This is a genomic window from Streptomyces sp. NPDC048644, from assembly GCF_043199105.1.
Taxonomy (GTDB): domain Bacteria; phylum Actinomycetota; class Actinomycetes; order Streptomycetales; family Streptomycetaceae; genus Streptomyces.
In genome coordinates this window covers 229,868-285,220 of record NZ_JBICVO010000007.1, presented here as the reverse complement: position 1 = coordinate 285,220, position 55,353 = coordinate 229,868, and the positions used below count along the sequence as shown (strand labels likewise).

Annotated in this window: 52 protein-coding genes, 1 pseudogene and 1 riboswitch (1 of these 54 running past the window's edge); of the genes and pseudogenes, 31 read left to right on the top strand and 22 right to left on the bottom strand. The window is 72.0% G+C overall.

What is annotated here, in order from left to right; genetic code table 11:
• The 5 genes from paaA to ACGFNI_RS18435 form a co-directional block, all read right to left on the bottom strand.
• Positions 1-325, bottom strand: partial view of a 1,2-phenylacetyl-CoA epoxidase subunit PaaA gene (paaA, locus tag ACGFNI_RS18455; RefSeq protein ID WP_393684964.1) — the start only. Its footprint begins 680 nt before the window's first position; only the first 325 of its 1,005 coding nucleotides appear in the window; its start codon is at positions 323-325; its stop codon lies off the left edge, out of view.
• A gap of 193 nt (positions 326-518) precedes the next feature.
• Positions 519-1,388, bottom strand: coding sequence for a 3-hydroxyacyl-CoA dehydrogenase family protein (locus ACGFNI_RS18450; RefSeq protein WP_393684962.1), 870 nt, complete (start codon positions 1,386-1,388; stop codon positions 519-521).
• On the bottom strand, positions 1,385-1,513 hold the full coding sequence (locus ACGFNI_RS18445) for a hypothetical protein (protein WP_393684960.1): 129 nt from the start codon (positions 1,511-1,513) through the stop codon (positions 1,385-1,387). The genes ACGFNI_RS18450 and ACGFNI_RS18445 overlap by 4 nt, the downstream gene beginning before the upstream one ends.
• Positions 1,510-2,733 carry a thiolase family protein gene (locus tag ACGFNI_RS18440; protein ID WP_393684959.1) on the bottom strand — a complete coding sequence of 408 codons (1,224 nt, stop codon included), beginning with the start codon at positions 2,731-2,733 and terminating at the stop codon, positions 1,510-1,512. The genes ACGFNI_RS18445 and ACGFNI_RS18440 overlap by 4 nt, the downstream gene beginning before the upstream one ends.
• On the bottom strand, positions 2,726-3,004 hold the full coding sequence (locus tag ACGFNI_RS18435; protein ID WP_393684957.1) for a hypothetical protein: 279 nt from the start codon (positions 3,002-3,004) through the stop codon (positions 2,726-2,728). The genes ACGFNI_RS18440 and ACGFNI_RS18435 overlap by 8 nt, the downstream gene beginning before the upstream one ends.
• Positions 3,005-3,154: 150 nt before the next feature.
• Between ACGFNI_RS18435 and paaI the strand changes: the two genes are divergently transcribed.
• Complete coding sequence (paaI, locus tag ACGFNI_RS18430; RefSeq protein WP_393685237.1) at positions 3,155-3,544, top strand: hydroxyphenylacetyl-CoA thioesterase PaaI; 390 nt, start codon at positions 3,155-3,157, stop codon at positions 3,542-3,544.
• On the top strand, positions 3,541-4,887 hold the full coding sequence (paaK, locus tag ACGFNI_RS18425) for a phenylacetate--CoA ligase PaaK (protein WP_393684956.1): 1,347 nt from the start codon (positions 3,541-3,543) through the stop codon (positions 4,885-4,887). Before paaI ends, paaK begins: the two co-directional genes overlap by 4 nt.
• Positions 4,888-4,935: 48 nt before the next feature.
• Here paaK and ACGFNI_RS18420 read toward each other — a convergent pair whose 3' ends face one another.
• Positions 4,936-5,829 (bottom strand): AraC family transcriptional regulator, encoded by an 894-nt coding sequence (locus tag ACGFNI_RS18420; RefSeq protein ID WP_393684954.1) that lies wholly within the window; start codon positions 5,827-5,829, stop codon positions 4,936-4,938.
• A 169-nt stretch (positions 5,830-5,998) separates the two neighbouring features.
• Between ACGFNI_RS18420 and ACGFNI_RS18415 the strand changes: the two genes are divergently transcribed.
• The 3 genes from ACGFNI_RS18415 (at position 5,999) to ACGFNI_RS18405 (ending at position 8,384) form a co-directional block, all read left to right on the top strand.
• Positions 5,999-6,589, top strand: a complete 591-nt coding sequence (locus ACGFNI_RS18415) for a non-oxidative hydroxyarylic acid decarboxylases subunit B (RefSeq protein WP_393684953.1) — start codon at positions 5,999-6,001, stop codon at positions 6,587-6,589.
• A 49-nt stretch (positions 6,590-6,638) separates the two neighbouring features.
• Positions 6,639-8,063, top strand: a complete 1,425-nt coding sequence (locus ACGFNI_RS18410; protein ID WP_393684951.1) for a non-oxidative hydroxyarylic acid decarboxylases subunit C — start codon at positions 6,639-6,641, stop codon at positions 8,061-8,063.
• A 72-nt stretch (positions 8,064-8,135) separates the two neighbouring features.
• Positions 8,136-8,384 (top strand): non-oxidative hydroxyarylic acid decarboxylases subunit D, encoded by a 249-nt coding sequence (locus tag ACGFNI_RS18405; protein ID WP_393684950.1) that lies wholly within the window; start codon positions 8,136-8,138, stop codon positions 8,382-8,384.
• Between the two features lie 33 nt (positions 8,385-8,417).
• On the opposite strand, the gene ACGFNI_RS18400 is transcribed toward ACGFNI_RS18405, so the two are convergent.
• Positions 8,418-8,708, bottom strand: a complete 291-nt coding sequence (locus tag ACGFNI_RS18400) for a hypothetical protein (protein WP_393684948.1) — start codon at positions 8,706-8,708, stop codon at positions 8,418-8,420.
• 113 nt (positions 8,709-8,821) lie between these two features.
• Positions 8,822-10,330, bottom strand: a complete 1,509-nt coding sequence (locus tag ACGFNI_RS18395; protein WP_393684947.1) for a hypothetical protein — start codon at positions 10,328-10,330, stop codon at positions 8,822-8,824.
• 288 nt (positions 10,331-10,618) lie between these two features.
• Between ACGFNI_RS18395 and ACGFNI_RS18390 the strand changes: the two genes are divergently transcribed.
• The 8 genes from ACGFNI_RS18390 to ACGFNI_RS18355 all read left to right on the top strand — a co-directional run bounded on the left by ACGFNI_RS18390 (position 10,619) and on the right by ACGFNI_RS18355 (position 19,273).
• The gene (locus ACGFNI_RS18390) at positions 10,619-12,511 is read left to right on the top strand and encodes an APC family permease (protein WP_393684945.1); all 1,893 of its coding nucleotides are present in this window, start codon (positions 10,619-10,621) and stop codon (positions 12,509-12,511) included.
• A gap of 82 nt (positions 12,512-12,593) precedes the next feature.
• Positions 12,594-12,769: riboswitch (cobalamin riboswitch) on the top strand.
• Between the two features lie 198 nt (positions 12,770-12,967).
• Positions 12,968-14,467 carry a CoA-acylating methylmalonate-semialdehyde dehydrogenase gene (locus ACGFNI_RS18385; RefSeq protein WP_393684943.1) on the top strand — a complete coding sequence of 500 codons (1,500 nt, stop codon included), beginning with the start codon at positions 12,968-12,970 and terminating at the stop codon, positions 14,465-14,467.
• Positions 14,464-15,618, top strand: coding sequence for an acyl-CoA dehydrogenase family protein (locus ACGFNI_RS18380; protein WP_393684941.1), 1,155 nt, complete (start codon positions 14,464-14,466; stop codon positions 15,616-15,618). Before ACGFNI_RS18385 ends, ACGFNI_RS18380 begins: the two co-directional genes overlap by 4 nt.
• The gene (locus ACGFNI_RS18375; protein WP_393684939.1) at positions 15,615-16,697 is read left to right on the top strand and encodes an enoyl-CoA hydratase/isomerase family protein; all 1,083 of its coding nucleotides are present in this window, start codon (positions 15,615-15,617) and stop codon (positions 16,695-16,697) included. The genes ACGFNI_RS18380 and ACGFNI_RS18375 overlap by 4 nt, the downstream gene beginning before the upstream one ends.
• Entirely contained in the window at positions 16,694-17,620 is a 927-nt protein-coding gene (mmsB, locus tag ACGFNI_RS18370) for a 3-hydroxyisobutyrate dehydrogenase (protein ID WP_393684937.1), read from the top strand. Before ACGFNI_RS18375 ends, mmsB begins: the two co-directional genes overlap by 4 nt.
• Entirely contained in the window at positions 17,617-18,408 is a 792-nt protein-coding gene (locus ACGFNI_RS18365; protein ID WP_393684936.1) for an enoyl-CoA hydratase, read from the top strand. Before mmsB ends, ACGFNI_RS18365 begins: the two co-directional genes overlap by 4 nt.
• Positions 18,409-18,576: 168 nt before the next feature.
• Complete coding sequence (locus ACGFNI_RS18360) at positions 18,577-19,023, top strand: hypothetical protein (RefSeq protein ID WP_393684934.1); 447 nt, start codon at positions 18,577-18,579, stop codon at positions 19,021-19,023.
• Positions 19,024-19,144: 121 nt separating this feature from the next.
• Positions 19,145-19,273, top strand: coding sequence for an LPFR motif small protein (locus tag ACGFNI_RS18355; protein ID WP_393684932.1), 129 nt, complete (start codon positions 19,145-19,147; stop codon positions 19,271-19,273).
• Positions 19,274-19,351: 78 nt separating this feature from the next.
• Here ACGFNI_RS18355 and ACGFNI_RS18350 read toward each other — a convergent pair whose 3' ends face one another.
• Positions 19,352-21,895 carry an MFS transporter gene (locus tag ACGFNI_RS18350; RefSeq protein WP_393684931.1) on the bottom strand — a complete coding sequence of 848 codons (2,544 nt, stop codon included), beginning with the start codon at positions 21,893-21,895 and terminating at the stop codon, positions 19,352-19,354.
• Entirely contained in the window at positions 21,892-22,443 is a 552-nt protein-coding gene (locus ACGFNI_RS18345; protein WP_393685234.1) for a MarR family winged helix-turn-helix transcriptional regulator, read from the bottom strand. The genes ACGFNI_RS18350 and ACGFNI_RS18345 overlap by 4 nt, the downstream gene beginning before the upstream one ends.
• A gap of 254 nt (positions 22,444-22,697) precedes the next feature.
• Here ACGFNI_RS18345 and ACGFNI_RS18340 point away from each other — a divergent pair, with 254 nt between their 5' ends.
• On the top strand, positions 22,698-23,378 hold the full coding sequence (locus ACGFNI_RS18340; protein ID WP_393684929.1) for a class I SAM-dependent DNA methyltransferase: 681 nt from the start codon (positions 22,698-22,700) through the stop codon (positions 23,376-23,378).
• Positions 23,379-23,431: 53 nt separating this feature from the next.
• On the opposite strand, the gene ACGFNI_RS18335 is transcribed toward ACGFNI_RS18340, so the two are convergent.
• A complete protein-coding gene (locus ACGFNI_RS18335; RefSeq protein WP_393684927.1) occupies positions 23,432-24,814 on the bottom strand; it encodes a pyridoxal phosphate-dependent decarboxylase family protein in 1,383 nt (460 codons plus the stop codon).
• 111 nt (positions 24,815-24,925) lie between these two features.
• On the opposite strand from ACGFNI_RS18335, the gene ACGFNI_RS18330 reads away from it, so the two are divergent.
• The 3 genes from ACGFNI_RS18330 (at position 24,926) to ACGFNI_RS18320 (ending at position 27,989) form a co-directional block, all read left to right on the top strand.
• A complete protein-coding gene (locus tag ACGFNI_RS18330; RefSeq protein WP_393684925.1) occupies positions 24,926-26,302 on the top strand; it encodes a PLP-dependent aminotransferase family protein in 1,377 nt (458 codons plus the stop codon).
• Positions 26,303-26,366: 64 nt separating this feature from the next.
• Entirely contained in the window at positions 26,367-26,711 is a 345-nt protein-coding gene (locus ACGFNI_RS18325) for an MmcQ/YjbR family DNA-binding protein (protein ID WP_393684923.1), read from the top strand.
• A 138-nt stretch (positions 26,712-26,849) separates the two neighbouring features.
• Positions 26,850-27,989, top strand: coding sequence for a diaminopropionate ammonia-lyase (locus ACGFNI_RS18320; RefSeq protein ID WP_393684922.1), 1,140 nt, complete (start codon positions 26,850-26,852; stop codon positions 27,987-27,989).
• A 30-nt stretch (positions 27,990-28,019) separates the two neighbouring features.
• On the opposite strand, the gene gntA is transcribed toward ACGFNI_RS18320, so the two are convergent.
• Complete coding sequence (gene gntA, locus ACGFNI_RS18315; protein WP_393684920.1) at positions 28,020-28,682, bottom strand: guanitoxin biosynthesis heme-dependent pre-guanitoxin N-hydroxylase GntA; 663 nt, start codon at positions 28,680-28,682, stop codon at positions 28,020-28,022.
• Between the two features lie 259 nt (positions 28,683-28,941).
• Between gntA and ACGFNI_RS18310 the strand changes: the two genes are divergently transcribed.
• Positions 28,942-30,183 (top strand): hypothetical protein, encoded by a 1,242-nt coding sequence (locus ACGFNI_RS18310; protein WP_393684919.1) that lies wholly within the window; start codon positions 28,942-28,944, stop codon positions 30,181-30,183.
• Positions 30,180-30,800: a hypothetical protein gene (locus ACGFNI_RS18305; RefSeq protein WP_393684917.1), complete on the top strand. Its 621-nt coding sequence runs from the start codon at positions 30,180-30,182 to the stop codon at positions 30,798-30,800. The genes ACGFNI_RS18310 and ACGFNI_RS18305 overlap by 4 nt, the downstream gene beginning before the upstream one ends.
• 86 nt (positions 30,801-30,886) lie before the next feature.
• Here the strand turns inward: ACGFNI_RS18305 and ACGFNI_RS18300 are convergent, their stop codons facing one another.
• Complete coding sequence (locus tag ACGFNI_RS18300) at positions 30,887-33,310, bottom strand: tetratricopeptide repeat protein (protein ID WP_393684915.1); 2,424 nt, start codon at positions 33,308-33,310, stop codon at positions 30,887-30,889.
• 226 nt (positions 33,311-33,536) lie between these two features.
• Here ACGFNI_RS18300 and ACGFNI_RS18295 point away from each other — a divergent pair, with 226 nt between their 5' ends.
• From ACGFNI_RS18295 to ACGFNI_RS18285, 3 genes are all read left to right on the top strand, one after another.
• Positions 33,537-36,626 carry a tetratricopeptide repeat protein gene (locus ACGFNI_RS18295; RefSeq protein WP_393684914.1) on the top strand — a complete coding sequence of 1,030 codons (3,090 nt, stop codon included), beginning with the start codon at positions 33,537-33,539 and terminating at the stop codon, positions 36,624-36,626.
• A 622-nt stretch (positions 36,627-37,248) separates the two neighbouring features.
• The gene (locus ACGFNI_RS18290) at positions 37,249-37,977 is read left to right on the top strand and encodes a ribonuclease H (protein WP_393684912.1); all 729 of its coding nucleotides are present in this window, start codon (positions 37,249-37,251) and stop codon (positions 37,975-37,977) included.
• A gap of 68 nt (positions 37,978-38,045) precedes the next feature.
• Positions 38,046-38,786 (top strand): class I SAM-dependent DNA methyltransferase, encoded by a 741-nt coding sequence (locus tag ACGFNI_RS18285; protein WP_393684911.1) that lies wholly within the window; start codon positions 38,046-38,048, stop codon positions 38,784-38,786.
• Between the two features lie 36 nt (positions 38,787-38,822).
• On the opposite strand, the gene ACGFNI_RS18280 is transcribed toward ACGFNI_RS18285, so the two are convergent.
• From ACGFNI_RS18280 to ACGFNI_RS18265, 4 genes are all read right to left on the bottom strand, one after another.
• Positions 38,823-39,605: a class I SAM-dependent methyltransferase gene (locus tag ACGFNI_RS18280; protein WP_393684909.1), complete on the bottom strand. Its 783-nt coding sequence runs from the start codon at positions 39,603-39,605 to the stop codon at positions 38,823-38,825.
• Between the two features lie 278 nt (positions 39,606-39,883).
• Complete coding sequence (locus ACGFNI_RS18275) at positions 39,884-41,101, bottom strand: serine hydrolase domain-containing protein (protein WP_393684907.1); 1,218 nt, start codon at positions 41,099-41,101, stop codon at positions 39,884-39,886.
• Positions 41,102-41,274: 173 nt separating this feature from the next.
• Positions 41,275-42,504 (bottom strand): VanZ family protein, encoded by a 1,230-nt coding sequence (locus ACGFNI_RS18270; RefSeq protein WP_393684905.1) that lies wholly within the window; start codon positions 42,502-42,504, stop codon positions 41,275-41,277.
• A gap of 436 nt (positions 42,505-42,940) precedes the next feature.
• Positions 42,941-43,882, bottom strand: coding sequence for a 2-hydroxyacid dehydrogenase (locus tag ACGFNI_RS18265; protein ID WP_393684904.1), 942 nt, complete (start codon positions 43,880-43,882; stop codon positions 42,941-42,943).
• 222 nt (positions 43,883-44,104) lie between these two features.
• On the opposite strand from ACGFNI_RS18265, the gene ACGFNI_RS18260 reads away from it, so the two are divergent.
• The 4 genes from ACGFNI_RS18260 to ACGFNI_RS18245 all read left to right on the top strand — a co-directional run bounded on the left by ACGFNI_RS18260 (position 44,105) and on the right by ACGFNI_RS18245 (position 47,696).
• Positions 44,105-45,478 (top strand): MFS transporter, encoded by a 1,374-nt coding sequence (locus ACGFNI_RS18260; protein WP_393684902.1) that lies wholly within the window; start codon positions 44,105-44,107, stop codon positions 45,476-45,478.
• Between the two features lie 55 nt (positions 45,479-45,533).
• Positions 45,534-46,295 (top strand): IclR family transcriptional regulator, encoded by a 762-nt coding sequence (locus ACGFNI_RS18255; protein WP_393684901.1) that lies wholly within the window; start codon positions 45,534-45,536, stop codon positions 46,293-46,295.
• Positions 46,296-46,434: 139 nt separating this feature from the next.
• On the top strand, positions 46,435-47,001 hold the full coding sequence (locus ACGFNI_RS18250) for a CchlQ (protein ID WP_393684899.1): 567 nt from the start codon (positions 46,435-46,437) through the stop codon (positions 46,999-47,001).
• An 86-nt stretch (positions 47,002-47,087) separates the two neighbouring features.
• Positions 47,088-47,696: a hypothetical protein gene (locus ACGFNI_RS18245; RefSeq protein WP_393684898.1), complete on the top strand. Its 609-nt coding sequence runs from the start codon at positions 47,088-47,090 to the stop codon at positions 47,694-47,696.
• A gap of 137 nt (positions 47,697-47,833) precedes the next feature.
• Here ACGFNI_RS18245 and ACGFNI_RS18240 read toward each other — a convergent pair whose 3' ends face one another.
• Positions 47,834-48,979 (bottom strand): PP2C family protein-serine/threonine phosphatase, encoded by a 1,146-nt coding sequence (locus ACGFNI_RS18240; RefSeq protein WP_393684897.1) that lies wholly within the window; start codon positions 48,977-48,979, stop codon positions 47,834-47,836.
• A gap of 165 nt (positions 48,980-49,144) precedes the next feature.
• Here ACGFNI_RS18240 and ACGFNI_RS18235 point away from each other — a divergent pair.
• Positions 49,145-49,850 (top strand): annotated as a pseudogene (locus ACGFNI_RS18235) (alpha/beta fold hydrolase).
• Positions 49,851-49,891: 41 nt separating this feature from the next.
• Here ACGFNI_RS18235 and ACGFNI_RS18230 read toward each other — a convergent pair.
• The 3 genes from ACGFNI_RS18230 to ACGFNI_RS18220 form a co-directional block, all read right to left on the bottom strand.
• Positions 49,892-50,332 carry a hypothetical protein gene (locus ACGFNI_RS18230; protein WP_393684896.1) on the bottom strand — a complete coding sequence of 147 codons (441 nt, stop codon included), beginning with the start codon at positions 50,330-50,332 and terminating at the stop codon, positions 49,892-49,894.
• Between the two features lie 85 nt (positions 50,333-50,417).
• Entirely contained in the window at positions 50,418-51,131 is a 714-nt protein-coding gene (locus tag ACGFNI_RS18225; RefSeq protein WP_393684895.1) for an aspartate/glutamate racemase family protein, read from the bottom strand.
• 150 nt (positions 51,132-51,281) lie between these two features.
• Entirely contained in the window at positions 51,282-51,701 is a 420-nt protein-coding gene (locus ACGFNI_RS18220; protein ID WP_393684893.1) for a PPOX class F420-dependent oxidoreductase, read from the bottom strand.
• A 297-nt stretch (positions 51,702-51,998) separates the two neighbouring features.
• Here ACGFNI_RS18220 and ACGFNI_RS18215 point away from each other — a divergent pair, with 297 nt between their 5' ends.
• The 4 genes from ACGFNI_RS18215 (at position 51,999) to ACGFNI_RS18200 (ending at position 54,429) form a co-directional block, all read left to right on the top strand.
• Positions 51,999-52,484, top strand: a complete 486-nt coding sequence (locus ACGFNI_RS18215; protein ID WP_393684892.1) for a LysR substrate-binding domain-containing protein — start codon at positions 51,999-52,001, stop codon at positions 52,482-52,484.
• Positions 52,485-52,615: 131 nt separating this feature from the next.
• The gene (locus tag ACGFNI_RS18210; protein ID WP_393684890.1) at positions 52,616-53,047 is read left to right on the top strand and encodes a helix-turn-helix domain-containing protein; all 432 of its coding nucleotides are present in this window, start codon (positions 52,616-52,618) and stop codon (positions 53,045-53,047) included.
• Positions 53,044-53,883, top strand: a complete 840-nt coding sequence (locus ACGFNI_RS18205; RefSeq protein WP_393684888.1) for an alpha/beta fold hydrolase — start codon at positions 53,044-53,046, stop codon at positions 53,881-53,883. The genes ACGFNI_RS18210 and ACGFNI_RS18205 overlap by 4 nt, the downstream gene beginning before the upstream one ends.
• Before the next feature lie 108 nt (positions 53,884-53,991).
• Positions 53,992-54,429 (top strand): MarR family winged helix-turn-helix transcriptional regulator, encoded by a 438-nt coding sequence (locus tag ACGFNI_RS18200; RefSeq protein ID WP_393684887.1) that lies wholly within the window; start codon positions 53,992-53,994, stop codon positions 54,427-54,429.
• 39 nt (positions 54,430-54,468) lie between these two features.
• Here ACGFNI_RS18200 and ACGFNI_RS18195 read toward each other — a convergent pair whose 3' ends face one another.
• Complete coding sequence (locus tag ACGFNI_RS18195; protein WP_393684886.1) at positions 54,469-55,350, bottom strand: NAD(P)H-binding protein; 882 nt, start codon at positions 55,348-55,350, stop codon at positions 54,469-54,471.
• Positions 55,351-55,353 lie beyond the last annotated feature (3 nt).

Genomic DNA, 55,353 nt, shown 5'->3' with positions numbered 1-55,353 from the left:
TCAGATCCGCGCGGTCGGCGCCCAGCGTCTCGGCCGCGGAGTACAGGTACAGGCCGTGGCCCGCCTCGTCCTGGACCTTCGCGAAGAGGATGGCCTTGCGGCGCAGCGAGGGCGCACGGGTGATCCACTCGCCCTCGGGCTGCATGCCGATGATCTCGGAGTGCGCGTGCTGCGCGATCTGCCGGATCAGCGTCTTGCGGTAGCCGTCCGGCATCCAGTCCCGCGGTTCGATCCGCTGGTCCTTGGCGATCGAGGCGTCGAATTGCTCTTGGAGCTGCTGCTCGGCGCCGTCGGTGGCCGACGAGGCGGAGTGTGTCGTGGTCATCGATACCAGCTTCCCTACCGACCATTCGTTCGGTTCATATTCTGACGAGTTTCCAGTGATCGGGCAAGTCCCTTTCGGGGATTGCCGGCAGAACGCCGTGGCTTGCCCGGACGCACCCGGCAAAGAGGCAGGCCGGCGCCGCGTCACGCGTTCCCGCTGCCCGCCCGGCGGGCGGCGGAGACGGCCGCCGCGCTCACTCCCACGCGTAGAAGCCCTGGCCCGACTTCCGTCCCAGCTCACCGCGGGCGACCTTGTCCCGCAGCAGCTGCGGCGGCGCGAAGCGCTCACCGAGCGTGGCGTGCAGATACTCCGCGATGGCCAGCCGGACGTCGAGGCCGACCAGGTCCGTCAGGCGCAGCGGCCCCATCGGGTGCTTGTACCCCAGGCTCATGGCGTCGTCGATGGCCTCCGCCGATGCCACGCCGTCCTCGACCATCCGGATCGCCTCCAGGCCGAGCGCCAGGCCGAGGCGGCTGCTGGCGAAGCCGGGGGAGTCCTTGACGACGACGTCCTTCTTGCCGAGCGCCCGCGTCCAGCCCAGCGCGGCCTCCACGGCCCCGGCGTCGGTGCCCGGCGCGATGACGATCTCGACGAGGGCGGAGGCCGGTACGGGGTTGAAGAAGTGCATGCCCAGGAAGCGGCCGGGGCGGCTCAGGGCGGCGGCCAGTTCGGTGACCGACAGGGAGCTGGTGTTGGTGGCCAGCACCGTCGAATCGCCCACCGCCTTCTCGGCCGCGGCGAGCACACCCGCCTTGAGCGCGGCGTCCTCCGGCACGGCCTCGACGACGAGGTCGGCGCCGGCCGGCAGCCCGCCGACCGAGTCCGTGGTGGTGACGCGGTTCAGGATCTCCTCGACGGGCCCGGTGAGTTTGCCGCGTTCGGCGGCCCGGCGCAGCCCGCCGGCCACCCGTTCCAGAGCCGCCGCCGCGGCCTCGCCGCCGCTCTCCACGACGGTCACGGACGATCCGGCCGCCGCGAACGACTGCGCGATGCCGGCGCCCATACGGCCACCCCCGATCACGCCGACGACGGCGGGCGCGGAGGGGGATGCGGTGGTGGTCATGCTCGGTTCCTCTTCTCCAGGAAGGCGGTCATCCGGTCCTTCTTGTCCTGGCCTTCGAACAGCACGGCCCGGTCCAGGTCTTCGGCCGCCGGGTGGGCACCGGTGAGTCGGTCACCCTCGGTCATATCCGCTCCACCAGCATGGCCGCGCCCTGGCCCACGCCGACGCACAAGGTGGCCAGGCCGCGGCGCGCGTCCTCGCGCTCCAGCCGCCCGAGCAGCGTGAGCAGGATCCGGGCGCCGGAACAGCCCAGCGGGTGGCCGAGTGCGATGGCGCCGCCGTCGGCGTTGACGATCGCGTCGTCGAGCCGGAGGCGGCCGATCACCGCCAGGGCCTGCGCGGCGAACGCCTCGTTCAGCTCGACCGCGTCCAGCTCGCCGGTTTGCCAGCCGGCGCGGGCCAGCGCCTTCTCGGTGGCGGGCACCGGGCCAAGACCCATGAGATGGGGCTGCACCCCCGCCGACGCGGAGGTGACGATCCGGGCCCGCGGGGTGAGGCCGTGCCGCTCCACCGCCGCCGCGCTCGCCACGACCAGGGCGGCGGCGCCGTCGGACAGCGGCGAAGCGGAACCTGCCGTGACGATGCCGTCCTTGCGGAAGATCGTGCGCAGTCCGCCGAGCTTCTCCAGCGTCGTCGCGGGCCGCGGGCCCTCGTCGCGGTCCACCACGCCGCCCTTCACCGGGACCGGCACGATCTCGCGGTCGAAACGGCCCGCCTCCTGGGCGGCGACGGCGCGACGGTGGCTGCGCAGCGCGAAGGCGTCGGACGCGGCGCGGCCGATGCCGTCGAGCGCGGCGACCTCCTCGGCCGTCTCGCCCATCGACAGCGTCACCTTCACCGTCTCGGGGCCGCTGCCTGCGGGGACCGCCCGGTCGGCGGCGGCGAAGCGGGGATTGGTGAAGCGCCAGCCCAGCGAGGTGTCCTGCACCTCGCCCGGCTTCGCCCACGGGGTGCCCGGCTTCTCGATGACCCACGGGGCGCGGGTCATCGACTCCACGCCGCCCGCGACGACCAGTTCGGCCTCGCCGGACCGCACCGCCTGGGCCGCCGACGCCACTGCGGTCAGTCCCGACGCGCACAGCCGGTTGACGGTGTAGCCGGGCACCGTGTGCGGCAGCCCGGCCAGGAGTACGGCCATCCGGGCCACATCGCGGTTGTCCTCGCCCGCCTGGTTCGCGGCGCCGATGATCACCTCGTCCACCGCGTCGGCGGGTATCCCCGAGCGCCGGACGGCCTCGCCCACGACCAGGGCCGCCAGGTCGTCGGGGCGTACGGAGGCCAGGGTGCCCCCGAAGCGGCCCTGTGGGGTGCGGGCCCCGTCGATGAGGTAGACCTCGTCAGGCATTGCTGCCCTCCTTGTCGTGGGAGTTGCTGAAGGCTGCGGGCCGGTTGACGAGGCCGTCGCCGGTGAAGTGCCGCGCCGGGCGCGCGGCGGCCTCCAGGGGTGTCAACTCGGCGTCGGCCGGGGTGTCTTCGTGGTGCAGGCTGCCCGTGCGGGGCTGATGGATGATGCCTCGCGCAACGCCGCGAGGGAAGGACACGGTGGCGAGGACCGCTTCCGGGAGCGCGCGGCGGCGGACGGAGAAGTCCGGGCACTCGGGGGCTTTCCGGGGCATCTGTCCCACCTCTTGACAGGCAGTGGTGAAGCTTGATTACTTGACTGAGCCGCACGCTAACCGAATGTTCGGTCGGTGCACAAGGCGGTGGATGAGGCGGTGGACAACGTGTGGCGAGACACGGAAGCAACGGCAGGCCCGGTGGAGCGGATGTTCGGGGACGACCAGGCGTCCCGGGCACTCGGCATCGCGCTGGTGGAGCACGGCGAGGGGACTGCCGTGCTCCGGATGACCGTCACCCCCGCCATGGTCAACGGGCACGGGACGGCCCACGGCGGTTACCTGTTCCTGTTCGCCGACACCGCGTTCGCCTGCGCCTGCAACAGCCACGGCCCGGTGACCGTCGCCGCTGCCGCCGACATCGACTTCGTCGCCCCCGCGCACGAAGGAGACGAACTCCGGGCGACCGCGGTGGAGCGCACCCGGTACGGCCGCAGCGGGATCTACGACGTGAGCATCAGGCGTGGGGACGAACTGATCGCGGAGTTCCGTGGCCGCAGCCGCAGTATCCCGAGCACGAAGACGAAGGAGTCGCGATGAGCAGCGAACTGACGGCCCCGGCGGCCGGGGGATCCCGTCGGGGGGAGCCGCTCCCGGACGCATTGCTGGACGACGGGGAACGGATGTCCGCGCCCGAGCTGCGCGACCACCAGCTCAGGCAGCTCCGCTGGACGCTGCGGCACGCGTACGACAACGTCGAGCTGTACCGCAAGAAGTTCGACCGCGCCGGAGTGCGGCCCGACGACTGCCGCACCCTGGAGGATCTGGCCCGTTTCCCGTTCACCACCAAGGCCGATCTGCGCGACACCTACCCCTTCGGGATGTTCGCGGTCCCCATGTCCGACGTCCGCCGCATCCACGCCTCCAGTGGCACCACCGGGGCGCCCACCGTCGTGGGCTACACCGACAACGACCTGTCGATGTGGGCCGATGTCATAGCCCGTTCCCTCCGCGCCGCCGGCTGCCGCCCCGGCGACAAGGTGCACATCTCCTACGGTTACGGCCTGTTCACCGGCGGCCTCGGCGCCCACTACGGCGCGGAGCGGGCCGGCTGCACGGTGATCCCCGCGTCCGGCGGGATGACCGCCCGGCAGGTGCAGATCATCCGGGACTTCCGGCCCGAGGTCATCATGGTCACGCCGTCCTACATGCTCACCCTCCTCGACGAGTTCGAGCGCCAGGGCATCGATCCGCGCGACAGCTCCCTCAAGATCGGCGTCTTCGGCGCCGAACCCTGGACCGAGAGCATGCGCCGCGAGATCGAGGAGCGGATGGACATCCACGCCGTGGACATCTACGGCCTCTCCGAGGTCTGCGGCCCCGGAGTGGCGCAGGAATGCGTGGACACCAAGGACGGGCTGCACATCTGGGAGGACCACTTCTACCCGGAGATCGTCCACCCGCTCGCGGACCAGGTGCTGCCCGGTGGCGAGAGCGGCGAGCTGGTCTTCACCTCCCTCACCAAAGAGGCGCTGCCGGTCGTCCGCTACCGCACGCACGACCTGACCCGGCTGCTGCCCGGCACGGTCCGCCCCGCCTTCCGCCGGATGGAGAAGATCACCGGCCGCTGCGACGACATGATCATCCTGCGCGGGGTGAACGTCTTCCCCAGCCAGATCGAGGAGATCGTGCTCCGCACCCCGGACGTCGCCCCGCACTTCCAGGTGCAGCTGAGCCGGCGTGGCCGCATGGACCACATGACCCTCCTCGTGGAGGCCCGTCCCGGCACCGGGGCCGACCGGCGCGCCGAGGCGGCCGGGGCGATCTGCAAGAGCGTCAAGGACGGCGTGGGGGTCACGGTCGAGGTGGTGGTCGTCGACCCCGAAACGCTGGAGCGCTCGGTCGGCAAGATACGCCGCATCAAGGACCTCAGGGACCGGTGAACGGCACGGCCGGGCGGCGGCCCCGTATGACGTGGACTTCCGCCGCCGTCACGGCCGGGTGCCCCAGGCGCGGGCGCGGAAGGCCGCGGGGGTCTCACCGGACAGGCGGCGGAAGAACTTGGTGAAGACCGTGGCGCCGGGGAACCCGAGCCGCTCGCCGATGGCGCTGGCGGGCAGATCGGTGTGCACCAGCAGGCGCTTGGCCTCCAGCAGGATGCGGGCGTCGATGAGCTGCTTGGCGCCGCAGCCGGCGGCGGTCCGGGTCGCGCGGGTCAGGGTGCGGACGCTGTAGCCGAGCTCCGCGGCGTAGTCCTCCACGCGGTGGGTGCGGGGGAATCCGCGCTCCACCGCCTGCTGGAAGCCGCGGAACGCCGCGCTGCCCGCCGTGTCGTCGGCCCCGCCGCCGTGCAGCTGGGCCAGCCGCAGCACCAGTACGGCGAGCAGGTGCCTGACGACCTCGATGTGCACTTCGAGCGGCAGCGCGGCAAGCCGCCGGTATTCGCTCTCCAGCAGTGCGAGGACGCTCCGCACGGCCTGCCCGTCGGCTCCGGTGGGCGTCACCGGGCGCTGCCAGGGGTGCTGGTCGACCCGGGCGGCTTCCACGGTGGCGGAGTTGAGAAATCCTGGCAGGAAGAGCACGACGGTGCCATCGGCGTCGGAGAGGCCGGAACGGTACTGGTGGATCTGGCCGGGGCGCACCCACAGCCAGTCGCCCTCGGTCAGCTCGTGCTCGGTGAAGTCCACGGCACAGCGCACCGTGCCGGACCGCACGGTGATCAATTCGTGGAAGCCCGGCCGCTTGGGCGCGTACGGATCGATGCCGTGCCCCTGCGCGCGGGCGAGCAGCCCGGGGAAGTCGAGCACCTCGGCCCCCGGCGGGGCTCCCGCGGCGGACCGGTAGGGGAGTTCCGTGACGTCCGTGTGTTGTCCGTTTCTGTCCATGGTGTGTCTTCAGCGTACGGCTTCGCGGGGTGGAACCGAACCTAGCGTGGAGGGCGGCAGCACCGGTCAAGGGCCGTAAGGCCCCGGCCGGTTGGACGCTGCCGTGGAGCCGCGCTGACCGAAAGGCGCGGCGCTCCCTGTCCCTTTTCCTCCGGAGGAGCTGACCGCTGTGCGACTGATCGTGGGCATGACTGGTGCGACGGGTGCGGTGTTCGGCATCCGCCTGCTGGAGAACCTGCGAGAGCTTCCCGGCGTCGAGACGCACCTCGTTCTCTCCCGCTGGGCCCGCACCACCATCGAGCTGGAGACCGGCCTGTCGGCGCGCGAGGTGGCAGAGCTGGCGGACGAGGTCCACCCGCCGGACGACCAGGGTGCCACCCTCTCCTCCGGCTCGTTCCGGACCGACGGGATGGTCATCGCGCCCTGCTCCATGAAGACGCTGGCCGGCATCAGGGGCGGCTACGCCGACGGTCTGGTCGCCCGCGCGGCCGACGTGACCCTCAAGGAACGCCGCCGGCTCGTCCTCGTACCGCGGGAGACCCCGCTCAGCGAGATCCACCTGGAGAACATGCTGGCGCTCTCCCGGATGGGGGTGCGGATGGTCCCGCCGATGCCCGCCTTCTACCACCACCCGGCATCCGTCGACGACATCGTCGACCACATCACGGCCCGGATCCTCGACCAGTTCGACCTCCCGGCGCCCGCCGCCGTCCGCTGGGCCGGACTGCGCGCCGCCCGCGACAACAGGCCGGCGGCCTGACCCCCGCGGCGCGCACCCCCGCACCCGCCCCCTCACTCACGGAGCACCCATGGCCTTCGACGATCTCCGCAGCTTCCTCGAAACCCTCGACCAAGAGGGCCAGTTGCTGCACGTCACCGACGAGGTGATGCCCGAGCCCGACATCGCCGCCGCGGCCAACGCCGCCGCACGCATGGGCGAGAGCGCCCCCGCCCTCTACTTCGACCGAGTCACCGGCTTCACCGACGCCCGGATCGCCATGAACGTGCACGGCTCCTGGGCCAACCACGCCCTCGCCCTCGGCCTGCCCAAGGAGACCGGCACCAAGGACCAGGTCGACGCCTTCATCCGCCGCTGGGCCGACTTCCCCGTCCCGCCGGAACGCCGCGACGACCCGCCGTGGGCCGAGCACACCATGGAAGGCGACGACGCCGACATCTTCCGGGTGCTGCCGCTGATCCGCCTCAACGACGGCGACGGCGGCTTCTACATCGACAAGGCGGCCGTCGTCTCCAAGGACCCCGACGACCCCGGCAACAGTGACAAGCAGAACGTCGGGATCTACCGCATCGAGGTCAAGGGCAGACGCCGGCTGGCCCTCCAGCCGGTCCCCATGCACGACATCGCCCAGCACCTGCACAAGGCCGAGGGAGCGGGCCAGGACCTGCCGGTCGCGATCACCCTCGGCAACGACCCGGTCATCTCCATCGTCGCGTCCACCCCGATGAAGTACGACGAGAACGAGTACGAACTGGCCGGCGCGCTGCGCGGGGCGCCCGCGCCCGTCACCGCCGCCCCGCTGACCGGCCTGCCCGTGCCGTGGGGGAGCGAGGTCGTCATCGAAGGCGTCATCGAGGGCCGCAAGCGCGAAATCGAGGGCCCGTTCGGCGAGTTCACCGGGCACTACTCCGGCGGACGCACCATGCCCGTCATCCGCATCGACAGGATCTCCCACCGCAGCAGGCCGGTCTTCGAGCACCTCTACCTCGGCATGCCCTGGACCGAGGTCGACCACCTGATAGCCGCCAGCACCTGCGTGCCGCTGTACCAGCAGCTCAAGAAGGACTTCCCCGAGGTCCAGGCGGTCAACGCGATGTACACCCACGGCCTCGTCGTCATCGTCTCCACCAAGAAGCGCTACGGCGGCTTCGCCAAGGCCGTCGGCCTGCGGGTGCTGACCACCCCGCACGGCCTGGGTTACGCCGCCACCGTCATCGTCGTCGACGAGGACGTGGACCCCTTCGACCTGCCCCAGGTCATGTGGGCCCTGTCCACCAAGATGAACCCCGCGGGCGACCTCATCCAGATCCCCAACCTGCCCGTCCTGGAACTGGCCCCGCAGGCGGTGACACCCGGCATCGTCGACAAACTCGTCATCGACGCCACCACACCCGTGGCCCCCGACCGCCGCGGCAACTACGGCAACCAGGTCCACGACCTGCCGGAGACCGCCGCCTGGCTCGAACGCCTCCGGCAGCTCGCCGCCCGCCGCTGAACTCCCCGGCGGCCACCGCCCGTCCGGCCTCTCACGCAAGGAACCGGCCCCCTCACGCAAGGGAACCGCACCATGTCCGCACCCGCCACGGTCTGCCCGCGCTGCGCGCACCCGGCCGTCGAGAACGTCTTCACCTCACCCGTGCCCGGCGCCTGGGACGTCCTCCAGTGCCGGCAGTGCCTCTACATGTGGCGCACCGGCGAACCCGCCAGGCGCACCCGCCGCGACTGCTACCCCGACCGCTTCAAGATGACCCGCGCCGACATCGAAGGCGCCATCAAAATCCCGGCCGTGCCACCGCTGCGCGAGCCCACGGGCTGAGCCGTGCGCCGGGCGTCCTTCGGAGCGCCCGCCTCACTGCCCGAAGAGCCGCCGGAGTGCGGGACCGGCGTCCTCACCGCCGCGGATCGCCTCGACGACGGCCTGGTGGAACGTGCGGCTGGCCTCCTCCGACGGGCACGGCACGGGGCTGCCCACCATCGTGAACCAGTCCGCCCCGCCCGTGTACTGCGCCGCCACGTGGGCCTGCCCGTCCGACCACGTCGTGTGCACGGTCAGGTCGCCGTCGATCACGCCGCCCTCCACAGTGCGCACCGCGCCTGGTTGCGCGTGAATCCCGACGGTGGTCCAGGATGCCCAGGTCATGGAACTCCCCCTCGCTGACGGGGGCACCGGCCGGCGGCCGGGCGTGGTTCCTCAAGTCTGGCACCGGCGGCCGTTCGGCGCAGTGCGTCGCCTGGAGGCCGGGCCGCGCACGCTCAGCGCCGGACCGGATCCGGCGGCAGATACGCGCGCCAGGCCCAGGCGGAACCGGGCAGCGGCGGCAGGTCCACCGGCCGCCAGGCGCGGGCGAAGGGCGGCGGCCGGGCGCCCGCAGGCGCGATCACGGCCACCGGCATCCGGCGCGCGACGGCCTCCAGACCGGCCGGTGTGCTGCTCCTGTCGTGGCCGCCGGTCTGCCGGGAAGCGCAGCCGGCGTAGTACGCGAGGGGCACGGCCCGCTCGCCGCTGAGCGTGCACGGCGCCCGGATCCCGAGCCGGTGCAGCGCCGCGGCAGCCTGCGCGTAGGCAAGGCCCGTGGAGCGGCTGCCGGACGCGACGCGGCCGAGCACCTGGAACTGCACGCCGAGATGCCAGGCCAGCGCGACGGCGAGCACCGCACCGCACACCGCCCGCCGCACCGGCCGGCCCGCGGCGGTGCACAGGTGCACGACGCAGACCGCGACGGGCAGCGCCAGCAGCGCGTAGACCGGCAGCAGGAACCGGGGCGCGGCATAGCCGATCAGGAACAGGTAGGGGAAGGCCAGGGACGCCGCCACCGCGCAGGGCAGCACGACGGCCGCCGTCCGGTGTGCCCGGATCCCGGCCCGTACGCCACCGGCCGCGAGCAGCGGCAGCACGCACCACCACACGGCGGTGTACGGCGCGTCCCACGGCACGTCACAGGGCCGGCACAGAGTGTGCCCGGCCAGCGCCCGCACCTGGTCGTCGACGGCGAACTGCCAGCCGATGCCGCCCTGGATCTCACCGGCCCGGTGCAGCCGCGCGACCGGGCCCCCGTACCGCGTGTACGCCTCCACGATCCAGGACGCGCCGCCCACCAGCAGCCCGGCCGGGAGCGCGACGACCAGGGCCCGGCGGCGCAGGGCGGGCATCAGCAGGACGGCGACGGCGGCGGGCAGGGCCAGCCACAGCCCGTCGGCCGGCCGCATCAGCGTCACCACGGCCAGCGACCCGGCCACCCCTGCGGGCGCCGCCCGGTCGCCGGGGCCGCCACAGGCGCGCACCAGGTAGCCGGCAGCGGCCAGCGCCCCCAGGGCGCACCAGAGGTTCGGCATGGCCGCCGAGCCGTAGAACACGGTGGGCCACAGCCCGGCGAACAGGGCGCCGGCGCAGGCGAGTACCGGCGGGGCGAAGACCTTCCGCCACACCCACAGGGCGCCGAACAGTCCGGCCGACGACAGCACGGCGAGGTAGACCCGCAGCGCCGTCGTCGACGTGGTCAGGGCGGCGACCGGCGCCACCAGATAGGAGACACCGCGGGCCCGGGGCGCGCTGAAGAACGCGGCGGGCGCCTGGTGGCCGACCTGGCTGACGTAGACCGTCTCGTCCCAGCCCAGCTCCGAACCCGGTACCACCACGGCCAGTTGGACCAGGGCGAAGACGACGGCGACCGCGGCCGGCCACGGTGCGGCGCGGGCGGCACGGGAGCGCGCTCCGGGCGGGCCCGCGGGCCGCAGCGGACGCGGCGCCAGGCGTTCGTGCATGGCCGCTCCTCGCCGGGGCCCGGCCGTTCATCGGGTCGTCAGGGAGCCCCACGCTGCCCGAGGCGCGCGGGGCGGGCCAGCGCGCGGCTGCCATTGGGAGTAGCCGCGCGCCGGGGGAGGGCGGGGACGGCAGCCGGGTCGCGGGCGCTTTGGGCAGGTCAGGCGCCTGCCGCGCGTCAGGGATGCGTGAAGGCGGCGCCTGCTCGCGCCAAGAATCCGCAAGGGGCCGGGCTCCGGCGCCGCGGGCGGCACACGCTGGGCCGACCCGCACAGAAGGAGCTCCGCCCGATGTCCGTGCCGACCACCGAGGCCGTGCCGCCACCCGATCCCGAACCGTCACGCCCCGCCCCGCCGTTGCCGTCGCCCGGTGCTGCGGCCCGTACCGCGCCGGTGGCCGATCCGGGCGCGCGGCACCGGCTCACCGCGATCACCGGCCTGGCGGCGCTCTCGCTGGACGCGATGGCATCGGTGGCGTACGGGCCCGAGGCCATCGCCCTGGTCCTGGCCGCCGCGGGCGCCCGCGGGCTCGGCTTCACCCTGCCGGTCACCGTCGCGATCGTCGTACTCCTCGCGGTGCTGGTCGCCTCCTACCGGCAGGTCATCGCCGCGTTCCCGGACGGCGGCGGCAGTTACGCGGTCGCCACCGCCTACCTGGGGCGCCGGGCAGGACTGGTGGCCGCCGCCTCGCTCGTCCTCGACTACGTGCTCAACGCCGCGGTGGCAGTCACCGCCGGTGTCGCGGCCCTGACCTCCGCCTTTCCCGCCCTGTACGACGACCGCCAGTGGCTCTGCCTGGCCGTGCTCGCGGTCATCACCGCGCTGAACCTGCGCGGGATCGCCGACTCGGCGCGTGCCTTCGTCCTGCCCACCGTCGTCTTCGTCGGCTCGATCCTGGTGCTGATCGTCGTCGGCCTGTTCCGCAGCCACCCGGTGAGCATGGAGTCGGCCGCGGGGCACGCGCCGGTGCTCACCGGCGACGCGGCGTCGGTCGGCGCCCTGCTCCTGCTGAAGGCGTTCGCCTCCGGCTGTTCGGCGCTGACCGGGGTCGAGGCCATCGCCAACGCCGTGCCGTCCTTCCGCGCCCCGGCCGCCCGCCGGGCCCGTCGGGCCGAGGCCGCGCTCGGGGCGCTGCTGGGTGTCATGCTGATCGGCCTGTCGGTGCTGATCTCCCGCTTCTCGCTCCAGCCGGCCGAGGGCGTCACCGTACTCGCGCAGCTCGCGGACGCGTCACTGGGTCACCACACCGCCTTCTACATCGTGCAGTTCGCGACCACCGCGCTGCTCGCGCTGTCCGCGAACACGTCCTTCGGCGGGCTGCCTGTGCTGCTGAAGCTGCTCGCACGTGACCACTATCTGCCGCATGTCTTCGGCCTGCGCGCGGACCGGCAGGTGCACCGACACGGCGTCCTGGCCCTGGCGCTGGTCGCCGCGGGGCTGCTGGTGCTGTCCGGCGGCGACACCCGCACCCTCGTACCGCTCTTCGCGATCGGCGTGTTCGTCGGCTTCACCCTCGCCCAGGCGGGCATGGTCCGCCACTGGCAGCGGGTGCGCGGCCCGCGGTGGGCGGGCAAGGCGTTGCTGAACGGGTTCGGCGCCCTGCTCACCGGCGTCAGCGCCGTCGTCGTCACCGCCACCAAACTCCCCGACGGCGCCTGGCTGATCGTCCTCGCCCTGCCCTCCCTGGTGGCGGTCTTCGCGCTGATCCGCCGCGCCTACGACCGGATCGGCGAGCGGATCGGTGTGGGCCGGATCCCCGGACCTCCGTGCCGGGAGCGCTCGTTGGTGGTCGTACCGGTCTCCTCGCTGACCCGCCTCACCCGTGACGCGCTGTCCGCCGCCGTCTCGATGGGCGAAGAGGTCCACGCCGTCACGGTCGCCCACACCGACGCCGACGACCGGGCGGGGGCCGCGGCGCTGGAGGCGGACTGGGCGCGCTGGAGCCCCGGTGTCCCGCTGCTGCGGCTGTACTCCGACCGCCGGGACCTGGGGCGCCCCATCGCCGCGTACGTCAGGGACCTGGGCGCCGCCCACCCCACCGCCCGGATCACCGTCCTGATCCCCGAGACCGAACCGGCGCGGCCGTGGCAGCGGCTGCTGCACAACCAGCGCGGCGCGGTGGTCGCCCGTGCCGTACGCCGTGGCACGAACGCGGGGATCTGCCGGTTGCGGCTGCGGAGTTGAGGGACGGCGGCCGTCCGGAAAGAGGGGTGCGGGCCGCCGAGATCACCAAGGGGGGTGGACTTACTAGGACGTCCAACTATATGTTCATGGACAAGCCCGCGGTGCAGGGAAGCCGGTGTGAATCCGGCGCGGTCCCGCCACTGTGACCGGGGAGTTCGTCCTCGCAGGACACGCCACTGACGAGCCAGATGTCGGGAAGGCACGAGGACGGGCGCTGATCCGGGAGTCAGGATACCGGCCGCGGGGTGTTCCGTGTTGTCCACGAGGATGGAGCAGACACGCATGGCACCGGTGCGTACCCACGACCCTGGTGATCCGGCGCACCCGGCGGCACTCCCCGCCCGGTGACGGTTCTTCGCCCCCGCGTTCCAGCCGTTCCGGCGGCGCGCCCACCCGCGCCCGCCGCCGGACCGCTCTGCGCCATCCCCGGATCTCACCTGACGAGAGCAGGCATCCATGGTCCGTGAACTGACCCACTTCATCGGCGGCAAGCACCTCCCGGGAACCTCGGGCGCCCACGCCGACGTGTACGACCCCAACACCGGTCGCGTGCAGGCGAGGACGCCGCTGGCCGACCGCGCCGAGACCGAGGCGGCCATCGCCGACGCGGCACGGGCCCAGCAGACGTGGGGCGAATGGAACCCGCAGCGCCGCGCCCGCGTCCTGCTGCGGTTCCTCCAACTCGTCGACGCCGAGAAGGACTCACTCGCCCGGCTGCTGTCATCCGAACACGGCAAGACCGTCCCCGACGCGCACGGCGACATCCAACGCGGCCTGGAGGTCGTCGAGTTCGCGGCCGGCATCCCGCACCTGCTCAAGGGCGAGTTCAGCGACAACGCGGGCAGCGGCATCGACGTCCACTCGCTGCGCCGCCCGCTCGGCGTCACCGCCGGCATCACCCCGTTCAACTTCCCCGCGATGATTCCGCTCTGGAAGGCCGCCCCAGCAATCGCCTGCGGCAACTCCTTCGTGCTCAAGCCGTCCGAACGCGACCCGTCGGTACCGCTGCGGCTCGCCGAACTCTTCCTGGAGGCGGGCCTGCCGCCCGGTGTGCTCAACGTCGTCAACGGCGGCAAGGAGGCGGTGGACACCCTCGTGAAGGATCCGCGCGTCCAGGCGCTCGGCTTCGTCGGATCCACGCCCGTCGCCGCGCACCTCTACGCCGCTGCCGCCGCGCAGGGCAAGCGCGCCCAGTGCTTCGGCGGCGCCAAGAACCACCTGATCGTGATGCCGGACGCGGACCTCGACCAGGCCGTCGAGGCGCTGATCGGCGCCGGATTCGGCTCTGCGGGGGAGCGCTGCATGGCGATCTCCGTCGCCGTACCGGTGGGGGAGGAGACCGCCGACGCGCTGGTCGCCCGGCTCAAGGAACGGATCGCCTCCCTGCGCATCGGCACGTCCGACGACCCGGACGCCGACTTCGGCCCGCTGGTCTGCAGGGAAGCCGTCGACCGGGTCCGCGAATACGTCGCGTCCGGCGTCCGGGAAGGAGCCGAACTCGTCGTCGACGGGCGGGACTTCAGCCTCCCGGGACACGAGGACGGCTTCTTCGCCGGCGCCTCGCTCTTCGACCGCGTCACCCCGGCCATGCGGATCTACCAGGAAGAGATCTTCGGCCCCGTCCTGTCCGTCGTACGCGCCGCCGACTACGAGGAGGCGCTGCGGCTCCCCACCGAGCACCCCTACGGCAACGGCGTCGCGATCTTCACCAGGGACGGCGACACCGCGCGGGACTTCACCCGCCGGGTGGAGACCGGCATGATCGGGGTCAACGTCCCCATCCCGGTGCCCGTCGCCTACCACACCTTCGGCGGCTGGAAGCGCTCCGGATTCGGCGACCTCAACCAGCACGGACCGGACGCCATCCGCTTCTACACCCGCACCAAGACCGTCACCTCGCGCTGGCCGTCAGGGGTCAAGGAAAGCGCGAACTTCACCCTGCCGACCATGGGATGAGCGCCGTGACGACCTCCCTGACCGCAGACCAACTCGCCCTCCACCAGGTCACCCTGGACTTCGCGGCGGAACACCTCGCCCCGCACGCCGTCGCCTGGGACCAGGACAAACACTTCCCGCTCGACGTCATCGGCAAGGCGGCAGGACTCGGGCTCGGCGGTGTCTACGTCCGCGAGGAATCCGGCGGCTCCGGGCTCTCCCGCACCGACGGCGTCCTGATCTTCGAAGCGCTGGCCACCGGCTGCCCCTCCATCGCCGGCTATCTCTCCATCCACAACATGGTCGCCTGGATGATCGACCACTACGGCGACGCGGCCCAGCGCGCCGGCCGGCTGCCCGGACTCCTCTCCCTCGACGAACCGGCCAGCTACTGCCTGACCGAACCCGGCGCGGGCTCCGACGCCGCAGCCCTGCGCACCCGCGCCGTACCCGACGGCGACGGCTATGTGCTGACCGGCGTGAAACAGTTCATCTCCGGTGCCGGTGCCTCCCACCTCTACCTCGTGATGGCCCGCACCGGAGGCGAAGGACCCCGCGGCATCTCCGCCTTCCTCGTCGAACGGGACGACCCCGGCCTGTCGTTCGGGACCAATGAGAAGAAGATGGGCTGGAACGCCCAGCCGACCCGCCAGGTGATCCTCGACGGTGTCAGGCTGCCCGCGGGCCGCAGGCTCGGCGCGGAGGGCGACGGCTTCCGGATCGCCATGAACGGCCTCAACGGCGGCCGGCTCGGCATCGCGGCCTGCTCGCTCGGCGGCGCCCAGAGCGCCCTGGACCGCAGTCTGACCCACCTCGCGGACCGGGAGGCGTTCGGCGCGCGGCTGCTGGACGCGCAGGCGCTCCAGTTCCGGCTCGCCGACATGGCGACCGAACTGTCGGCGGCCCGTGCCCTGCTGCACCAGGCCGCGCAGGCGCTGGACCGCGGCGACGCACAGGCGCCCCAACTGTGCGCGATGGCCAAGCGGTTCGCCACCGACACCGGCTACTCCGTCGCCGACCGCGCGCTCCAACTGCACGGCGGATACGGCTACTTGGCCGAGTACGGCATCGAGAAGATCGTCCGGGACCTCCGCGTCCACCAAATCCTGGAAGGAACCAACGAGATCATGCGCCTCATCGTGGCCCGCGGTCTGACAGGGGCCGCCCGATGACCCGCGGCACCCACCCGGACGACACGGTCCTGCTGCACACCCAAGGGCGCGCCGGATACCTCGTACTCAACCGCCCCAAGGCCCTCAACTCCCTCACCCACGACATGGTCGGCCGCATCGACGACACGCTCACCCTTTGGGAGAAGGACCCGGCGATCGAAACCGTCGTGATCAGCGGCGCCGGTGACCGCGGCCTGTGCGCGGGCGGCGACATCCGCGCCATCCACGACGACGCGCGCACCGGCGGCACCGCGTCCGCCGGGTTCTGGCGCGACGAATACCGCCTCAACGCCCGCATCGCCCGCTACCCCAAGCCCTACGTCGCCCTCATGGACGGCATCGTGATGGGCGGCGGCGTCGGGATCTCCGCGCACGGCAGCGTGCGGATCGTCACCGAACGCTCCCGGATCGCCATGCCCGAGACCGGCATCGGCTTCGTCCCCGACGTCGGCGGCACCTACCTGCTGGCGCTGGCACCGGGCCGGCTGGGCACCCACCTCGCCCTCACCGGTACGCCGGTCGGCGCCGCGGACGCCCTGCGGTGCGGGCTCGCCGACCACTTCGTCCCGGCGGACCGGCTGACCGCCCTCGGTGCGGACCTCGCCGACGCGCCGGTGCGGGAGGTCCTGCCGCGGTACGTCGCCGAACCGCCGGCCGGCGTGCTCGACGGCGCGCGGCACTGGATCGACCACTGCTACGCGGCCGACACCGTCGAGGAGATCCACGCCCGGCTGCTCGGCAGCGGCGAGCCCGAGGCCGAACGGGCCGCCGCCGCCCTGCGCACCAAGTCGCCCACCTCGCTGAAGATCACCCTGCGCGCGCTGCGCGAGGCCCCGGGGCTCGGCCCTCTGGAACGAGTCCTGGAACAGGAGTACCGCATCGCGTGCGCCCTGCTGGGCTCCGCCGACCTGGTCGAGGGCATCCGCGCCCAGGTCATCGACAAGGACCGCGACCCGCACTGGTCGCCGCCCACCATCGAAGAGGTCACCGAGGCGGACGTGGACCGGTACTTCACGGCACCCGACGCCGGCGGCCTCGCCCTCACCACCGCGCACGCACCCCAGGAGGTGCCCTGGTGAACACCGTCATCGCCGTCATCGGGCTCGGCCACATGGGCGGCCCGATGGCCGCCAACCTCGCCGCGGCAGGCCACCGCGTCCTCGGGTTCGACCTGCTGCCCGCATCCCTCGCGACCGCGGTGGAACACGGCGTCGAAGCGGCGCCGACCGCAGCCGAGGCCGCCGCGCAGGCGGACGTGGTGCTCACGATGCTGCCCACCGGGCGGCACGTACTCGGCGTCTACCAGGACGGCGGACTGCTCGCCGCCGCCCGCCCCGGCACGCTGTTCATCGACTGCTCCACCATCGACGTCGCCGACGCCCGCGCCGCCCACGCAGCGGCGACCGGGGCAGGCCACACGGCACTGGACGCGCCGGTCTCGGGCGGAGAGGCCGGCGCGCGGGCCGGCACCCTCACCTTCATGGCCGGCGGCAGCGACGAGGCGTTCGCACGGGCCGAACCGCTGCTGTCCGTCATGGGGAAGAAGGCCGTGCACTGCGGCGCGGCGGGCGCCGGGCAGGCCGCGAAGATCTGCAACAACATGATCCTCGGCATCTCGATGATCGCGGTCGGCGAGGCGTTCGTCCTGGGCGAGAGCCTCGGCCTGTCCCACCAGGCGCTCTTCGACGTGGCCTCCACCGCGTCAGGACAGTGCTGGGCGCTGAGCGTCAACTGCCCGGTGCCAGGCCCCGTCCCTGCCAGCCCCGCCAACCACGACTACCGGCCCGGATTCGCCGCCCCGCTGATGGCCAAGGACCTCCAACTCGCCGCCAACGCCGTCAGGGACGGCGGCGTCCAGGCCGAACTCGGCCTGCGCGCCGCCCAGTTGTACGCGGAGTTCGCCGAAGGCCGGGGAGCGGCCGACGACTTCTCCGCCATCATCCGGACGATCAGGCAGCGGTCGTCGTCCGCACAGCCCGAAGAGAACGGACCCGACGCATGACCGACACCACCGCGGCCACGTACGAGACCCTCCGCGTCGAACGCAGGGGCCGCACCGCGCTGCTCACCCTCGACCGGCCGAAGGCACTCAACGCGCTCAACCTCCAGGTCATGAACGAGGTGGTCGAGGCGGCCGAGACACTCGACCGGGATCCGGACATCGGCTGCCTCGTCCTGACCGGCTCGCCCAAGGCGTTCGCCGCGGGCGCCGACATCAAGGAGATGCGCCCGCAGAGCTATATGGACATGTACCTCAGCGACTGGTTCACCGCCTGGGACCGGCTCGGCAGGCTCCGCACGCCGACCGTCGCCGCGGTCGCCGGCTACGCCCTGGGCGGCGGCTGCGAGTTGGCGATGCTCTGCGACATCCTGCTCGCCGCCGACACCGCCGTCTTCGGCCAGCCCGAGATCAAGCTGGGGGTGATCCCCGGCATCGGCGGCTCCCAGCGGCTGACCCGCGCCGTCGGCAAGGCCAAGGCGATGGAACTGTGCCTGACCGGCCGGACGATGGACGCCGAAGAGGCGGAGCGGGCCGGCCTGGTCTCCCGGATCGTCCCCGCCGACGACCTGCTCACCGAGGCGCTTTCGGTCGCCGGGACGGTGGCCGCCATGTCGGCGCCGGTGGCCATGATGGCCAAGGAAGCCGTCGACCGGGCCTTCGAGACGACGCTGACCGAAGGCGTCCGCTTCGAACGGAGGCTCTTCCACGCGGTGTTCGCGACCGCCGACCAGAAGGAAGGCATGACGGCGTTCACGGAGAAGCGCCCGCCGGAGTTCACCCACCGGTGAGCGCCCACCGGTGAGTGCCCGCCCGTGACCGGCCCCGGGACGACGGCGTCGCACCGTCCGCCCCGGGGCCGCACGGGCGCCCCGGGACGGTCCGCGGCCGGGTGCCGCATTCACTCCGGTGGCCGCGCGGGGGAGGCGGCGGCGCGGCGCCCGGGGCACAGAAGGGACATGAGTGAAGACAGGCAGGACCCCGACGGTCCGGACCCGCGGCACCGGCGCCCCGAAGGCGTCAGCGACGCCACCGTGCAGGCACTGGGCACGCTGTCGGAAGCGCTGGAAACCGTGGAACGGGCCAGGGGGCACCTCTACGAGTTCCACCAGCTGACCGGCGGCGCCGACCTCACGCTGGGCAGGAGCGTGCAGCAACTGCACGCGGCGGGACACCCGGAGCTGGCGGACCTGATCGAGCGGGAGCTGGTGGGACGCAACGTCATCCCCGGCCGCTGGACGTTCCAGATCGTCGAGGAGTACAACGCCACCTACTACCGGCCCTTCGCCGAGATCGAGCGGCGGGCGCGGCAGGAACTCGCCGACGGCAAGGAGCATCTGCACGAGGCCGAGATGAAGGAGTGCCGCCGCACCCCGGGCCATCCCGACCACCGGGCGACGCCCTGAGCCGGTCCACCGTCGCGGAAACCTGGTTTCGGCGGCCCCCCGCCGGGCACCCGCAGCAGCGATCGGCCGCTCGGCGGGAGACGGAGCCCGGTGCGGCCGGGTGACGGGAAGGAGTCCGCTCATGCTGACGGCTATCGCGGATGTGCTCAGGTCGATAGGCGGCGCCATCGCCACCGTCGTGACCCTGCCCTTCCGGGCGCTGGCCCGGCTCTTCGGCGGGGCATCGGACACTGCGCACGGGCGGCACTGACCGGCCGCCGCGCGACACGAAGGGCCCGGCTCCCCAGGAGCCGGGCCCTTCACGCGCTGCGCCGCGGGCGGCGGAGCGTCACTGCGCCGTGTCGTGCCCGAGGTCGATGTCGAACTCGGCGTGGCCCGCCTGGTCCACCCGCAGCGGCACCGCGACCGGCGGGTAGCCGCTGGCGATGACGGTGTACGCACCGCGGTCGAGGTCGGTGAAGATGTACTCACCGTCGCCGCCTGTGGTGGAGGTGCCCACCACGTTGCCCGCCGGGTCGAGCAGCGTCACCCGCGCGTCGTCGACCGGGCCGCTGCGGGCCGTCCGTACGACGCCGCGGATCCGGGCACCCGGTGTCAGCCGGATCTCGTACCAGTTGCGGGTACCGGAAGCGGCCTCCACCTGGAGGGCGGTGGGGCGGTGGCTCTCGGCGCTGACCGCCAGCGTGTAGCTGCCCGCAGGCAGGTCGCCGAAGACGAACCCGCCGTCGGCGCCGGCCACGCCCGAGGCCACGACCTCGCCCCGCACGTCGGTGGCGACGACCAGCGCGCCGGGCACCGGTGTGTCGCCCTGCTCCGCGCGGACCTCGCCGGCCAGCCCGGCCGCCCCGCTGAGCGCCAGATCGAACCTGACCGGCTCGTCGGCCACCACGACGGTCACGGCCTGCGGCTGCCGGGAGCCCGCCGAGCCGATCAGCACGTATGTGCCGGGGCCGGCCGCGGGCAGCGCGTAGCCGCCGTCGGGCCCGGTCGATGCGCGTCCGAGCTGCCGGCCGCCGATGTCGATGAGGGTGACCACGGCCTGCGCCAAGGGGCTGCCGGTGCCGTCCTGCACCGTCCCCTGGATGAGGGGGCCGGTGGCGCCGGACGCGGGCGCTGCGGCGGTGGGCCCGGCGTCGGCGGGTTCCGCGGGAACGGCCGCGGCGGCGGCCGGAGTTGCCTCACCGGCGGCCTCGGCGTCGGCCTGGGCGCGTGCCTGGAGTCCGGAGATCTGCCGCAGCGGGACCTCCTTGATGAAGAGCACCAGCAGGAAGGCCAGCGCGACGACGATCGCACCCATCAGGAAGACGGTGTGCATCGAGTCGGCGAAGCCCCGCTTGAACGGCTCGGCCAGCCGCGGGTCGAGCTGCTGGATGAACGACGAGTCGCTGAGCACGCTGGAGGAGCCGCCTCCGCCCGATCCCTTGAGCATGTCGAGGACCGGCTTGCTGGCCGGGTCGTGCAGCACGGCCGGATCGTGCAGCGCGGCCTGGAAATCCTCGGTCCGCACGGCCGACCTGAACGCCGCGGCGATCTTGTCGCCGACCGTGCTGAACAGCACCGACAGGAAGATCGCGGTACCGGCGGTGGCGCCCATCTGACGGAAGAACGTCGAGGAGGCGGTCGCCACACCCATGTCCCGCGGCGGCACCGCGTTCTGCACGGCGAGCACCAGCGTCTGCATGCAACCGCCCAGGCCGAGGCCGAAGACGAGCATGTAGACCATCGTCTCCCAGAGCGGGGTGTCCCACTGGACCCGGAAGTGGAACAGCAGCATCGCCGCGACCATCAACGCGGTACCGATGATCGGGAAGATCTTGTACCGGCCGGTCTTGGAGGTGATCTGGCCGGAGGCGATCGAGGCGATGAACATGCCCGCCATCAACGGCAGCATTTCCAGGCCCGACTTGGTGGGGCTGGCGCCCTTCACGATCTGGAGGTACTGCGGGATCATCAGCATCCCGCCGAACATGCCCATACCGATCAGCACGGACAGCAGGCTGGTCATGCTGAACGTGCTGTTACGGAACAGCCGCATCGGGATCAGCGCGTCGTCGCCGATCCACCGCTCCACGAAGATCCAGGCGACGATGCCGACGGCGCCGACGACGTAGCAGGTGACCGACGCGGTCGAGCCCCAGCCCCACTCCCTGCCCTGCTCGGCGACGAGCAGCAGCGGGACGACACCCACCGCGATGGTGAGCGCGCCCCACCAGTCGATGCGGTGGTCACGGCGGGTGTGCGGGATGTTCAGGACCTTGGCGACGACGAACAGCGCGACGATGCCGATCGGCACGTTGACCAGGAAGACCCAGCGCCAGCCCGTGATGCCCAGCAGGTGCTCCTGGCCGGCCAGCGCCCCGCCGATCAGCGGCCCCGCCACGCTGGATGTGGCGAAGGTGCCCAGCATGTAGCCCTGGTACCGCGCCCGCTCACGGGGCGGCACGATGTCACCGATGATCGCCAGGGCCAGCGACATCAGACCACCGGCGCCCAGGCCCTGGAGGGCGCGGAACGAGGCCAGTTCGGTCATCGAGGTGGAGAAGGTGCACAGCACCGAACCCACCACGAAGATGGTGATCGCCGCCAGGTAGTACGGCTTGCGGCCGTGCAGGTCGGACAGCTTGCCGTAGAGCGGCGTGGCGATCGTCGAGGTGATCAGGTACGCCGTGGTGGCCCACGCCTGCTGGCTCAGGCCGTGCAGATCGTCGGCGATGGTCCGGATGGACGTGCTGACGATGGTCTGGTCGAGCGCGGCCAGGAACATTCCCAGCATCAGACCGCTGAGGATGGTGAGGATCTGCCGGTGGCTGAGTGTCCCGGGCACGGGTATCGCCTTGGTCCCCGCCGCGGGCGGGGAGGTGGAGGTGCTCATGCGTGTATGTCTCCCTGCTTCACGGCGGCTCCCTGGTCTCCCCCGGGGGACAGCCGTGCGTGTTGGTGTTCCACCAGGTCGTCGTTGAGCCGGCTCATCAGCCGGATCAGATCGGCCCTGTCCTGCGCGGGCCAGCACTCCAGAAGCGCGGCCAGTTCGGCGTCCCGCTGACGCCGGTAGTGCTCGAATGCGGCGCGCCCGGCGTCGGTTGCGGTCAGCAGCGACCCGCGCCGGTCCTCCGGGTCGGGACGCCGGGCGACCAACTCCCGTTCGACCAGCGACCGCACCTGACGGCTGACGGTCGACAGGTCGAGGAACGCGTCGGCTGCCAGGTCGGTGGCCCGGCGGTCACCGCCGACCACCAGCCGGGCCAGCAGCACCCGGTCCGCGGCGGTCGCGTCGTTCTTGGCGCGCTGTTTCCAAGCGGCGATCAGCCGCGTGAAGCGCACGATTTCCGTCCCCAGCCCGGCGGCAGCCTCGTCCAGCCCCGAGGAAGCGGTGATCTGCGCCCCCGTGCGGTCGCCGGGACGGACGGTCCCGTTACCCATCATGATCCCTTGTGAAAAATCGTCGGCGAACCCGTCACCGGCAAAAGACATTGCTTGTATCCAGCAAGTCTAGTCACGCCGCGAGGTCATGGATCACCGGATCCCCTCTCCGTCGGATGTTCGAACCGGCGCCACCGAAGGCTTTGTCCTTCTCTGTGGCGGAACACCCGGATACCGCGCCCCGGTGACGTAACTCCCGCCGGGGAAAGGCGCGTGGGCCGGCGTTGTCAGTGGCTGCCGGTACGGTCCAGGACATGGCGGAACCCTCGTACGTGACCTCGACCCGCACCTCCTACGACACCGTGGCCGCCGACTACGCCACCCTGCTCGGCGACGCGCTCGCGGCCATACCGCTCGACCGCGCGATGCTCGGTGCGTTCGCCGAGAAGGTACGGGCGGACGGCGGTGGCCCGGTGGCCGATATCGGCTGCGGTCCCGGCCGCCTGACGGGTCACCTGCGCGACCTCGGGCTCGACGTCTTCGGCATCGACCTGTCACCCGGCATGGTCGACGTGGCCCGCCGCATCCACCCCGGACTGCGCTTCGAGGTCGGCTCGATGACCGGCCTCGACCTCGCGGACGGCAGCCTGTGCGGCATCGTCGCCTGGTACTCCGTCATCCACACCCCGCGGGAACTGCTGCCCGGCGTCTTCGCCGAGTTCCACCGCGTGCTCGCCCCCGGTGGCCACCTCGTCCTCGCCTTCAAAGCCGGCGAGGAACAGGTCGAGTTGACGCACGCGTACGGCCACGACATCGCGCTGGACGTCTACCGGTGGACCCCCGACCGGCTGGAGGAACTGCTGAGCCGGGCGCAACTCACCGTCACCGCCCGGTTGATACGCGAAGCCGAAGGGCCGGAGAAGACCCCTCAGGGCTACCTCCTGGTCCGCAAGCCCGCAGTCGACTGCGCACCCGAGGAGGCCGAAACGTCATGACCACGCACGCCACCGGGCCGGGCAGCCGCGCCGCCCGGCCCGGTGCGCCCCCGTCAGTGCCGGGCGACGGCGCCCTCCAGCGCCGCGACGATCCGTGCGGTGTCGCGCGCGCCGGTACGCCAGTTGCTGAACGCGGCCCGCAGCGCGGGGACTCCGGCGTAGACCGTCGGCGTCACGAAGACCTCACCGGCCAGATCAGCGGCGAGCGCGCGCAGCCGCCCGGCGTCCGGCTCGCCGGCCGAGGTGAAGCAGACGACGTTGAGCCGGACCGGCGCCAACAGCCGCAGACGGGAGGAGGATTCGACGGCCCGCCCCAGGGCGCGGGCACAGGACACGCACCGCTCGACGATCTCGCGGTGCCCGTCCCGCCCGTACGCCTGCAAGGTGAACCACGCCGCGAGCGCCCGCAGCCGGTGCGAGTTCTCCGGGGTCAGCTGGACCAGGTCGGGGGCGCCGTCCGACGGGCCGAGGTAGGCCGCCGTGTTCCGGAAGACCCGGGCCTGGAGGTCCTGGCGACGGGTGAACTGCACGGCGCTGTCATAGGGCACGTTCAGCCACTTGTGCAGATCGACGCAGACCGAGTCCGCCAGGTCGAGGCCCGCCACCAGGTGCGCGTGATCGGGGGAGAGGGCGGCGAAGGCGCCGAAGGCCGCGTCCACGTGCAGCCAGAAGCCGTACCGTTCGCGCAGTGCGGCGATGGCCCGCAGATCGTCGAAGTCGACGGTGTTGACCGTACCGGCGTTGGCCACGACGACACACGGCCCCTCGCTCTCCCGCAGGGCCCGCTCCAGCGCCACCGGGTCGACCGCCTCCCGCCCCGGCAGCACCGGCACCTGCACCAGCGCCGTCCGTCCGATACCGAGCATCGACAGGCCCTTGGCGACGCTCGAATGCGGGCTGCCGGACAGCACCCGTACCGCTCCGAGCGCGGCCACGCCGTCCTCCGCCGGCGAGACGCCGAGCCGCTCCCCGAGCCATTCACGGGCGATCGCCAGGCCCACCGTGTTGGACATCGTCGCGCCGCTGACGAACGTCCCCCGGTGCGCGTCGGACAGCCCGAACAGCTCGCGCAGCCAGCCGACCGTCTGGCGCTCCAGCTCCTGGCCCGTGCCGTCCAGCGAGGTGTTGGAGTTCTGGTCAGCGGTCGCCGTCAGCCAGTCCCCGGCCAGCGCAGCCGGGGTGGCGCCGCCCGTGACGAACCCGAGATAGCGCGGGCCCGCGCCGCCGGAGAGGCCCGGCTCCCATCGTTCGGCGAACTCCTCCAGGGCGGCCCGCAGGCCGCCCCCGTGCTCCGGCAGCGGTACGGCCTGCGGGACCGGCAGGGCGGGCACGACCGGCCGCTCCTCCAAGCCGTCGAGGAACGCGGTGGCGTGCCGCCGGGTGGCCTCCAGGAGGCCGGGGAGCTGGGACAGGTCTGCGGCGAGGCGAGGGTGCATGGTGGTGCGGCTCCATTCGTCGGTACGCGCTCCACGCTAGGAGGCGGGCGGCCGAGGCGGCTGGTCCAATCGCGAGCCACTGGACCAGCGCGGGTGGGGGAGACTGGACCCGTGCGAGTGGGCGAGGAACAACTGGTCAGGGCCCTGGGCGCGTGGCGCAGGCCGGGCGTCCCACTGGTCACGGCGCTGGACGAGGCGATCCGGGAGGCGGTCATCGACGGCCGGCTGCGGACCGGCAGCGAGCTGCCCGCGGAACGCCGCTTCGCCGCGGCCGTCGGCGTCAGCCGCGGCACGGTGACCGCCGCGCTGGAAGGACTGCGCGACGGCGGCTGGGTCCGCACCCGGCACGGCAGCGCGAGCACCCTGTGGCTGCCGGACGCGGCGGCCGAACCGCTCGCCCCGCTCACCGCCACCGGACAGACCGGCCTCATCGACCTGCGCCGTGCCGTGCCCGCCGCACCCCGGGCCGCCTACCGGGAAGCCACCCTGCGGGCCGTGGAACGCGCCGGACATCTGCTGACCGAGGACGGGGAACCAGGCCCCGGCCTGCCCGAACTCCGCGCCCTGCTGGCCGAACGGCTCACCCGCCAGGGCCTGGCCACCCGCCCCGAACAGATCCTGGTCACCTCCGGGACGCGCGCCGCGTTCGCGCTGCTCTGCGCCCACCTGCGCCCGCGGACCGCGGCCGTCGAAGTCCCCACCTACTTCGACGCGTTGGACGTCCTGCGCACGCAGGGGACCAGGCTGACCGGCTGCCGGGTGACCACCGACGGCTGGGATCCCGACCAGCTCGACGCGGCGTTCGCGGCGGCCCGGGACGGCCTGGCCTACCTCGTGCCCGACTTCCAGAACCCGACCGGCGCGCTGATGACGGCACCGACCCGCAGGACCGTCGCCGACCTGGCGGCCAGGCACCGGGTCACCGTCGTGGTGGACGAGACCATGCGGGAACTCGACCTGCGTGACGCGCCCCGCCCGGCGCCCCGCATCCGGCACGCGGTGCTGATCGGCTCGGCAGCCAAGGGCCTCTGGGGCGGCCTGCGCGTCGGCTGGATCCGCGGCCCCGCGTCCCTGATCACCGCCCTGGCCCGGCACCCCCTGAGCGCACCGCTCTCCGCCGCGCCGATACAGCAGCTGATCGCCGTCGAACTGCTGGGATCCACCGAGCCGTTGCTCCGCAGCCGCCGCGCGGAGCTGCGGACGCGGCGGGACCACCTGAGCGCCCTGCTGGCGGACGACGCGCGCTGGAGCTTCACGGTCCCGCCCGGCGGCCTCGCCCTGTGGCTGGAACTGAACGGTATCCGCGCCGCCACCGTCATCGAACGGGCCCGCCGCAGCGGCCTCGCCCTCGCCCCGGGCCCCTCGTTCGCCGCCGACGCGGCCCTCGTCCGGCATCTGCGCGTGCCCTACACCCCGCCGCCGCCCGTGCTCGACCGCGTGGCCGCCATCCTGGACGAGGTCTGCCGACGGACCGCCCCACCCCGCTGAAGCCCCCGCGCACAGCACCGCGACCCCGCCGCCCCACGTCGGCCGACCTGCATACCGTAGGGCCATGACCGACTCCGATGACGTCCGCCGCCTCGCCCTCTCCCTGCCGGAAACCGTGGAGAAGATCGCCTGGGGCATGCCCACCTTCCGGGTCGCGGGGAAGATGTTCGTCACCGTCCCCGACGACGAGTCCTCGTTCGCCGTGCGCTGCCCGGTCCTGGAACGGCAGGAACTGATCGCGGCCGAGCCGGAGAAGTTCTGGGTACCGCCGCACGAAGCCGCGTCCTCCTGGGTGCGCGTACGCCTCGCCGCCCTGGAGGACGTGGACGAACTCCGCGACATCCTCGTCGACTCCTGGCGGCAGGCGGCCCCCACCCGGCTGACGGACTCCTTCCCCGGCAGCGGCTGACCACCGGGGGCCGCCCGCCCTCCCGGTGCCGCGCCGGACCCGGCACGGCACCGGCCACACCCCCCGATCGGTTCCGGCCACGCACGGAGATCGAAAATTGTGCTGGACCCAGGAAGGAGCGGACGGCACGCTGAGCGGATGCCCGACAACTGTTCGTCCGCCCCACTGCCCTGGTACGCCCGTCCCGCCGCCCGCACCTGGCGCTGCGCCCCCGCACCCGCCGACGTGCGGGCCTTCCACACGGAACTGCCCGGCTACGCCGCCACCCCGCTCGTCGAAGTGCCCGACCTGGCGCGGGATTTGGGTATCGGACGGCTCTTCGTCAAGGACGAGTCGTCCCGCCTGGGGCTGCCCGCGTTCAAGGCACTCGGCGCCTCCTGGGCGATCCACCGCGTCCTGACCGAACGGGCCGCCACCCACGGTGCGCACGCCCCCCTCACCCTGGTGACGGCCACCGACGGCAACCACGGCAGGGCCGTCGCCCGGATGGCCGGGCGCCTGGGCGGCCCCGGCCTGACCGCCCACGTCTTCGTGCCGCAGGGCGTCCATCCGGCCGCCGTGGCCGCCATCACCGCCGAAGGGGCCCAGGTCACCGAGGTCGAGGGAAGCTACGACGACGCGGTACGGCAGGCGGCCGACGCGGCCCGTGCGCCGGAAGCGGTACTCCTCCAGGACTCCTCCTGGCCCGGCTACGAACGGATCCCCGGCTGGATCGTCGAGGGTTACGCCACTCTGTTCGCCGAGATCGACACCCAACTGACCGGCGCGGGAGCACAGCTGGGCGCCGGCCTCGTCGCCGTACCCGTCGGCGTCGGATCGCTGGCCCAGGCATGCGTCACCCACTACCGCAGCCGGCCGGGCGGCCCGTCTCCCGCGCTGCTCGCGGTGGAACCTGACTGCGCCGCCTGCGCTCTGGAGAGCCTCACCAAGGGAGAGCCGACCCCGGTGGAGACCGGTCCGACGGCCATGGCGGGGCTGAACTGCGGCACCCTCTCCCACCTCGCCTGGCCGTACCTGCGCGACGGCCTGGACGCCGCCGTGGCCGTCACCGACGCCGACAGCGCCGCGGCCTCCCGCGCCCTGGCCGCCCACGGAGTCTCCAGCGGCCCCTGCGGCGCCGCTGCACTGGCCGGCACCAGGGCCGCCCTCACCGGCCCCGGCACCGCCGAACGCCGCAGCGCGCTCGGCCTCGGCCCCGCCGCCACCGTCGTCCTGCTCAGCACCGAGGGCACCGCCGCCAACCCGCACCGTACCGATCCGCCCACGTCAACGGCTTGACGCAGCCGCCACGTTCACCGCACGGCGTCCTCAGACACGTGCGGTGAACGGGCAGGTCCAGTCGGCCGGCTTGGGGCGGCCCGAGTAGCGCCTGGCCTCGGAGAGCTGCTCGTACTCCAGGAGGTTGGGGTTGATGTCGCCCTGAAGCTCGATGTCCTGCTTGCGTATCTTCTCCTGGAGCCGTTCCCACAGCCCGGCGGCCTTGATCCGGTCGAACTGGGCGTGGGAATTGAACGCGAGCATCGGGAACGGCGGGCGGCGGCCGACGCGGCAGTGCGTCTCGTGCAGACCGATCACGAAGAACGGGTGCCCGGCGACGCTGTAGGCGAACGCCCCCGACGACGGGTCGGCTTCGTATCCGTCGGCCCAGGGATGTGTACGGCTGTCATGGTCGTGCAGGGCCTGCAACTGCTGCCACAGCAGCCGCTCGAAGTCGATCTCCGACACTTCGAGGGGCCCCGAGAAGGTCGCCACGAAACTGGTGAAGGGCTTGGCGCTCCAGTCCACCGACGCCACGTACGCCTGTAGATCGACCGCCATCTGCCGGGCCGCCTCGTCATCCCCGAACCACGTGTAGTGGCGATGGGTGATGCCGCCCTGCCGCCAGGCGGAGCGCCCGGCGAGGCAGGCAAAGGAGTCGCCGAGCAGGAACTGCCCGACTACTTCGGTGGCGTCGGTGGTCTCAACCGGCATGTTCGCGACCTTCGGTGAAAGAGGGTACCCGTCATAGGGAGGACCCACGCAGTGAAGAACGGCCACGGCCACTTCGTCAAGACAAGATCGTATTTACTCCGCCGGGGCTCTCACCTGCGGAGTCACAGGGGTCGGTGCGGCGGTCCCCGCCCGGTCCGAACACGGGCAAGGTTTCTGCAAGGCCGGTGCAAGGAAAGCGCGGTGATGTCCGGGCACCCCATGGACGGGACTGTCCATCCGACATTCATGGGGGAAAGTGATGTCCGGAGAATCCACGGATTCGGCTCTGGTCCAGCGGGGCCAGTGGTCGACCGTACAGGACTGCAAACAGGTGTTGGTCATCGCCCACACCGTGACGTACGCGCAGCGTCTGCGGGAGGTGTTCGATCTGCTGGAGGCGGATCTGCGGATCCAGGTGGTCTTCACCGCGGCGCCGCACGCCTTCGGCGACGGCGTCCCGCAGTACCTGCACAGCCTCGGCATCGTCACGGTGCCCTGGGAGCAGGCCGTGCGCAGGGAGTTCGACCTCGCGCTGGCCGCCGGCTCGCGCGGGGTGCACGAAGTGCGGGCCCCGGTCGTCCGCCTCTCGCACGGCGCTGGCCACATCAAGCTCCTGCGCAACGCCGGCTCCCTCGGCCCGGGGGAGGAACGGCCGCCCGGGATGATGAGCCGTCAGCACCTGATGCGTGAGGGAAGCGTGGTGCCGGCGGCCGTCGCCTTCGCGCACGACAGCGACCTGGAGGTGCTGTCCCGCTCCTGCCCCGAAGCGCTGCCCTTCGCGCACGTCGTGGGCGATCCCTGCTACGACCGAATCGTCGCAGGTCGGCCGCGCCGGGACGTGTACCGCAGGGCGCTGGGGCTCGGGGAAGGGCAGCGGCTCGTGGTGGTCCCCTCGACGTGGGGCCCCGCGTCGACCTTCGGGCGGCTGGACGCCCTGCTGCCGCAACTGCTGCATCAGCTGCCCGCACAGGACTACCGTGTGGCGCTGCTCGCCCATCCCAACATCTGGGCCGGGCACGGCGGTTGGCAGATCAACGGCTGGCTGGCCGGCTGCCGGCGGCGCGGTATCGCCGTGGTACCGCCCGAAGCGGACTGGCAGGGGCTGCTGATCGCGGCGGACTGGATCGTCGGTGACCATGGTTCGCTGACCGCCTACGGCAGCCTGACCGACGCCACGCTGCTGCTCACCTCGGGAACGCGCCGCGACATCTCCGCCGCGTCACCGACGGCACGCCTCGCCGCGGTGGCCCCCGTGGTGTCGCCTTTGCACCCCTTGGACGAGCAACTGCACTACGCGGCCGAGCGGCGCACGGCCGGACAGTACGACGAGGCGGCAGCCCTGCTCTCGTCGGCACCCGGCCAGTTCCACCAGCGCATGCGCACCCTCCTCTACCGCCTGCTGGAACTGGGCGAGCCGGCCTGCGCGCCGGCCGTGACGCCGGTGCCCGAGCCACCGTCGCTGACGGTGTGGGAAGCCGCGGCACCGGGAGCGCGGCGGTGACCGGGCGCGCGGCAGGGCGCCGCATCCGGCCGGTGCCCGACACCGGCTGGTCCACGGTCAGGTTCGGCCGCCGGTTGCGGCCCGACACGCAGCCGTCCGGCCAGGCCACGGGTGTCGCCGCCGTCGTCTGGCGCTCGGCGGCCGGCCGGGGAATCGCCCGGGTCCTGCTGGAGGTGGCGGGGGATTCCGCCGGGAGCGGCGTACCGCCGGGAGGCGGCCACGACGCCGACGTACACCGATGGGCGGATCCGGACGCACCGGGACCTTCCGGCCGGACGGAGTGCGCCGATCTCCTCGTCGGCCGTACTCCGCTCGCCCCGGACCACGCGCTGCTGCGTGCCCACGACCTGCTCGCCCGCCACCAGGGGTGCCTCATCGCCGCGGTCCCGCACACCACAGGGGGATGCGTGACCGCGGTGCGCGGCGCGGCCGAAGCGGTGTGGTGGCAGGGCGGCACCCGGGGCACGGGACTCCGGGCCCACCCGCACATCCTCGCGTCGGTGCTGCACGCCTGGCTGGTCGCGGGTGGCGCCCCGGGGTGCGTACGGTCCGTCAGCCCGGTCCCGCGCGGCAGGTCACGGGCACAGGACCGCGAGGTGCTGCGGGCCCGGCGCTGATCATCAGGACGCGTCCGTGAAGTCCCGTCGTCGGCCCGCGAGCCGGGCCGGGATTCCCGGGCACGCCCCGGGCCGGGTGCGGCAGTTCACAGCTGCCGCAGCCGGCCGTCGAGCCGTTCGGTGTCCGACGGGCTCACCAGCCGGTAGAGGTCACGGGCCGCCGCGTAGCACCGGACCGCCTCCGTCGCATCCGCGCGCTGTTGCGCCGACTGCCCGAGCCATTCCAGGCAGCGTCCCTGCCAGTGCCGGGAGAGGGTGTCGGGCTCGCGGAAGATCTCCAGCGCCGCCCGCAGCCGTGGTGTGCCGCTGACGTGATTCCCCCGGCAGGTCTCGGCGTGACCGAGGAAGGCCAGCGCGCGGGCCGCCTCGTAGGTGTCGCTCTCGGCTTCCAGCGCGGTGTGTGCCGCTGCGAAGTACTCGGCGGCATCGTCGTGTTGGCCGCAGGCCAGGGCGGTTTCGCCGAGCCTGATGCGGGTGAGTGCGGCGCCGCGCAGGTAGCCGGCCGACTCGCGCAGGTGCAGGGAGCGGGTGAAGCGCTCCCGTGCCGCGTCGAGCTGTCCGGCCCGCAGGCAGACGTGGCCGATGCCGTTGAGTGCCTGCGCCTGCTGCCGGACGTCGCCGTCGGCGGTGGCGTGCTCCAGCGCCTCGGTGAACCAGCGGATCGCCTCCGGGTGGCGTTCGGCGTCCCGTAAGCCGATCGCGCCGGAGGTGAGCATGCGGCCCTCGCCCGCCCGGTCCCCGGCGCGGCGGGCGGCGGTCAGCGCCAGTTCGTGCGCCTCGATCCAGGCATCGGAGTTGCGTACGCGAACGAACCACGGCCACATGGCATCCACCAACTGCCAGCAGGCCGTGTGCCATTCCACCCGCGCGCAGTGGCGTACGGCCCTCATCAGCCCGGTGCGTTGACCGTCGAGCCAGGCCAGCGCATCGGCTGGTCCGGTGAGCGGAGACGGCGCGATGTCGGGCGCACCGAAATCCCGGGGCAGTGTGCGGTGGGCGGGGGTGAGGATGCCCTCGGCCGCGGTGGCGGTGCGCAGGCACCAGCCGACGAACCGCCGGAGCGTCCGCTCGTGCGCCGGTGCGTCCTCCTGGGAATCGCTGCGGCGCCGCGCGTGGGAGCGGATGAGGTCGTGCAGGCGGTACGTTCCCGGGCCGGTCTCTTCCACGAGATTGGCTTCCACCAGTGCGCTCAGCGCCCGCTCGGTCCCGGCGTACGGCAATTCGCCGACCGCGGTCAGCATGAAGAGGTCGTACCGGTCGGCCGGCAGCAGACCCATCGTCCGGTAGAGCGCGGCGGCGTCCGGGGGCAGCAGGGCGTAGGTGGCGTCCAGCGCGGTGCGTACCACGGCTCTGCCGTCCATGCGGAGGGCGTCGAGCACGCCCTGCCCCTGCGACAGGCTGTCGGCCAGTGAGGAGAGCGAGCGGTGCGGCCGGAACGCCAGTTGGGCGGCCGCCAGACACACCGCCAGCGGCAGACAGGCGCACAGGGCGACGACCTCACGGGCGGCGACCGGGGACTGGGCGACGCGGGCTCCGCCGCCGGTCGCCAGCAGTTCGACGGCCGACTCAGGGGCGAGCGCGCTCAGCCGGTGCACGGCGGCGCCGTCAACCACCAGGCCGGTGAGCTGATTTCGGCTGGTGACGATGGTGAGACTGTCCGACGCCCCGGGCAGCAGGGGTCTGACCTGGGCCGCCGTCGCCGCGTTGTCCAGGAGGACGGCGAGCCGTAGGCCCGAGGTCAGGGACCGCCACAGGGCGACGCGCTGCGCGGTGTCCGCGGGTACGGCGGTGACGCCGAGCGCCTGAAGGAAGCCGCTCAGGACATCGGCGGCGCTCACCGGGCCGGCCGGGGCTGCGGGCCCGTCCGCGTCGTCGTCCGGGGCACCGTCCGGGACGCCGGGGTGATCCAGGAGATGGCCGCTCAGGTCGGCGTAGAGATGGCCGTCGGGGTAGTCGTCCGCGCAGCGTTGCAGCCAACGGGAGACGAGCGCCGTCTTGCCGACACCCGCAAGCCCGCTGACCACGACGAGGCGCGCGGTGCCCCGCAGATCCTCCAGCGCCCGCAGGTCCGCATCGCGCCCGATCAACTCCGGACGTACCGGTGGCAGTTGACGGGGGACAGGGGTGGCCGCTGCCACGGGCTGGTGAATGTGCACGCCGCCGCGGATCTCCTGGGCCTGCACGCTCGACCCGTACACCTGCGCCTGTCCTGTGAGGGCGTTGGTGTACTGGGGCGCGACGCCGGACCGTGGCGCGTGGCGCCGGAGCCAGTCGTTCAATGCCTGGCGGACGGCGGGGTCGTCAACGGCCCGTGCGTGGAGGGCGAGGGCCAGTTCGCGCAGCGTGGCGGAGGTGCCGTCCGCGGCCTTTTCCCAGGCGGCGACGACGGGCCGGTGCGCGGCGATGCGCGCGACCGCGGCCAATTCCTGCCATCCTGCGGATTCCTGCCCCCCACACATGATCATGGCCGACAGCAGTTCATCGGCTCTGTGTAATTCGGGAGTGGGCACGTCCGCAACCTCCTCAGCACAGGGCTCCAGAATGTCATAGGCATATGCATCGCTCATACTTCGGCGTCAGCCGCACATTGACATCTCCCCGCCTCGCGCGCTTCAGGAACACAAAGACGCGGGGTCGTAAGCCAATTCCAGACTTCAACGACATGCATCTGGTCGCGTCGGCCAGGTGCATGTCATTGTCAGGCACGGGGAGACCGTACCGGCGGGAGGGGCGCTGGTGGAGTTCTGGATCAGGCTTTCAGGATCGGTCGAGGTGCCGGCGGCCGGTGAATCCGACGATTTGAGACCGATGAAGACGCGGCTGACGCTTGCCGCCCTGGCCTGGGACGCAAGTCGCACCGTCAGCATCGACACCCTGATCCGCCGGGTCTGGGACGACACCCCGCCCGCCAAGGCCAAAGACGCTCTCTACGTGCACATTTCCCGCATCCGCCGCGCTCTGGGCAGCGCCGGGAGCGGCGCGCCCACCATCATCAGCCGCGCCAACGCCTATGTCCTGCAGGTCGATCCGGACCGTGTCGATCTGCGCTGCTACCTCAGCCTCGTGGCCCAGGCCCGCGCCCTGCGGGACAGCGGGGCCCCGGCCGACGCACTCCGCATGCTGGACCGGGCCGACGGCCTCTGGGGCGGCGAGCCGCTGGCCGGGATCACCGCCTACTGGGCCGAACAGGTACGCGGCGAGGTACGGGAAGTCAGCCTGACCGCAGGGAAGTTACGCGCCGGCCTGCTCCTCCGGGAGGGCCGTTTCGCGGAGGCCGTCCCCGGTCTGCTGCCGCTGGCCGAGGAACACCCCGTGGACGAAATGCTCGTCGAGCAACTGGCACTCGCCCTGCACGGCAGCGGCCGTACCGCCGAAGCGACCCGGCTCCTGCAGCAGACCCGTCGCCGCATCACCCGCGACCTCGGGTCCGAACCCGGCCGCCGGCTCCAGCACATACACCAGGGAATCCTGTCCGGCACCGCGGCCGACGCGCTGTTGCCCGAGCCCGTCACGTCAGGGGCCGGTGCCCCGAGGGGCGCGGCACCGGACAACTTGCCGATGGACGTGCTGTGGGTCGGCCGCCGCGACGAACTGCGTCATCTCACGGACGCCCTCGACGACGCCGGCCAGGCAGGCGGTCCCGTCGTCACGGTCGAGGCGATCGGCGGGATGGGGGGAATCGGAAAAACGTCGCTCGCGGTACATGTCGCCCACCAGTTGCGCGACCGGTTCCCCGACGGCCGGCTCTACCTCCACCTGCGCGGGCACACGCCGGACAGCGAGCCACTGGACCCGGCCCGGGGCCTCGCCATTCTGCTGCGCCAGCTCGGGAAGGAGAATCTGCCACAGAGCACGGAGGAACTCGCGGCGCTGTGGCGCACCACCGTGCAGGACCGCAGGATGCTGGTCATTCTCGACGACGCCGCGGGGCCCGCCCAGATCAGGCCGCTGCTGCCCGGCTCCTCACCGACGGCCGTCATCGTGACCAGCCGCCGACGGCTCACGGGCCTGCCCCAGATACGGTCGATCTCGCTCGACGAGATGCCGGTCGACGACGCCGTCGCCCTGTTCGAGCGCCGTCTGGGGCCGCACCGCCTGCCCTGCCGCACGGACAGCGCGGAAATCGTACGGCTCGCCGGATACATTCCCCTCGCGATTGAAATCCTCGCCAGCCGCCTGCTCTCCCGGCCGTCCTGGACAGCCGCTGACCTGCTGCGGCAATTGAACGGCAGCGGCGGTCACCTCTCCCAAATCCGCGACGGCGAGGTGCGGATGGCACACATCTTCGCCCTCTCCTATCGCGATCTCACTCCCTCGCAAAAGCTGGTGTTCCGTCGCGTCGGCCGTCATCTCGGCGTCGAGTTCGGACCGCAGGCCGCAGCCGCACTGTCCGGACTCCCTTTCGATGAGACCGAACGCGCGCTGGAGGCACTGCTGACCGGGCACCTCCTCTTCGAACCATCCCCGCACCGGTTCCGAATTCATGATCTTTTACGCGAGTACACGCGCACACTGATAGGCGACGAGCCCGGCGAGGACTCGGACGTCGATTCCGATCACGATGTGCGGCAGGCGCTCCAGCGGCTGACGGCGCACTACCTCGGCGTCGCGGACCGGGCCGACCGGCTCGCCTACCCCTTCCGCTCACGCTCCGCGCCGCTCTCCACGCGGCAAGCGCCGGCGGCGGAGCCAGGCAGCCGTCTCGCCGACGCCGGTGACGCAGAGCAATGGTTCATCACGGAAGGCGGCAACCTGCTTGCCTCGCTGGAATATGTACGGGCGCAGGACTCGCCGGGGCGACTGGCCGAAGTCGTCCACGTGCTCGCCGGCTTCCTGGACATGGAGGGCTACCTGGCGACGGCCGAACCGCTGCTGCGCGCCGCCGTCGCGCACTGGCGCACGGTCCGTGACGAACACGCCCTCGCGTGCGCACTGCTCGATCTCAGTACGGTGTGCGCCCACGGTGGTCACTACGATGAAGCGCACACAACTGCCGATGAGGCGCTCGCTCTCGCGCGGGCGCTCAAGATGCCGGAGTTGGAGAGCGAGTCGATTCATCAATTGACCATTCCGCTCTGGCACACGGGGCAATACGCCACCGCACTTGAGTTGCAGAAACACTCCCTGAATCTGCGGCTGCAAACATCGGACAAGCTCCAGATCGCTCGCGGCTACAACCTTATCGGTATCAGTTATCTCCAACTGAATCAAAACGAAGAGTCGCTGAAATGTTTCACTCAAGCACTCGCCGGATTCACTGATATCGGCGATCAGCGAGGTACGTATCGCACGGTGAACAACATTGCGGAACTGCAGCAGAAATTAGGGAATCTGGATGCTGCGGAACGCGCATATCGCAAAGCCATGGAATTATCGAGAAGCATGGGCAGCAGGGGCGATTACGCGACGCTTCAAATGAACCTCGCCAGTGTTCTCACTGAAACCGGAAGAGCCGACGAGGCGCTGCGTCTCTTTGAGGCGGCCCTGCCCGCGCTGCACAGCGTCGCCGACGCGCGCGGAACGGTCATTGCCCGGAATGGGCTCGGTAGGGCGCTCCAGGCGGTGGGCCGCGCCGAGGAGGCGATGACGCACCACCTCGCCGCCCTGGTGGAGGCGCGGCGCATCCGCGCGACCGGTGAGGAGATCGCCGCCCTCTATGACCTGGGGCGAGTGGCTCGGGCGACCGGCCGCCTCCAGCAGGCCGCCGAGCACTGGAAGGCCGGCCTTGACCTCAGCCGGCGCATTGGGGCGCGTGCGGAGGAGGCCCGTGTCCGTGGGGCGCTGGCGGGGCTCCAGGAGTTGAGTGAGTTGCCTTCCGGCGACTGACGGGCTCTATCGCCGGGGTGACGTTGTGGACCGCTAGTGATTTGTGTTCGCCGACTCTACTGCGGTGTCGCGAAAAGGTGCAAGATGCCTCAAGCGGGCTTTTGGAGCGACTGATCCAGTGGCATATGCCTCAGGCTGGATGTCCCTCTGTAAGACTTCCTGTCAGGTTTGGGGATCAGCGGAAAATTTGCGATGACCAGGGATTTGAGTGATCATTGCGGAGCAGTGAGCGGTGGGGGCGCCGGGTCCGTAGGTGGTCTGCCACGCTCGCCCCCTCTTATGCCTTGGCAAGGAGCCGTTGCACTTGTTTTCCCCATTTGACTTGATCATTGCACTTGCTATAGCTGGCTCTCCTTCCCATTCAGGGGGTCAGCACGTCGATGCGGCGAGCCATGGACAGGCGTATAACCGGGCAGAAGGGCAAGGGGTGTGCATGCCCTACCTGAAGGGCAGGCCGAACGGGAAGACGCAGCGCGGTACAGGGCAGGGCGGCGGAACGTCACCTGCTCCTCTCGCGTAAGTACGTAACCCGAGCCTCTGCCGGTGGAGATACCGAACGCTTCACCGGCCGGGGCTTTTTGCGTGCGTGCCCCCATGGTCTCCGCCCCCGCCCCCACCTGGGATGATCGACGGCATGGCTGAACGTATGAGCGCCGCGTGCGACGGGGCGTCGAAAGGGAATCCCGGTCCGGCGGGCTGGGGCTGGGTCGTCGCGGATGAGGAGGGCAACCCAAGTCGGTGGGAGGCCGGGCCGTTGGGGAAGGCGACGAACAACGTCGCGGAACTCACCGCCTTGGAGCGACTGTTGACGGCGGTCGACCCCGATGTCCCGCTGGAGATCCGGATGGACTCCCAGTACGCGATGAAGGCGGTCACGACCTGGCTGCCCGGTTGGAAGCGCAAGGGCTGGAAGACGGCGGCGGGCAAGCCGGTCGCCAACCAGGAATTGGTCGTCCGCATCGACGAACTGCTCGCGGGCCGCTCCGTCGAGTTCCGGTACGTGCCGGCGCACCAGGTGGACGGGGACCGGCTCAACGATTTCGCCGACCGCGCGGCGAGCCAGGCGGCGATCACTCAGGAGGCCGCCGGCAGTGCGCTGGGCTCGGCGCAGCCGCCGGCCGCGCCGGATGCCGCACGGTCCGGTGGCGGTCGTCGCGGCGCCCAGGACTCGGCGGCGAAGACGTCGTCGGCGCCCCGCAAGCGCAGCGCCGGGGGCTCGGCGCGGACGCTGAAGGCGAAGTTCCCCGGCCGCTGCCGCTGCGGGCGCGCGTACCTGGCGGGCGAGTCCATCGCCAAGAACCCCGACGGCTGGGGCCATCCGGAATGCCGCACGGGCAGCGACGGGGCGTAGCAGGGGGCCGGGGCTCATCGCACGGAAAATGCGCGGCACGGCCGGGCCCCTCGCAGTACCGTCCGGCCATGGACGATGAGGACGGCTACTTCGGAGAGCCTGTTGCGGCGACGTACGACGAGTCGTCGGGGGAGATGTTCGAGCCCGCTGTCGTCGAGGAGACGGCCGGGTTCCTGGCGGGGCTCGCGGCGGGTGGCCGGGCGCTGGAACTGGGCATCGGGACGGGACGCATCGCGCTGCCGCTGGCCCACTGCGGCGTCCCGGTCCACGGCATCGATCTGTCACGGGCCATGGTTGCCCGGCTGCGAGCCAAGCCGGGCGGCGACGCGATCGGAGTGACCACCGGCGACTTCGCGACGACGCGGGTGCCGGGCACGTACTCCGTCGCGTATCTGGTCTTCAACACGATCATGAATCTGACGACGCAGGCGGCGCAGGTCGCCTGCTTCCGCAATGCCGCCGATCACCTGGGGCCGGGGGGCTGCTTCGTCATCGAGGTGATGGTGCCCGATTTGCGGCGGCTGCCGCCGGGGCAGAACGCCGTACCGTTCCATGTCGGCCCGGATCGCTGGGGGTTCGACACCTACGACGTGGCCACCCAGGCGATGAGCTCGCATCATCTCGACGTCGTTGACGGACGTGCCGAGTTCCGTTCCATCCCCTTCCGATACGTCTGGCCGGCGGAGCTGGACCTGATGGCCCAGCTGGCCGGGCTGCGGTTGCGGGAGCGGTGGGCGGGGTGGGCGGGGGAGCCCTTCACGAGCGAGAGCCGGCAGCATGTGTCGGTCTGGGAGAAGCCCGGAGAGTGAGAGTCGGTGCCGGGGCGTGTCCGGTGGGCGGGTGCGTTACTCCTGCCGCTGTTCCGGGGGCGGTTGGGTGGGCTGCCCGGCGGCGTCCTGGCGGGGCTTGCGGAAGAGGGCCGTCCATAGGAAGGGCTCACCGAAGAGCGGGGACGCTTCCGGCTCGTCGTGCATGCGGCGCAGTTCGACCTCCGTCAGTCCGGCGAAGATCTTGCGCAGCGCCTCGGGGGTGTAGGCGAGCCCGCCGTGGAGCCGGCGGTCGCGGTAGCAGTCGGCGTCGGGGAGTTCGCAGCCCATCGAGCCCGCCGCGAAGCAGGTGAGGGCGAGATGGCCGCCGGGCGCGAGGGCGCGGTCGAGCAGGGCGAGGTAGCTGATGCGGCGGTGCGGCGGCAGGTGGTGGAAGCAGCCGGAGTCGTGGATGACGTCGTACGGGCCGCTCAGTTCGGTGGCGGCGATGGAGAAGGCGTCGCCGCAGTGGAAGCGGATGCGGGCCCCGGCTGTGCGGGCCCGTTCCTCGGCCCAGGTGATGGCGGCGGGCGAGAGGTCGACGGCGTCCACGTCGAAGCCCAGGGAGGCGAGGTGCAGGCTGTTGCGGCCGGGGCCGCAGCCCAGATCGAGGGCGCGGCCCGGGGTGATCAGGCCCCGGTCGAGATACGAGACCAGGTTCTCGTCCGGTTTCGCCGCGAAGAACGGCACGGGCTTGGCGCGGTCGCCGTAGAAGCCGTCCCACCAGGTGGCCGCGTCGGCCGTCCAGCGGTCGGCATCCGGCGCGAACAGGCCGTCGAGGAGCCGCAGTACGTCGTCGACGGTGCGGATGTTCCGGTCCATCGGACCCCCTTTCACGTAGCGGGGACAGTAGGGCTCCGATGCGTGAAAGCCCAGATGGGGATGGATGCGGGGATGGCGGGGGAGAGGCGTGGACGGGCTGGGGGGGGGCAGGGGGTGGCCCCGGCCGTCGGGCAGGTGCCGGTGGGGAGGGGTGAGTGCGCTTCGGGGGCCCGTACGGCGGCGTTCCGCGGGGAGCCTGCGACGGTTTTTGTTGAGGTGCGGCGGCCTTCGACGGGCGGAATCCGTTGAAGGCCGCGTCGGGTTGTCGGGTCAGGTTCTCAGCGGGCCGTGGCCGCCTGGGCCTTTCCGCAGAACTCCGCCTCGATGACGTCGGTGTAGACCGCGGAGTCCGTCAGCCAGTCGCCGTTGATGTTGAAGGTCAGCTGCTTCTCGCCGTCCGCGGTGCCGACGACGCCGGAGAGTGAGCCGTTGGTCCTGCCGGTCTTGCCGACCACCTGCACGCCGCAGTCCAGGGTGGCGAATTCGACGCCGAGCCCGTAGCCCGTGTTGTTGCCCGCCGGTACCTCTTCGAGCATCTCCTTCATCCGCGCCGGAGGCAGCAACTCCCCTCGCATCAGGGCGCGTTCGAAGCGGTTGAGGTCACCGGTCGTGGAGATCAGCTCGCCCGATGCGCCCAGCCAGGACATGTTCTGCTCGGTCGCGTCGTGGATCGGTGCGTCGGGGTTCTCGTCGTGCAGCCGCGAATAGGCGACGGGGTGGGGCGACGGCAGCTGCGCCGCGGTGCCGGGGAACGAAGTGCCGTGCAGTTTCAGCGGCTTGATGATCCGCTGCGTCGCCTCGTACGCGTACGAATGCCCGGTCACCTTCTCGATGATCATGCCGGCGAGTACGTAGTTGGTGTTCGAGTACCACGGGTTCGTGCGGGCATCGGACTTCGGTGGGTGCTGCATCGCGACCGCCACGAGCTGCTCGGGCGTGTATGTGTCGTAGCGGTGCTGGGGGAAGTTCTTGCCGGACGCGTTGACCTTGAATTCTTCGTCATCGGTGTGGCTGTACAGGCCGCTGGTGTGGTTGAGCAGTTCTTGCAGGCAGATGGTGCGGCCGTCGTTCTTGTTGCCCCGCACCAGTCCCGGCAGCCACTTCTCGACCTTGTCGTCCAGGCTCAGCCGTCCCTCGTCCGCCAGTTGGAGGATGACGGTCGCGATGAACATCTTGGTGATGCTGCCCGCCCGGAAGTGTTCGTCCGCCGAACGCTTCCGTCCGGTCGCGGTGTCCGCGACACCCGCCGAGCCGTTCCAGGTGCCCGTACGGTCCCGGACCTCGGCCGAGATCCCGGGCAGCCCACCCTTGTCCACCGCCTTTTGCAGCGCGGACTGCGTGGCTTCGTGCGAACCGGCCGGTGCGACGGCCGTGGCCGGGCTCTTGGGGTGGTTCCCGGCCGCTGCGGTCGCGTGGGCCGGGGCGAGGGATGTCGCCCCTACCGAGGCGGTCACGGCAAAAGCGAGTAAGGCGTTACGTGTTGCCTGACGGTTCATCCGTCCTACCTCCGGTACTCATGGGGCCGGTTGTGCCCCTGTGGGAGGAGTGACGCGAGGCAGAGCACGGGAGTTGAGCGAAGGGCCGGGCTCGTCGGATCCGGTGTGATGCCCTGCTCCCGTGACCGGCCGGCCGGGGCGCGTCGGCCGGCCGGTCACAGAGGCAGGACGTCTCACGACCCGGAGTGCGCCTGTTCCGTCTGCTGCTGCGCGTCGTCGGACGCCGCCGCACGGCCGGCGCCGGGGGTGTTGCCCTTGCGGGCGCGCAGGTGCGGCAGCGCCTCGTTCGTCACGCCGGACCAGACCTCGTGCCTGCCCAGCCGCTCGGGGTGCCTACGGGCGTCCCTGATACCCCAGGCGTACAGCGCCAGGCAGACCACGGCGGCCAGGCACCCGAGCACCGCGACGGCCAGCAGCCCGGCGAGGCCCAGGGACATGGGGTGGCCGATGCGGGGTGTGACCGCGGCCAGGAACAGCGTGGTGACTCCCAGGGGAGCGGCCAGGGCGAGCGCCCGCAGGGCCAGGGGGCCGAGGCCGGGCCGGGCTCCGCCGGGGCCGGTGAGGCGGAGCAGCAGCGCGTGCTTGCCCGGTGTCGCGCCGGTCAGCCACGGCATCGCCACGAACCAGAGCGCCAGGATGACGACCGGTGTCAGCAGGGCGTCGTCGGTGTCGGAGACGATGTAGACGGCGAAGGTGGCGGGCACCGTCAGGACCACCACGCCCGTCATGTCCACCACCAGCGCCACCAGGCGGCGGCCGAACGGGACGATGCCGTCGGTGGCCAGGGCCCGTTCGTCCAGCGTGTCCAGCTCCGGCAGGAAACGCGCCAGGGGCCCGGCGAGCGCCCAACCGATCGACGCGCCCGCCGTGTTGGCCAGCAGGTCGTCCACCGCGAAGAGCCGGTACGGGCACGGGTAGATCCCCCACAGCCCGGTGAACTGGGTCAACTCGAAGAACAGCGAGACGAGCAGGCCCGCGGCGGTGGCGGCGATGAGGCCGCGGCGGACGTGCAGCCGGATGAAGACGCCGAGGGGCAGCAGCAGGAGAAGGTTGAAGACCGTCTGCCAGAAGGCGGGGTTGTGCAGGATGAGCGCACCGAAGGAGAGGTGGTGGTGTGCCTCCTTCCACAGGTCCGCAACGAAGCTCCCCGGCATGAACTGGGGCTTCCCGAAGGACGGATACGCCTGGCAGACGTCCACCGTCGGCCCCGGGAGCGGCACCACGACCAGGCAGAGCGCTGAAATGCCGTAGTAGACGCAGCCGTAGACGGACAGCGTCCGCCAGCGGGTCATGATGCCGTGCCGCCGGTAGAGCACGATCGCCATCGGCACCGACATCAGCACCGCGAGGACGGGGAAGAGCAGCGCCGCGGTGCTGAGCGGGAGGATGTAGGCGCCGGTCACCGTGCGTCCTCCCGCGGTGCCGATTCCGTCGTTCGTCTCTCCCGCGGAGGTGGTGCTGCCCGGCGGCCCGCCGGTATCCGTCCCCCGGTGCTCCGGCTGTCCGGCGCGCGGTGCTCCATCGGACGGGCGCCCCCTGTGGCGGGGAATGTCCCGAAGTGCATCTGTTTCCTGTCGTCTTGCTCGGCAAGGGGTGTCGAGTGCCTGCCCCGGGCCGGCGCGCAGGGCGGCCGGGCCCGGGGCGAGTGGTCGGTCCGCTCCGCGCCTGCCGCCGCCGGGCCGCGTGTCACGGGCCCGGCGCGCCGCTGTGCCGCCCGTGATCTGCGGCGCGGGGCCGGGGACAGGGCCTCGCCGCCGATCTTGTCAGATGAACGCGGCGGCGGGTATCTCGCTGCTGTCCCTGGGAACGGAGGGCACGGGTGGCACGACGACAGGGACGTCAGCGGGCGGATTCGGGGGCACAGGGGACGGGGTGGAGGAGGGGCTCTCCGGCGGCCCATCGGCGTACCTGCTCCACGATCAGCCGCTCGGCGCGCGGGCGGAACGCGGCCGAGCCGCCTGCGACATGGGGCGTGATGAGGACGCCGGGTGCGTGCCGCAGGGGGTGGTCCGCGGGGAGCGGTTCGGGGTCGGTGACGTCGAGGGCGGCGCGCAGGCGGCCCGTGCCGGCCTCGGCGAGCAGTGCGTCGGTGTGCAGGGTGCGCCCGCGGCCGATGTTGACGACGAGGGCGCCGTCGGGGAGCGCCGCCAGCTCCCTGGCCCCGAACAGGCCGGTGGTGGCGGGGCTTTCGGGCAGGATCAGGACCGCGATGTCCACGTCGGGCAGCAGCTCGGGCAGTTCACCGACGGCGTGGACGTGCTGGTCGGGGCGGGCGGTGCGGGCCACCCGTACGACCTCGGCCTCGCAGGCGAGCAGCCGGCGTTCCAGGGCCGTGCCGATGGAGCCGTAGCCGATGAGGGCCACCCGGCTGTCGGCCAGCGAGCGGGTGAAGTGCGGCTGCCAGCGTCCGGCGGTCTGATCCGCGGCCCAGCGGGGCAGTTCGCGTTGCGCGGCGAGGATCAGGCCGAGTGCGTGCTCGGCGGCCGACGCGTCGTGCAGCCCGCGGCCGTTGTGCAGGGCGACACCAGGGGGGAGCAGCGGCTGGAGCTTGTCGACTCCGGCGCTGAGGCTCTGGACCGCGCGGAGGCCGGGGAGCCTGGGCAGCAGACGGTGTGCGTCGGAGACGGCGTAGGGCATGACCCACAGGTCCACCAGGTCGAGCGTTTCCTGCGGGAGGTGTTCGGGCGGCGCGATGCCGTCCCAGAGGTGGACGCGTACGCCGTCGGGCCAGGGGCCGTGGCGCAGGTCGAGTTCCGGCCAGGGGATGAGGATGTCGGTCATCGCGGCTCTCCTTCGGTGCTGGGGCGCGGGCCGTGGTCCGTCGCGTCCGGTTCACCCCTTGTTCGGGGCGTTCGCGACTTCTTCACGGATTCGGTCGCTCAGGGTGGGCTGTTCAGTGGTTGAGGGAGTCCGGCCATTGACCCGGCCGCCATGCCCTCGTAAGTTTTTCCCGCCCAGTGAAACACTTTCCACCTCACGGAAAACAGGGGGTCAGGGATGACAATGCCGTCATCTTCCCGGCGGACCAGCGGTTCCCCGACGTCCACAGGAGCGCGGCAACCCGCCGGCGCCCCACCGCCCACCGGCGGCTTCTGGAGCTCCAGCCGGGCCCGGCACCTGATACCGGTCGCCTTCCTCACCTACTCGCTCGCCTACCTGGACAAGTCCAACTACGCGATCGCATCGGCCGGCGGCATGACCGGCGAACTGCACCTCTCGGCGGGCCTCGACTCGCTGATCGCCGCGTCCTTCTTCCTCGGCTACTTCTTCTTCCAGATCCCCGGCACCATCTACGCCGAGCAGCGCAGCGCCCGCCGCCTCATCGCCTGGTCGACCGTGACCTGGGGGCTGCTCGCCGTGGTGCAGGGACTGCTGAGCAGCCCGGGACAGCTGATCGCCGTACGCTTCGCGCTCGGCGTCGTCGAGGGCGCGGTGCTGCCGTCGATGGTGATGCTCCTGGGCCGGTGGTTCACCGACCGCGAGCGCGGACGCGCCAACACCCTGCTCATCCTCGGCAACCCGGTCACCGTGATGTGGCTCTCGGCGCTGTCGGGATGGCTGGTGTCCGTCTCCAACTGGCGCGTGATGTTCATCGTCGAAGGCATCCCCTCGGTCATCTGGGGCCTGCTGTGCCTGCGGCTCCTCAAGGACCGCCCCGAGGACGCCTCTTGGGTCTCCGCCGGTGAACTGGCCGCCCTCCAGGAGGACCGCAACGCCGCCCCCGCCCCCTCGGGCACCCTGAGCCAGGAGTACCGCAAGGTGCTGCGCTCACGCCCGGTGCTCCTGATGGCGGTGCAGTACTTCTTCTGGTCGTTCGGCATGTACGGCTTCATCTTCTGGCTGCCCTCCATCGTCAAGAAGGGGTCCGGCGAAGGCATCGGCGCCACCGGACTGCTCACCGCCGTGCCCTACGCCTTCGCGGTCCTCGCCATGCTCGTCAACTCCCGCCTGTCCGACCGCAGCGGACGCCGCCGCATCGCCGTGTGGCCGTGGCTGGCCGCGGGCGGACTCGCCCTGTTCGGGTCCTACGCCGCCGGATCGAACTTCCCCGTGGCACTCGCCCTGCTCGTCGTGGCCGGACTGTGCCTCTACGCGCCCTACGGCCCCTACTTCGCTCTGGTCTCCGCGCTCGCCCCGCCCGGCGTATCCGGCGCGGCCGTCGCCCTGGTCAACTCCCTCGGAGCGCTCGGCTCCTTCGCCGGCACCTACCTGGTGGGCTGGATACGCGGCACGCCCCTGGGAGACGGCGGCGCCTTCGCCCTCATGGCGGCCGGCGCCCTGCTCTCCGCAGCGCTCATGCTCGCCGTCCGCGAGCCCCGCACCCCGCCCGTCCCGGGTACCGTGACCAGGCAGCCGACCGCTGCGACCCGCACCTGAAATGCGCCGGCGAACCGTCCCGGCGCACCCACGCACCACACAGGAGACGAGCAGCGTGACCACGACGTCCGGCGACGACCTGCTCAGCCGGGGCCTGCGGCTGCTGACCGTGCTGGCCGACCACCCATCGGGCCTCGGCGTCAGCGCCGCGGCCCGCGCCGCCGCACTCCCCGTCAGCAGCGCCCACCGCATCCTCCAACGCCTCGCCGCCGAACGCTTCGTCTCCTACGACGAGGACACCAGGCGCTACGCCCTCGGCGTACGGGTACTCGAACTGTCCCGCGGATTCCACCGCTCACCGGCCGGCTACTCCGCGGCAGCCGCCCCCATGCGCCACCTCGCCGCCCGCACCGGCCTGCCCGCCATCGCCGGCATCCTCTACGACCGCGACGTCCTCCTCGTCCTGACCGCACAGGGCACCCAGCACCTCCAGCTCCGCAGCGCCGAGGGCACCCGCAACGCCTGGCACGCCACCTCGCTCGGCAAGGCACTGGTGGCCGCGCTGCCGCCGCGCGAACGCGAGGAACTCCTCACGGCCGGGCTGCGGCAGGTCACCGACCGCACCCTGACCGACCCGGACGGGCTGCGCGCAGAACTCGACCGGGTAACGGGCCAGGGCTGGGCGGAAGTCGACGAGGAGAGCGAGGTCGGCGTCCGCTCCATCGCCGTGCCGGTGCCCGCACCCGCCGGATACGCCCCCCGCCTGGCCGTCTCCCTGGGCGCCGCCGTCGCCCTCACCGAAGCCGACGAACTGCGCTCCCACGTACCGGCCCTGCGCGCCTGCGCGGAGGAGATCGCCGCCCACATGGACCACTGACCGCCCCGGGCACCCGGCCACGGTCTCCGCTTCCGCTTCTGCTTCCGCTTCCCAACGGGCCCGTGGATTCCGTAGATTCGGCCACTCGGATCACCACGGGCACAGCGGGATCACCACCCGCACAGGGGGAGAAGGAAGCGTGGACTGGGGGACACTCGTCGCGACGGTCAGTGGCGGCTCCATCGCCATCACCGGGACCGTGCTGGCCGACTACCTGCGCCACCGGCGCGAGGACGACCGCGGTGTGGGGACGCGACGGCGCGCCGTGTACATCGAGTTCATCTCGGCCGCCGGGGTCTGCCACGCGCGCCTGCGCCAGATCGCCCAGGACCCCGGCGCCGAGCCCGACCTGGAGGCGGCCACCCGCGCCGCACTGGCCGACGCCACGCTCTACGACGTACGCGAACGGCTGTACATCGACGCCTCCGCGGCGGTCGCCGGCGCCGGGCAGGCCATGTTCGAGCGGCTCCGAGACCTCCAACGCACCGTCGCCACCGGCGCCACACCCGCCTCATCCGCCTTCCACGACGTCTACCACCACTACATCGGCGCCGTCTGGCGCTACCGCGTCGCCGTCCGCAACGAACTGGAGAACCGGCCCTTCTCACCCGCGGTGTTCGGCTGGGAAGGCTGGGACGGCACGGACCGCTGCCTGACGTGCCGGGCCGCACCCACCGCCGAACCCCAACCCACCGGAACCGACTGACCCGTTGAGACCCTGACGGGCACGGCGAAGCCCGGCACCGGTCACGGATGCGGGCCGTCCCGCATGGCCCCTCCTACCCTCTACGGATGGACAGTTCAGCCGCGCGCCGGGAGCGCGCCCGACACCGCCGTACGGACGCCCTCACGATTCTCGGGACGCTGGGACTGCTGGAGCGGTGGCGCCCGCTCGGCGCCCCGGTACTCGTCGGATCAGTGGCGCTCGACCTGGTCGTCGAGCCCGACATCGACCTGGAGATCTACTCCGAAGCCCCCTCCGTGGCCCAGGGATTCGCGGCGCTCACCCCGTGCGCCGAGCTTCCCGGCGTGCGCAGGCTCCGGTTCACCAACGCCCTGGACCTGGACGACAAGGGCCTCTACTGGCGCCTCGACTACGAGGACCACACCGACCGCACGTGGCAGATCGACATGTGGTGGCTCCCTCACGCCCACCCCGGACCCCGCGCCACAGACCTCGTAGAACCCCTGCGCGACGCCCTGACCGACGAGACCCGCGACGCGATCCTCGCCGTCAAGGAGGGCGCCGCCGAGCAGGGAGATCCGCTACCGGGTGTGTGGGTCTACCAAGCGGTCCTGGAGCACGCCGTACGCACCTACCCCGAGTACCTCGCCTGGCGCGCCCGCACCCCCACGGGCGGGCTGACTTCCTGGCGCCCCGCTCCGGGCCGGAATTCCTGAAACCGCACTTCCGGTTTCCGGCCGGGAACGGGGCGGACCGCCGTGCCACCCCGGGCGGGTGCCTGGCATCGCCTGCACCGAACCGGCAACTGCCCCTTCCCGCGCGTGTGCGTCGTCGACGGCAGGCCGGGGGGCGGCTACGGGGTGTGGTGCCCGCCGGGAGGCCGCGGGGCCTCGGTGAGCGGGCGGTGGAGGGTGAGGAGCGCCTGGTCGTCCTGGGCACGGCCGCCGCTGTGCCGGCTGACGTCGTGGATCAGCAGATCGAGGACGGTACCGGGGTCGACGGGCTGCGCGCCGCGAGCAGCCTTCAGCCGCAGTTCCAGCAGGTGGGGAATGCGCGACTCGGGCCGGTAGAAGACGCCCGCCGGATTGCGGGCCTCGGTGATCCCGTCGGTGTGGCACAGCAGCGTCGCACCGGGCGGAAAGGCGAAGGTGTCCACCGTCGTGGCCCACGTGCCCAGCGAGGTGATGCCCAAAGGGGGCGCCTCGTCCGACGGCTCCAGGACGGTCACGTCGCCGTGTGAGGTGAGGAGCAGCGGAGGCGGATGGCCTCGGTTGACCAGGCGGACGCAGCTCAGATCGGCCGCGAATTCCGCGATGAGAGCGGTCGTGAACCCCTCGGACTGCTCCAGCCCCTGCCGACGCTGCCCCTCACGCTGGAGTGCCTCCTCCAGCATGTCGACCAGCCCGACCAGATCGGGCGCCTGATCTGCGGCGAAGCGGAACGCGCCCACGTCGATGCCGACCGCGCTGATGGCGCTGAGCCCCTTGCCGCGCACGTCGCCGACCATGGCCCGCACCCCGTACGGCGTGTCCTGCACCGCGTACAGGTCGCCGCCGATCAGGGCGCCGCTCTCGGCGGGCACGTAGCGGGCGGCGATGCGCAGCGTGCCGAGCCGGCTCGGGGGAGTCGGCAGCACGGCCTGCACGGCGGTCGCGGCGGCCCGCCGGGCGTGCTGGGCGGTGGTGTGCTCGTAGCGGAGGGAGCGGTTCAGTGCGATCGCCAGCAGTGTCACCGCCACCAGGGTGAGCTGGTTGGAGATGCCGCGCTGCCAGCCGAACGTGCCGTCGAGGTAGGCGAGGAGCGCGTGCACCCCCATCGCGACCAGGCCGACGACGACGATCATGGGGCGGCTCAGCAGCGGGGCCGACAGCACAGGCGCCACGGCCAGCAGCGGCGCGGTCGTCACCGGCGTGGGTGTCGCGAGGTCCAGGATCACCGCCAGCAGGATCACAGCTGCCGGCGCCCAGACCGCCCACCGCCTGACCGTTTCCCCATTCACCCTTCTCACCCTGCCGGTGTCACACATGCGCCGCACGCCGACCGCCCGGAGCCGTCAGGCGCCTGGCCCCCCGGCACGGCTCCGGGCACAGGCGCTTCAGCAGCGCCGCCCCTGTCGTTCCGGCGGCCGGGCCGGATTGTCAGACCCCTCCGCTACGTTGCGGGCATGACGAATTTCGTACTGGTCGCAGGCGCATGGCTCGGCTCGTGGGCGTGGGACGAGGTGGTGCCCGAGCTGCGTGCGGCCGGCCATGACGCTCACCCTCTGACGCTGTCCGGCCTCGCTGACAAGCGGGACGTCCCGGCCGGGCAGCAGACCCACGTCCAGGACATCGTCGATGAGATCGAACGCCGCGATCTGTACGACGTCGTGCTGGCCGGTCACAGCTATGCGGGAATACCGGTCGGTCAGGCCGCCGAGCGGATCGGCGACCGGCTGACCCGCGTGGTCTTCGTCGACTCCAGCGTTCCGGCCGACGGCGAGTCCTTCGTGTCCGCCTGGCCGGCCGGCCGGGCGAAGGTGGAGGCTTCGATCGCCGCGCACGGCGGTTTCTGGCCGCCGCTGACCGCGGCCGACTACGCGGGACAGGACCTCAGCGATGCGCAGATCGCACGGATCGTCGCGGGCTCCACACCGCACCCGGGTGCGACCCTGACCGAACCGGCCGCGTTGTCCGGCGCGTTCGGCGGCCTCCCGGCGACCTACCTGGCCTGCCTGCCCGACGGCGCAGAACCGGGCGACGGAGTGGCCGCGCTGCTGGTCGGCGAGGACTGGCGGCTGGTCACGCTGGACACCGGCCACTGGCCCATGTTCTCCCGCCCCCCGCGAGCTGGCACAGATCCTCATCGACGCGGCAGGGAAGGGCAGTTGATGTGGTGCACCGGGGCAGGGAAAGGCGGCCGACGCGGGCGGTCACCAGGGCGGCCGTCCGCCGCGGCTCACGGCTTCATGGGGGCGATGCCGGGGCGGTCGTGGCCGCCGGGGCGCGGCTGCTTCATCGGGGCGTGCTCCGTCTCGAAGGTGACAGGCCACCGGCAGGACCACCAGCAGCAGGACGAACCGCATCGTCGTCCCTGCGCCCAGCACCCGCTGGTCGACCCGGGGTGCCGCCTTGTCGACGGCCTCGCGTGCCGCGTGCCTGGCCGCCTCGTCGACCGCCGACCACACCACCGGCGTGACCAGCCCGGCGACGTCGGCGAACCCGAAGCCGAGCGGTTCCTTCCGGCCCCCGCGGTCGGCGAACAGCCGTGCCAGACGCGCGTCGTCGATCGCGGCCAGCCCGTCCAGCAGCGGTACCTCGTGCGGCGCCACCGCGGCCACGACCTCGTACACGGCCTCACGCACAGTGCGCACGGCTGGTCTTTCCGTTCCGACCGGTGAAGGACCCCCACGATATTCCCCACCGACCGTGTCACACACGGCAGTTGGGGGCACGCGCTCAGCGCGGATCCGGCTTCCCGGCGGCCTCAAGGGCGCGCGTGACCGCCGCCTCGGCGTGCAGGAAGGTGGTGGGGAAGACCGGAACCGGACTGTCGTCGGCACCGATCAGCAACTCGATCTCCGTGCAGCCGAGCACGACCGCCTCGGCACCCGCCGTGACGAGATCCGCGATGACGGCCTGGTAGTCGCGCCTGGACTCCTCGCGTACGACACCGAGGCACAACTCGTCGTAGATCACCTCGTGTACGCGCCGCCGCCCCTTGGCGTCCGGTACGAGCACCTGGATCCCGTGGGAGGCGAGACGGTCGCGGTAGAAGTCCTGCTCCATGGTGAACGCGGTGCCAAGCAGTCCGACGCGCCGCAGGCCCTGCGCCCGTACGGCCGCCGCGGTGGTGTCGGCGAGGTGCACGAGCGGGATCCGTACGGCAGCCGCCACCCGGTCGGCGACCTTGTGCATGGTGTTCGTGCAGAGCAGCACCATGTCCGCACCGGCGGCCTGCACCGCGACCGCCGCCTCGGCCAGCAGCTCCCCGGCCTCGTCCCAGCGCCCGGCCGTCTGGAGCCGTTCGATCCGTGCGAAATCCACGGAGTAGAGCACGCACGGCGCGGAGTGCAGCCCGCCGAGCCGCTCCCGCGTCAGCTCGTTCAGCAGCCGGTAGTACGCGGCCGTGGACTCCCAGCTCATGCCGCCGATCAACCCGATGGTCTGCATCGCCCCACTCTCGCACGCCCGTCAGGCGCCGGTACGTGGCCCCGCGCCTCGGGACGGCACGCGGGCCGCCCGCCGTCCCACGGGGCCCGGGGGCTGCGAGGCCCGCAACCGTCGGCGCCGCCCGGTGGCCGGGGCCCGCCCCGCCCCGCGTCAGCCGGCCTGGCCGCTGTCCTTCAGCGTGCCCCACCCGTGCCAGCGGTCGATCTCGATCCAGGCGCTGACCCGCCCACGGTCCCGCTGCGGATACTGCTTGCCCAGGTAGTGGTGGGCCAGCCGGTCGATGTCGGTGAGGTCACTGTCCTCGTACAGGTCGGCGACCCGGCCGACGAGGCTGAGGTGGGTGTACCAGTTGTCCTCGTCGAGCGCGGTCAGCGTGACCCGGGGATCGCGGCGGATGTGCTGGAGCCGTCTGCGCCCCTCATCCATGTTGACCAGCACCCGGCCGTGGTCCCAGAGGTACCAGGTGGCCGTGGACACCGGCTGGCCGTCCGAACGCAGCGTCGTGATGACGGCCGGATTCGCCTGTGTCAGCATCGCGACGGCCGCGTCGGGAAGCGGGGGTTTCGACATCTGATGAGCTCCTGTTCGGGTTGCTGTCCGGAATGCGTCAGGCCGTCTATACCCGGCGCCGGGCCCGCCGCGTGCCGCCCCGACCCCATTGGGCCAGCGCAGACACGGATGGACGCGGGCGTGACGCGGCACGCGCCCGGCAGCGGTCCTCGCGGGACGCGCCCTCACCTTCCGGGCGGCGCCGTGCCTCAACCCCGTCGGTCGGTACGGCGGTTGAGGAGGACGGTGACCAGGACGGTGACCAGGCCGACGGCCAGTTCGACGGGGCGGGGCATCCCCGCCGGCCACGGGAAGGAGATGACAAGCGCGGGTGAGGAGGGCAGGGGCGAGCGCGAGCCGGGGGCGGACCCCGGCGGCGAGGCTGCCGACCGGCGGCCGGGGATGACGCTCCAACTGGTCGAGCAGGGGCCCGAGATCGCGCTCGTCGGGCTGCGGAAGCGGGAGATCGACCTCGCTCCCGTGCACGGCTACACCGTGCTGCCCCGCGACTTCCCTCCGGGCTGCGAGGAAGCGAAGCTGCTGGACGCCCCGGTGCTGCTCGCCCTGCATCCCGACCGGGCGTCCCGACTCGGCCTGGCAGCCGGCGAACCCGTCGGCCTGGCGGCCTGCGCGAGCGCCCCGTGGCTGGTCCCCGCCCCCGTCGCGTCCTGTTACGAGATGATTCAACGTGCCTGTGGGGCGGCCGGGTTCGTGCCCCGCATCCGGGCGCGCAGCAGTGACTTCTCGGTGCTGACCGCGCTCGCCGCCGCCGACGCGCTGCCAGGCGGTCCGCAGCTCTCCTGACGCGCCGCTGCCGTCCGACGGAGAGCCGGGAAGGAAGAGCAGCAGCCCGTTCCCTCACCACACTCAACTGCACTCATCCTTCCGTAAGCTTCCCTATTGCATCCTCTGGTGAAGGAAAATAGAGTACGTTCGTGAGTGATCGTTTCTTTTCCCTGGAACAAGTCGCGGAACAGCTCGGCCTGCATGTCCGCACCATCCGCAACTACGTGCGGGACGGGCGGCTCCCCGCCGTCCGCATCGGCAAGCAGTACCGCGTCGCGCACGAGGACCTGGAGGCGTTCACCGGCCGCCCGGTGCCATCGGGCTCCGACGGGGATGCCGGGGGTCAGCGGCACACCGAGGTGTCGAGCATCGTGGAGATCGATGCGGTCGATGCCGAGATGGCCCACCGTCTGACCACCCTCCTGATGGGTTCGGCCGCCCACCGGGGCCCGGGGGACGCGCCGCTGCGAATCGAGACGGTCTACGACAAGGACAGAGCCCGGATGAAGGTCATCGTTCTCGGTGGCCTCGGTGACACCGCCCGGCTCTTCGCATACATGGAAGGTGTGCTCGCCTCATGAACACGATCTACAAGTCCGAGGCCGGTGCCGGTGAGCTGCAGCGGCGGTACCGGGAGGCGCTGGACGCCTGGCCGGTCCCCGCCGAGCACATCCGGGTGCCGACCCGCGAGGGCGAGACCTTCGTCGTCGCCTCCGGCCCGCAGGACGCGCCGCCCCTCCTCCTGCTGCACGGCTCGGGAGCCAACGCCACCGCCTGGCAGGACGATGTCGCCTCCTGGTCGCGGCACTTCCGCACCTACGCCGTCGACCTCATCGGCGAGCCGGGCGGGAGCGCGCCCGCCCGCCCGCCGCTGGCATCCGACGGCCACGCGCGCTGGCTGGACGAGGTGCTGGACGGGCTGGGAATCGCGAGCGCCCCGATCGTCGCGGTCTCCCTCGGCGGCTGGGTGGCGCTGGACTACACCATCCGCAGGCCGGAGCGGGTGACGCGGCTGGCGCTCCTGTGCCCCGGTGGACTGGGGCGGCAGAAGATGAGCGTGCTGGTCAAGATGCTGCTCATGCGCCCGTTCGGACGCTGGGGGGCGCGCCGGTCGGTAAGTGCCGTGGTGGGACTGAAGGCGTCGGAGGCCCGGCCGGTCCTCGACCATGTCGTGCTGACCTTCAAGCACTTCAGTCCGCGCACCGAGCGGCTGCCCGTGTTCCCCGACGACGCATTGCGCGGGCTTTCCCTGCCCGTGCAGGTCACCGTCGGCGGACGCGACGCCATGTTCGACTCCGCGGCCACCGCCCGGCGGGTGCGCGCGTGCGTCCCGGACGCGCGCGTCAACGTCCTGCCCGATGCGGGGCACGCGCTGTTCGGCCAGACGGAATCCGTCCTCGCGTTCCTCCGAGGCTGACCCGGACCCGGGGTGCCCGGCGCCGTCCTACCGTGCCCCGTCAAGGTGCGCAGCCGAGGTCATCAACCCAGATTGACTGCCTTGAGGGGCCGACCTAGGCTCGGAACCATGGCGCAGACCCCCGACACCGCTGACCTGGCCGCAGGGCTCTACGGAGGCATCGGCCTGCTCGCGCGGCGGCTCCGGCACCTCCAGGCGCCCGGCGAACTCTCGCTGCCCGAGCGTTCGGCGCTGGCACGGCTGGACCGGGGCGGCCCGAACACCGCCGCCGAGCTGGCGAGGGCCGAGCAGATCACATCGCAGGCCATGGGGACCACCCTGGGCGCCCTGGAGGAGCGGGGCTTCGTCGAGCGTCGCCCCGATCCCCATGACGGCCGACGGGTCATCATGTCCGTGACCGATGCCGGTCGTGAGATTCTGCGGCACAAGCGCGACGCTCGGGCCCGGCAGCTGGCGGAGGTCCTGAACGAACGGTTCACGGCCGCCGAACTGGAGACGCTGCGGGCGGCGGCGCCGCTGATCGAGCGGCTGGGCGAGAGCCTCTGACGCCGCAAGACCTGTAGGCCCGTTGCCGGAACGGCGGCCTCACCACGCCGTGTTGGGCGCGGGCCACCAGCCGGCGGCCGAGGCGTCGGTGGCGGGGGAGCCGGTCAGCCGGGGCACGGTATCGGTGACCGCCGAAAGCTCGCCGTTGGCGATGGCCCGGTACCACGAGATCCAGCTTTCGATCTGCTCGCCGCTCGTACCCTGCCGCCACCGCCGGGCGAACGCCTCCTCCAAGGTCTCGGGCTGATAGCGGTAGGGCCGGCCGGTCGCCGTGGCGATGCGGGCCGTGACCTCGTGGAGGGTCAGCGCCTGTGGCCCGGTGACCTCCAGGACGTCACCGTCGTAAGGGGAGTCGGGTCCGTCGTCGAGGGCGACGGTCTCGATGACGGCGGCCAGGTCGTCGTGGGTGACGAAGGCGGCCCGCCCGTCGCCGCCGGGGCCGCGCACGACGAGTTCCTCGTCGGCGAGTGCCGCCGGGGTCGCCGCGTAGAAGCCGGCCCGGAAGACGGTGTGGCGGACGCCGGAGCCGGCGAGGAACTGCTCGGTCAGCCAGTGGTCGCGGGCGTTGCGGTAGGTGGCGTCCGGCGCGGCGCCCAGCAGCGACACGTACAGGACGCGGGTCACACCGATCGCGAGCGCGGCGTCGACGGCACTGGCGTGCTCCTCCAGCCGCCGTCCCGTCGGGTGGCCCGAGACCAGGACGAGCGTCGACGCGCCTGCGAGCGCCGTGCGCATGGCCGGGGCGTCGGCGTAGGCGGCCGGTCCGCGCCGCTCGGCCCCGGGCAGTTCGGGCATCCGCTCGGGGCGGCGGCCGATGAGGAGTTGGGGAACGCCGCGCCGGGCGAGCCGGGCGGCGATGCGGCTGCCGAGGGCCCCGGTGACGCCGGTGACCGCCACCGGTGCGTGCGTCTGCTCGGACATGAA

Excerpts from the sequence above, each read along its gene's own strand:
- ACGFNI_RS18450 (WP_393684962.1), bottom strand. The coding sequence starts at position 1,388 with ATGACCACCACCGCATCCCCCTCCGCGCCCGCCGTCGTCGGCGTGATC.
- ACGFNI_RS18445 (WP_393684960.1), bottom strand. The coding sequence starts at position 1,513 with ATGACCGAGGGTGACCGACTCACCGGTGCCCACCCGGCGGCCGAAGAC.
- ACGFNI_RS18440 (WP_393684959.1), bottom strand. The coding sequence starts at position 2,733 with ATGCCTGACGAGGTCTACCTCATCGACGGGGCCCGCACCCCACAGGGC.
- ACGFNI_RS18435 (WP_393684957.1), bottom strand. The coding sequence starts at position 3,004 with ATGCCCCGGAAAGCCCCCGAGTGCCCGGACTTCTCCGTCCGCCGCCGC.
- paaI (WP_393685237.1), top strand. The coding sequence starts at position 3,155 with ATGTTCGGGGACGACCAGGCGTCCCGGGCACTCGGCATCGCGCTGGTG.
- paaK (WP_393684956.1), top strand. The coding sequence starts at position 3,541 with ATGAGCAGCGAACTGACGGCCCCGGCGGCCGGGGGATCCCGTCGGGGG.
- ACGFNI_RS18420 (WP_393684954.1), bottom strand. The coding sequence starts at position 5,829 with ATGGACAGAAACGGACAACACACGGACGTCACGGAACTCCCCTACCGG.
- ACGFNI_RS18410 (WP_393684951.1), top strand. The coding sequence starts at position 6,639 with ATGGCCTTCGACGATCTCCGCAGCTTCCTCGAAACCCTCGACCAAGAG.
- ACGFNI_RS18405 (WP_393684950.1), top strand. The coding sequence starts at position 8,136 with ATGTCCGCACCCGCCACGGTCTGCCCGCGCTGCGCGCACCCGGCCGTC.
- ACGFNI_RS18400 (WP_393684948.1), bottom strand. The coding sequence starts at position 8,708 with ATGACCTGGGCATCCTGGACCACCGTCGGGATTCACGCGCAACCAGGC.
- ACGFNI_RS18395 (WP_393684947.1), bottom strand. The coding sequence starts at position 10,330 with ATGCACGAACGCCTGGCGCCGCGTCCGCTGCGGCCCGCGGGCCCGCCC.
- ACGFNI_RS18390 (WP_393684945.1), top strand. The coding sequence starts at position 10,619 with ATGTCCGTGCCGACCACCGAGGCCGTGCCGCCACCCGATCCCGAACCG.
- ACGFNI_RS18385 (WP_393684943.1), top strand. The coding sequence starts at position 12,968 with ATGGTCCGTGAACTGACCCACTTCATCGGCGGCAAGCACCTCCCGGGA.
- ACGFNI_RS18380 (WP_393684941.1), top strand. The coding sequence starts at position 14,464 with ATGAGCGCCGTGACGACCTCCCTGACCGCAGACCAACTCGCCCTCCAC.
- ACGFNI_RS18375 (WP_393684939.1), top strand. The coding sequence starts at position 15,615 with ATGACCCGCGGCACCCACCCGGACGACACGGTCCTGCTGCACACCCAA.
- ACGFNI_RS18365 (WP_393684936.1), top strand. The coding sequence starts at position 17,617 with ATGACCGACACCACCGCGGCCACGTACGAGACCCTCCGCGTCGAACGC.
- ACGFNI_RS18360 (WP_393684934.1), top strand. The coding sequence starts at position 18,577 with ATGAGTGAAGACAGGCAGGACCCCGACGGTCCGGACCCGCGGCACCGG.
- ACGFNI_RS18355 (WP_393684932.1), top strand. The coding sequence starts at position 19,145 with ATGCTGACGGCTATCGCGGATGTGCTCAGGTCGATAGGCGGCGCCATC.
- ACGFNI_RS18350 (WP_393684931.1), bottom strand. The coding sequence starts at position 21,895 with ATGAGCACCTCCACCTCCCCGCCCGCGGCGGGGACCAAGGCGATACCC.
- ACGFNI_RS18345 (WP_393685234.1), bottom strand. The coding sequence starts at position 22,443 with ATGGGTAACGGGACCGTCCGTCCCGGCGACCGCACGGGGGCGCAGATC.
- ACGFNI_RS18340 (WP_393684929.1), top strand. The coding sequence starts at position 22,698 with ATGGCGGAACCCTCGTACGTGACCTCGACCCGCACCTCCTACGACACC.
- ACGFNI_RS18335 (WP_393684927.1), bottom strand. The coding sequence starts at position 24,814 with ATGCACCCTCGCCTCGCCGCAGACCTGTCCCAGCTCCCCGGCCTCCTG.
- ACGFNI_RS18325 (WP_393684923.1), top strand. The coding sequence starts at position 26,367 with ATGACCGACTCCGATGACGTCCGCCGCCTCGCCCTCTCCCTGCCGGAA.
- ACGFNI_RS18320 (WP_393684922.1), top strand. The coding sequence starts at position 26,850 with ATGCCCGACAACTGTTCGTCCGCCCCACTGCCCTGGTACGCCCGTCCC.
- gntA (WP_393684920.1), bottom strand. The coding sequence starts at position 28,682 with ATGCCGGTTGAGACCACCGACGCCACCGAAGTAGTCGGGCAGTTCCTG.
- ACGFNI_RS18310 (WP_393684919.1), top strand. The coding sequence starts at position 28,942 with ATGTCCGGAGAATCCACGGATTCGGCTCTGGTCCAGCGGGGCCAGTGG.
- ACGFNI_RS18290 (WP_393684912.1), top strand. The coding sequence starts at position 37,249 with ATGATCGACGGCATGGCTGAACGTATGAGCGCCGCGTGCGACGGGGCG.
- ACGFNI_RS18285 (WP_393684911.1), top strand. The coding sequence starts at position 38,046 with ATGGACGATGAGGACGGCTACTTCGGAGAGCCTGTTGCGGCGACGTAC.
- ACGFNI_RS18280 (WP_393684909.1), bottom strand. The coding sequence starts at position 39,605 with ATGGACCGGAACATCCGCACCGTCGACGACGTACTGCGGCTCCTCGAC.
- ACGFNI_RS18275 (WP_393684907.1), bottom strand. The coding sequence starts at position 41,101 with ATGAACCGTCAGGCAACACGTAACGCCTTACTCGCTTTTGCCGTGACC.
- ACGFNI_RS18265 (WP_393684904.1), bottom strand. The coding sequence starts at position 43,882 with ATGACCGACATCCTCATCCCCTGGCCGGAACTCGACCTGCGCCACGGC.
- ACGFNI_RS18260 (WP_393684902.1), top strand. The coding sequence starts at position 44,105 with ATGCCGTCATCTTCCCGGCGGACCAGCGGTTCCCCGACGTCCACAGGA.
- ACGFNI_RS18245 (WP_393684898.1), top strand. The coding sequence starts at position 47,088 with ATGGACAGTTCAGCCGCGCGCCGGGAGCGCGCCCGACACCGCCGTACG.
- ACGFNI_RS18225 (WP_393684895.1), bottom strand. The coding sequence starts at position 51,131 with ATGCAGACCATCGGGTTGATCGGCGGCATGAGCTGGGAGTCCACGGCC.
- ACGFNI_RS18220 (WP_393684893.1), bottom strand. The coding sequence starts at position 51,701 with ATGTCGAAACCCCCGCTTCCCGACGCGGCCGTCGCGATGCTGACACAG.
- ACGFNI_RS18215 (WP_393684892.1), top strand. The coding sequence starts at position 51,999 with ATGACAAGCGCGGGTGAGGAGGGCAGGGGCGAGCGCGAGCCGGGGGCG.
- ACGFNI_RS18205 (WP_393684888.1), top strand. The coding sequence starts at position 53,044 with ATGAACACGATCTACAAGTCCGAGGCCGGTGCCGGTGAGCTGCAGCGG.
- ACGFNI_RS18200 (WP_393684887.1), top strand. The coding sequence starts at position 53,992 with ATGGCGCAGACCCCCGACACCGCTGACCTGGCCGCAGGGCTCTACGGA.
- ACGFNI_RS18195 (WP_393684886.1), bottom strand. The coding sequence starts at position 55,350 with ATGTCCGAGCAGACGCACGCACCGGTGGCGGTCACCGGCGTCACCGGG.